This window comes from Pseudomonas sp. D1HM, from assembly GCF_019266105.1.
Classification (GTDB): domain Bacteria; phylum Pseudomonadota; class Gammaproteobacteria; order Pseudomonadales; family Pseudomonadaceae; genus Aquipseudomonas; species Aquipseudomonas taetrolens.
The window spans coordinates 1-57,671 of the sequence record NZ_LRMN01000005.1 but is presented as its reverse complement, the minus strand read 5'-3'; the positions used below and the strand labels follow the sequence as shown (position 1 = coordinate 57,671).

The following is a 57,671-nucleotide window of genomic DNA, read 5'->3' as shown; positions in this document are numbered from 1 at the left end:
TCTCGGCAAACACCGGGATCGGTTGAGGCCTGGCCGCGGCCATGTCACACAGCGCACGTCCACCCGACAATGAGCCGGTAAAGCCGACCGCCTGAATCGCGGGGTGCTTGACCAGTGCCGCACCGACACCCGCGCCGTAGATCATGTTGAACACGCCCGCCGGCATGCCTGTCCGTTCGCCCGCGCGCTGAATCGCCAGTGCCACCTGTTCGGCGGTTGCCATGTGCCCGCTGTGGGCCTTGAACACCACCGGGCAACCCGCGGCGAGCGCGGCGGCGGTATCACCCCCGGCTGTGGAGAAGGCCAACGGGAAATTGCTCGCGCCAAACACGGCAACCGGACCTACCCCGATGCGGTATTGACGCAGGTCCACCCGTGGCAGGGGCTTGCGCTCGGGCAATGCCTGATCGATACGGGCCCCATAAAAATCCCCCCGGCGCAGCACGTTGGCGAACAGGCGCATTTGACCGCTGGTACGGCCGCGCTCGCCCTGGATCCGCCCGGCGGGCAGGGCGGTTTCGCGACAGACGATGGCGACAAAATCATCGCCCAGGGCGTCTATTTCTTCAGCGATGGCCTCCAGGAACTCGGCGCGGCGGGCCGCGGCCAAGCTGCGGAACAGCGGGTACGCCGCGCTGGCTGCCATGGCGGCGGCATCGACTTCCTGCTCGGTCGCCTGGATGAACTGATACGGCAAGGCCTCCCCGGTGGTGGCATCGACACTGTGTAATTGCACCGTGCCGGCAGCGCTGCGCTGGCCGCCGATAAAGTTGTGGCCGGTAATCTGCGTCATGCATGTGTCCTCAAAAAATGGGTGTTCGCATACGGCGCCCGCAGGCGATCAAGTGATTGCGCCGATCTGCCACGGCACAAACTCGTTCTGACCGTAACCATGCTGCTCGCTTTTACTGCGCTCACCGGAGGCAATCCGCAGCATCATGCGGTAGATGTATTCACCCCGTTCCTCGATGGTCATGCTGCCGTCGGCAATGCCGCCGCAGTTCACATCCATGTCCTCTTCCTGGGTTTCCCACAACCGGGTATTGGTCGCCAGCTTGATCGATGGCGCGGGTGCGCAGCCGTAGGCCGAACCCCGGCCGGTGGTAAAGGCGATCAGGTTGGCGCCTCCGGCGACCTGGCCCGTGGCCGAGATCGGGTCATAGCCCGGGGTGTCCATAAACACCAGACCGTGGGCGCGGACAGTCTCGGCATACTCGTACACGTCCACCAGGTCGCTGGAGCCGGCCTTGGCCACGGCACCCAGTGACTTTTCCAGAATGGTGGTCAAGCCACCGGCCTTGTTCCCGGCGGACGGGTTGTTGTTCAGTTCCGCGTTCATGCGCTGGCAATAGGCTTCCCACCAGTGGATGCGCTGAATCAGTTTTTCACCGACTTCACGGCTGACGGCGCGTCGTGTCAGCAAGTGCTCGGCACCATAGATTTCAGGGGTTTCAGACAGAATCGCGGTGCCGCCGGCCGCCACCAGCCGGTCAACGGCATTGCCCAGCGCCGGATTGGCGGTAATGCCCGAGTAGCCATCCGAACCACCGCATTGCAGGCCAATGATCAGGTGCCGGGCACTTACCGGCTCACGTTGCACGCGATTGGCGTCCGCCAGCAGCGACTTGACCTGGGCGATCCCGCTGGCGATGGTTTTCGAGGTGCCGCCGGTGCCCTGAATGGTAAAAGCACGCAGAAACTCGCCTTTTTCCAGACCCTGGGCGGCCAGCAAGTCAGCAATCTGATTGGTTTCGCACCCCAGGCCGATCATCAGCACGGACGCAAAGTTGGGATGGATGGCATAACCCCCCAGGGTGCGCCGCAGCATGGCCAGGGCTTCACCGCCCGGGTCTACCGCGCAGCCGAAGCTGTGGGTGAGGGCGACCACGCCATCGACGTTCGGGAAGTCCTCCAGGGCCTGCGGGTTGATGTCACGGCGGAAATGATCGGCGATGGCCTTGGCCACGGTTGCCGAGCAGTTGACGGACGTCAGGATCCCCACATAGTTGCGCGTGGCGACCCGGCCATCGGGGCGCACGATACCCATGAAGGTATCGCGGGTCGGATGGCCGGTACCGCGAGCGTCCACACCGAACGCGTAGTCACGGGAGAAGTCGCCCATGGCCAGGTTGTGCACGTGTACATGTTCACCGGCCTTGATCGGCTGGCTGGCGAAACCAATGATCTGGCCGTATCGACGCAGAGGCTGACCGGCGTCGATGGCCCGGGTCGCAATTTTGTGTCCCGAGGGAATCGCGTCCAGTGCGACAAGGCCTTCGACCGCCAGTTCCAGCCCTTTGGGCAGCGGTTGGCGGGCAATCAGTACATCGTCGAGCGGGTTGAGACGGATCACGGCGTTGGCAATGTTTTCCCCGCCTGTTTTAGTTATTAGCTGCATCACGGTTACCTGAATAAAGGGAGCAAACTCACGCCAGACCGCGTTCGCGGTAGTCGATGAGGGAGGAAAACAGCATCAGGCCGAAGGCCATGACCACAAAGAAGATCAACGCCAGGAAATACGACCCGGTGAACTGCACGATCAGACCGATGAGGATCGGTACGATCACGCCAACCATGTTGCCGCAGAAGTTCATGCTGCCACCCAGAACGCCGGCCTTGGACTTGCCGCCGAGGATCGCCGGAAGGCACCAGTACATGCCGCACCAGCGGATGAAGAACAGGGCGACACACAGCAGTGCAATCACGGTTACCGCATCGGGGGTGTAGGCCACCAGCAGGATGCACAAGGCGGCTATCGCGGCCGAGCCAGCGAACATGCTGCGCATCACCTTGTTCGGTGCACCGCCGGCGTCTTTCCACTTGTCTGCCAGCCAGCCGCCGAAGATCTCACCGACGAAACCGCACATGAAGATCAAAAATGTCGCGCCGCCCATGGCCTTGATGTCCAGGTTGTGGGCCTTGTGCAGATAGCTCGGCATCCAGGTCAACAGGCCGTAGAACACACTGTTGTAGCAGGCGTAGCCGGCGAACATGGCCAGCACCGAACGGCTTTTCAGCAGGTCCTTGAGGATCGCCTTGCGCTCGCCATTGGTCTTGGCGGCCTCGGCATTGGCGTTGGTGATGTACGCCAGTTCAGCCGCGTTCACTTTCGGGTGTTCGGCAGGGTTATTGCGGATGTACCACCAGGCCCAGACACCGACGATCATGGTGCCGACCCCGGCGATCACGAATGCGATACGCCAGGAATCGAACCAGGTGATCAGGCCGGCGATGATGATGGCGCCAAGTGCGGTGCCCAGCGGAGCACCGCCGTCCACCAGGGTTGCGCCGCGTCCACGTTCGTTGGGGGTTAGCCAGGCGCCATTGAGCTTGGCGCCTGCCGGCATGATCGGCGACTCCGCCACCCCCAGGCCGATGCGGGTGGCCAGCAGGGTCAGCCAGCTGTGCGCGCCGCCGGCGATGGCCTGGAAGAAGCCCCAGCCCACCGTGGCGACGCCGACGATATTGCGCACCTGAAAACGGTCCAGCAGCATGCCGCCGGGAATTTGCATCAGCGCGTACGACCAGAAAAAGGCACTGAGCATCAGGCCTTCCATCGCCGGGGTCATTTCGAACTCGGTGGAAATCAGCGGCATCGCCACTGACAGTGAGGCGCGGTCGATATAGTTGATCGCCGACAACAGCAGCAGAATCAAGAAAATGCGCCAGCGTACGGTGGTGGGGCGTGCGGTGGCTACGTCATCAGCCGCCTTGGTGAGCCCTGGCGCAGCGGTTTTACTGTTCATACTCATCTCGCTTTTTTATGTTTTTTATCAAGCGGGCAGGGGATGCGAGCCTGTTATCAGGCCCGCCGTTTTTACAGAGTATTCACCTTTCCGGCCTTCAGTTCCGGGGCCGCGGCTTGCAGGCCATTGATCAGTGGTTCGCCGAACTCGGCCATGCTGATCTCGAAACGATCCCCGGGACGGGTCTGGATATTGTCGGCAACGGACAGTGTGGCGGTGCCGAAAAAATGCACGTGTACGTCACCCGGGCGCAGGAATTGCGCGTATTTGAAGTGATGGTATTCAAGGTTTTCCAGGCTGTGGCACATGTTGTCCTCGCCGCTGAGGAACGCCTTCTCCCAGAGCACTTCATCACCCCGCAGGATCCGGCTCATGCCGCTCAGGTGGCCAGGCAAGTCCCCCACGCGCAACTCGGGGCCATAGCTGCAATTACGCAACTTGGAGTGGGCCAGATACAGGTAGTTACGGCGTTCCATGACGTGGTCGGAGAACTCGTTGCCCAAGGCAAACCCGACGCGGTAGGGCTTGCCATCGTCGCCGACCACATACAGCCCGGTCAGCTCGGGTTCTTCGCCGGCATCCTCGGCAAATGCCGGGGTCTGGAAGGCGCTGCCCGGACGCACAACAATCGAACCGTCGCCCTTGTAGAACCATTCAGGCTGTACCCCTGCGGTGCCGGCCGGCGGGCGTCCGCCCTCGATGCCCCACTGGAAGATCCGTGCCGAGTCGGTCATGGCACTCTGATCGGCGGCATTTTGCTGGTGCATTTTGTCGCGGGTCGAAGCGCTGCCCAGGTGGGTCAGGCCAGTACCACTGATCAGGCAATGTGCCGGATCCTGATGATCCAGTGGCGGCAGAACCCGGCCTTCCTGTAGCGTCCGGCGATAGCTGTCCGGGCTTGGCTCGCAGCCTCGGGCGCGAACTTCGGCGGCCAGGCCATGGCCCTGGCGAATCGCACTCAGGGCCAGCTCACGTGTGTTTTCGGTTGCACGAACCACCTGGATCACATCGCCTTCAATGACACCGACGTGACGCTGGCCTTGGGCTGTTTCAAACTGGATCAAACGCATGAAGTGGGCTCTTTGCAGATTGTTGTTATTGGCGGTTGGTTGAGAACCTTGTGTGGCCCACTTTAAGTTTTGCGACTATTGCTGCCTAATGACAGCTGCTGATTGAGCGATAACTATTTGTCATCCCCCATGCTGCCATCTCTGACTACCATCATTTCCCGCTTGCGACTCAAGCAACTGCGGCTGCTGATCGCCCTGGACGAATTCGGTTCGCTGCACAAGGCCGCAGAGTCCGTGGCCATTACCCAGCCTGGCGCGACGCGGGCGCTCCACGAAATAGAATCGACCCTCGGTTCGACCTTGTTCGAGCGCACCAGCAAAGGCCTGGTCGCCAACGATCTGGGGCGTTGCGTGATCCGTTATGCGCGCTTGATCCACACCGACGTGGCCCATTTGCGCGAAGAAATGCTCGGCATCATGCAAGGCCACGGTGGTCGATTGTCCGTTGGCGTGATCATGGGCGCGGTGCCGGTGCTGGTGGAGTGCCTGGCGCGCTTGCGGGCCAAACAGCCGGAACTCTCGGTCGAGATTGTCGAGGACACCAGCGCCCGTTTGCTGGCGTTGCTCGATGAAGGGCGGCTGGATCTGGCCATTTGCCGAAGCAGTGTCAGCAAACACCCGGCCGCCTACGACTGCCGGCTCCGCGATCAGGAGCCGTTGATTGTGGTGGCCAACACCGGCCACCGATTTGCTGCGAGCGAGTCGTTGGTGCTGAGCGACCTGGCCGATTCACGCTGGGTGGTGTTCCCGGTCAACATGCCCATGCGCTTGACTCTGGAACGTGAATTTCGTGAAGCCGGGCTCAACTTCCCGACGTACCCGATCGAAACGTCTTCAACCTTCACCACCCTGTCATTGCTCCTGCAAGACCCGCAACTGGTGGCGGTGATGCCGGTCGACGTGGCGCGTATGGCCGTCACCCACGGCATGCTGGTGCACCTGCCGCTGGAGCTGAAGTCCCGCAGTGAACCCTACGAAATTGTTACCCGCCAAGGCGTCGCACTGACCGCGCCGACCCTATTGTTGATTGACGAGTTGACCCAACAACAGCAGGGCTAAGCACCTCAGGCTTTATCGGAGCGCTTGGCATCCCAGGCGCTCATTGCCTGCGTCACTGCAGCGTCCAGTACGGCATGCGGCACACCATCCCGGGCCAGGGTTGTCAGCCCGAGCAAAAAACTTTCGAACAGCGTGGCCAACGCCGCTGCATCCGTTTGTGCGGTCAGCTCGGATGAAGCCATGCCGCGCTCGACACAGGCCAGGAAGCCTGCCCGGTTGCGGGCCCGGGCGGCGGCGAGCGGAGCGCATATCGCAACGGTTTCTGGCGAGCAGGCACTGAGTAGCCCCAAGGCCACCAGACATCCTCGTGGATGATCAGGCTCGCATTGCATCCTGGCCGACCGGCGCATGGCCAGTTCGATGGCATCTCGCGGGGGCAGGGCCGTGTCGAGCAGGCTTTCGGTCACGCGTCCGTGAGTGTTCAGATAACGCTCCATCACCTCTTTGAACAAGGCTTCCTTGGAGCCAAAGGCCGCGTAAAAACTGGGCGCGGAAATGCCGGAGCCCATATTGGCCTTGAGCTGGCTCAGGGACGTTGAATCGTAGCCATGCTCCCAAAACAGGTGCATGGCTTGTGTGATTGCAGCATCGCGGTCGAACGTACGCGGGCGACCCATCTGTGCCATGTCAGTCTCCTTGATTCTCATACATCGATACTATTCGATACAAAAGTCATTGACCAATACCTTTTGCGTGGTCAACATCTGTACCTATCGATACATAACTAGCAAGGCGGTACGGCACATGGCAGTTGATCAACACAGACCGGCGCGACTTCCCCTCGGGGCACTCCTTGCCCTCGCGATGACCGGGTTTATATGCATTGCGACCGAGACGTTGCCCGCCGGTTTGTTAAATGAAATCAGCCAAGGGCTGGAGGTGTCCTCAGCACTGGCGGGGCAAATGGTGACGGTGTTCGCGCTGGGTTCGTTGCTGGCGGCCATTCCGCTGACCATTGCCACTCAGGGCTGGCGCCGGCGCAACGTGCTGCTGCTGACAATTGTGGGCTTTCTGGTGTTCAACTCGATCACCGCGTGGTCCGCCGATTATGGTGTAACGCTGGTGGCCCGCTTTTTTGCCGGAGCCTCGGCCGGTCTGGCCTGGAGCCTGCTCGCGGGTTATGCACGGCGTATGGTCGCCCCGCATCAACAGGGCCGGGCCATGGCGGTGGCGATGCTGGGTGCGCCGATTGCCCTGTCGCTGGGTGTGCCGCTGGGAACCTGGCTGGGGACATTAATGGGCTGGCGGACCACCTTCGGTTTGATGTCGATCCTGACGCTGATACTGATTGTCTGGGTGCTGGTCAAAGTACCGGATTATCCCGGCCAGTCTTCGGATCAACGCATCGGGCTGCGCCGAGTGCTGTTCACCCCGGGCGTGCGTTCGGTGCTCGCCGTGGTGATTGCCTGGATGCTGGCGCACAACATTCTCTACACCTACATCGCCCCGTTCGTGACCCCCGCCGGGCTCGATGCTGAGGTCGATCGGGTACTGCTGGTGTTCGGACTGGCCGCGCTGGTCGGGATCTGGCTGACCGGCCGGCTGGTGGACCGGCATTTGCGCACGACCGTACTGGCTTGCCTGGGGGCGTTCGCGGCGATCGCCTTGCTGTTTGGTTTGTTTGCCCGGTCTTCGGCCGTGGTGTATGCCGGTATTTTCGTCTGGGGACTGTCCTTTGGCGGAGCCGCGACCCTGTTGCAAACGGCCTTGGCTGACACCGCAGGCGAGGGCGCGGATGTCGCGTTGTCGATGAACGTGGTTGCCTGGAACGGCGCAATAGCCGTGGGTGCATTGACCGGGGGCGTGCTGCTCGATCAGGTGGGCGTCGGGGTCTTTCCCTGGGTGTTGCTGGTGTTGTTGTTGATGGGGCTGTGGATTGTCTTTAACGCGAGGACTCATGGCTTTGTGCAAGGCCAAAGGCAAGCAGACCAGGGGGTTGTCGGGCATTGAACAGGGGCATCACTCCCGTCGTCTGACGGAGCCCCGGTTCGATGCGCGAGCGGCTTCTCGTGATGGCGTCGAGGTTGCGGACAACCCGGCATCACCACCGGTGTGACCTTGCGCTGTTGAGGCGAAGTTCAGCTCACCTGGCCGCCGGTTTCCAGTACATCGTGCTCGGTGTTCAGGGCGGTGAGGACAGCTACTCGCAGCCCTTCAACCAACGTCTCCAACGCCATGGATGGCAGGGCAGAGCCCGCCTGTGCCGCCTGCAGTGGCAGCCAGGGCACATGGATGAAACCGCTGCGCACCCCTGAACCCGCAAGGGCATGTTGCAGGCTGTAGAACACCTGGTTACAGACAAAGGTGCCTGCGCTGTGCGACACCGAGGCAGGAATCCCTGCGGCCCGCAATGCGCGGACCATGGCCTTGATCGGCAGGCTGCAAAAGTACGCTGCCGGCGCCCCGGGCACGACAGGGGTGTCGATCGGCTGATGACCGAGGTTGTCGGGTATGCGCGCGTCGTTCAGGTTGATTGCCACGCGTTCGATGGACACGTCACTGCGCCCCTGGGCCAGCCCGACAGCAATCACCAGGATCGGCTGCACGTCTGCCAGGCATTGGCGCAGGCGTTCCGGGGCCTGCTCGAACGCGCAGGGTAACTGGCGGGCGACGATGCGCACATCGTCGCTCAGCAGGGTGCCGTCCAGACGGCGCACGGCTTCCCAGGACGGATTGAGCGTGTCCTGGTCGAACGCTTCGAAACCGGTCAGGAGTACGGTATGCATGGCCACCTCACATCAGCAGGTAAAGAAGGACGATGTTGACCACCAGCATCATCAGCGCCGTGGGCATCTGCGCCTTGATGACGGCGTACTTGTCCGGCAGCTCCAGCAGGGCCACGGGGACGATGTTGAAGTTGGCCGCCATCGGCGTCATCAATGTGCCGCAGTAGCCGGAAAACATGCCGATAGCGGCCATCACGGCCGGGTTGGCGTCGTAAATCCCCACCAGCACCGGTACGCCGACACCGCCCGTCATCACCGGGAAGGCGGCGAAACCGTTGCCCATGATCACCGTGAACAGGGCCATGCCCAAGACATAGACCATCACCGCCACCAGGCGGTAGTCCATATTGATGTACGCCGTTGCCACGTGAGCCACCGCGGTACCGACCCCGGCGTCATTGAACAGCAGGCCGAGCATGGCCAGCATTTGGGGCAGCACCATGGTCCAGCCAAGGGCTTCGGTGAGACGTCGCGATTCACGCAAACCCTGCAACGGTGTGTCACGGGTCAGAATACAGGCCAGGACCAGGGCCACGATGCAGCCCATGCCCAATGAAACGAAGGTGGTGTTCTTCGGGTCGAGCAGCGGCACACCACCGATGTGGGTGTTTTTGAGCAGGATCGAACCGATCACGGTGACCAGCGGAATCGACAGGGCCGGAATGAACAGTTTATGGCCGAGGCGACCTGCGCTCGCCCGAGCAGCGCTGACGTGCAATTCGGCATGGCCGCCACGGCCTACGCCACCGGTGCCGGCAATCGCCGCCATGATCAGCACGCCGACCCCGACCACAAACGGCGACAACCGATCGCCGATCAGGAACACCAGGGCGAACAGGGCCCAGAACAGGGCGCTGCTCCAGCGCTTGGGATGGCTGCTGTCGCTGGCAATCATGCCGGCTGTAATCAGCAACAGGACACCGGCCAGCCAGTAGAAGTACTCAATCGAAATAATCATTTGGCCACCTGTGGCGAGACGTCTGCCTGGACGACTTCGCCCATGCTGCGCGATAGCATCAGATCAAAGCGGTACAGCCGTAGCGCATGCACGATAAAGGCACAGATCGCCGTTGGAATGCCCCAGAAGGCGATGTGCAGCGGTTCGACGTCGAGGCCGGAACCGAGCAAAAAGGTGTGCATCAGAGCGATGGCACCAAAGGCGACGAATACGTCTTCACCAAAGAACAGCCCCACGTTATCGGTGGCTGCGCACATGGCGAGTACCTTCTGCCGCACGGCAGGCGGCAGTTTGCCGTACTTGTTCTCGGCAGCGCCTTCGGCCATCGGAGCCAGCAACGGGCGTACCATCTGCGGATGACCGCCGAGGCTGGTCAAACCGACTGCAGCGGTGGTCTCGCGCACGAACAGGTACATGATGAGCAAGCGACCGACCGTGGCACGCTGAAAGCCGGCGATCCAGTTTTGCGCGTGCAGGCGCAGGCCATGCCGCTCCAGCAAGCCGATCACGGCCAGTGGCAACAGCAGGATCAATTGCAGGGCGCGGGTTTCCAGGAAGCCTTCGCCCATGAGGGTGATGATTTTTTCCAGGGGGAAGTTGGCGGCAAAGCCGGTGACAATCGCCGCGAGGGTGACCACCAGCAATGGATTGAAACGCAGCACAAAGCCCGCGACGATGACGAACACGCCTAGCAAGGGCCATAGATTGACGACGGTTTGCATGGGGAAGGAATCCCTTGGCTGGTTGCTGCAACGCCAGGGCAGGCTAGCGCGAGCAAGGCGAAAGCGGTCGGGCTCACTTTCGCAAAATCGGTACGCTGCCGGACTCAGCGTGTTTTTTTATTGTTGACACCCGCTTGGCGGGAGTCATTTGGGCGTTATCTTTGGTGGCTTTGCGTGAGGCGTCCAGTCAATAAAAGTTGTCACCGCTGAACAGAAAATGTTTTACCAATCACCGACTTAAGCCGACTGGCCTGAGTCACCGGCAACGGTTTACAGTGCCGACCCGGTTTGGCTGATGTGAGGGCTCCAATATGAACATGCGATTTCTTCTGACATTCGTTTGGGTGGCACGCCTTGGCAGTTTTCGCCTGACCGCAGAAAAGCTTTCCAGTACCCAGGCGGCCATTTCCAGTCGAATTTCAGTCCTTGAAACCGAGCTGGGCGTGCAATTGTTTCAGCGTGATTCACGCGGCGTAAACCTGACCCGCGAAGGCCATAAAGTCCTGGGCTATGCCGAGGAAATGCTGGCGACCCAGCAGCGCTTGCTGCAGTCGCTCGGGCAGGCCGACAGCTTTGCCGGACGCTTGCGCATCGGCGTGATGGACACGGTGATCCACAGCTGGCTGAGTGAGCTGATCAGCGCCCTGAGCCGTGATTACCCGCAGGTGGAAGTCGAACTGACGGCCGATACGGCGCTTAACCTGAACGAGCAATTGCTTAAAGGTCAGCTGGATCTGATTTTTCAGACTGACCTGTTACGTGCCGACGGGGTGCGTAATGTGCAATTGGCCCATTACCCTCTGAGTTGGGTGGTTGCCAAGGAGGGCGTGCTGGATCGCCCTTATGAGAGTCTGGCGGATTTGTGCCAGGAGCGTTTGCTGACCTTTTCCCGGCAGTCGCGGCCCCATCAGGACATGCTCAACTTCCTGCATCAGCAGGGCATCACCGCACCACGGGTCAGCTGTATCAACTCGGTGGCGGCGATCATCAAGCTGGTTGCAGACGGATTCGGCATCGGCGCCTTGCCCCCGGTGCTGGTCAGCCGAGAACTGCAGAGCGGCACCATGATCGCCTTGCCGATCGAAGCTGCACCGGGTTTTTCGGTGTATGCCAGCTGGCGGGCAGGGGCGGGCCTGGAGCTGAACGAGGCGGTGGTCAAACTGAGCCAGAGCGTGGTGCAAGCCTATCAGCGCAGCGTCCAGCCAGCGCATCTGATATTGCCCTGAGCAACTGATCCGCATTTTCCGTCGTCACCTGCATCTGTTATGTACTCAGCAGTCGGCAGACAATAAGGCCCAACGCAACGGGACATGAGCCTGAAATGCTGATCACAGGGTGTCAGCGCCTGCTCTGTACCTGTTTTAAATTGAGCGGATGAGGGGAACACGTATGGCCAAGATGGGATGGTTTTTAGGCGGCTTTCTAGTACTGACCGTGGGTATCGGTATTCTGGCGACCATTCCGCCGGGCTGATTCGCAGGTCGGAGCAACACCTGTGGCGGGCATGGCTGATTGCCCGCTCGGCCTGAACAGTTGCAGAAGGCTCTATTCAAGTCCTCCACAAGGCATGACTGGCAATACGTGTCGGCATTGTGCTGCCCGACTGCCCACGCGCTCAGTGACGCGACGCGGGCAAGCCACTCTCCCGGCGGGGATCAGATCATCTCAAACACAGGTTTTCAGTGCCTGTGTGATGTCGGCCAGCAAATCGTCAATATCCTCCAGCCCGACCGACAGGCGCACCAGGCCTTCGCTGATGCCGTGTCGCGCGCGCTCTTCACGGGTGTAAGTGGAGTGGGTCATGCTGGCCGGATGCTGTGCCAGTGATTCTGCGCTGCCCAGGCTGACCGCACGGCTAAACAGTTGCAGGGCGTTCATGAAGTGCCGACCGGTCTCCAGGCCACCCTTGAGCTCAAAGGCAATCATGCCTCCTGACTGTTTCATTTGCCGTGAGGCCAGTGTGTATTGAGCGAAGGAGGGCAGGCCGGGGTAGATCACGGACTCGATGGCGGGATGACTTTCAAGATACTGCGCGATGGCCAGGGCGTTGCTGCAGTGGCGGTCCATGCGCAAGGTCAGGGTTTTCAGGCCGCGCATCAGCAGGTTGGCATCCTGTGGCGACAGCACGGCGCCCGTCAGGTCCTTGCGCCCTTGCAAGCGAATGCGGTCAGCCAGCGCCTGGCTGGCGACGACAATGCCGGCAGTGATATCGCCGTGCCCGCTCAGGTATTTGGTGGCCGAATGCACCACGATGTCCGCGCCCATTTCCAGCGGTCGTTGTAAGTACGGGGTGCAGAAAGTGTTGTCGATGACCACCAGTAGATCGTCGTGGTTATGGGCAATGCTGGCAACGGCGTTGATATCCATCAACTGCATGCTGGGGTTGGCCGGGCTTTCAAAGTAGATCATGCGAGTGGCCGGGCTGATGGCTGCCTCCAGTTCGGCCAGGTCTGACATGTCGACATGTTTGACCTCCACCCCGAACTCGCCGATGCCGTGATGCAGCAGGGCAAAGGTGCAGCCGTACAGCGTGCGGTTGACGATGATTTCGTCGCCCGGTCTGAGCAACGTCCAAAAGGTCGCCGCAATCGCACCCATGCCGGAGCTGAAGGCCACTGCCGCTTCACCGTTTTCCAGAGACGCCATGCGCGACTCAAGCAGGGCCAGGGTCGGGTTGGAAATGCGGGTATAGAAATGGCCGCTCTCTTCACCGGCAAAACAACTGGCCCCGTATTCGGCCGTCGGAAAAGCGAAGGTTGTGGTGAGGTAGATGGGCGCAATCAATGCACCGCCATTTTCCAGTGGGTCGTAACCGTGGTGAATGGCCCGTGTCGAAAAACCGAAGTCACTTTTTATATCTTTCATGGCGGACTCTCCGATATTTCCTACGATGCTATGCTCAAACTCAACGTAAAAAATTCCAAATGGGCCTGCCGAACAAGGTTTTATTGGGATAAAAAGCTGTCGCTTCGCCTATTGGAGGCAAAACATGCCGCTCAGCCTGGACAGAACCGATAAAGCCTTGCTTAGCGCCTTGCAAGGCAACGCCCGATTAACCGTCGCAGAGCTGTCGGAGCGGGTTTCCCTGACCACCTCGCCGTGTTGGCGACGGGTAAAAATGCTGGAAGACAGTGGGCTGATCACCGGCTACCAAGCGATTATTTCACCCAAGGAACTGGGTTATGGCGTGACGGCGTTTGTCAGTCTGATGATGGCTTCGCACTCCCGTGAAACAGCCCGCAGCTTCGAACAACGGTTATTGGAAATCCCTGAAATCGTGGCCTGTCACAACATCTCCGGTCGTTATGACTTCTTGCTGGAGGTGGTGGCCAAAGATCTGGAGTCGTTCGGGGAATTTACCCGTGAAGTGCTGCAGACCTTGCCGGCGGTCAAAGAAATCTATTCAAGCTTTTCGTTCAAGTCGATCAAGCCACTGCGTGTCATCCCGGTTTTGTAATCGGCGAGCAACGCCCTCTGTAAGGTTAATCCCAAAGCCGGGTTGCAAAGCTCTCTTCATGTGCCTGGCCGCGCTCTAGAGCACGCGTGGGTGCTTCACTTTTGATTCCTTTGAAACAAGAGCGATGCCCATGTTGAGCCGAGAAATAATGCTGCAGCTTTTCCCTGACAGTACCGCGTTCACAGACGCACACCTGGACATGTTGCAGAGCGTCGCTGCCCGGCGACAGATCAACACCCCCCGGCGTCTGGCCGCTTTTTTATCCCAGGTCGGCCATGAAAGTGCGGGGTTCAGTCTTATGCTTGAAAACCTCAACTACAGCGCGAAAGGCCTTGCTGCGACCTGGGGTAACCGCTTTGCGCAGACCGATGCGGCCGGCAATTACGTGCAGGTCATGGAAGACGGACGTTTGAGGCGGGTGCCGAATGCCGAGGCGGAAAAAATCCAGCGCAAGCCGCAGGTCATTGCCAACCGGGTGTACAGCGAGCGTCTGGGTAATGGTGACGCCTCCACGGGCGATGGCTGGCGCTACCGGGGACGGGGTTTGATCCAGATCACCGGCAAGACCAATTACCGGCACTGCAGTCTGGGTTTGTTCGGTGATGAACGCTTGCTCGCGACCCCGCAACTGCTCGAAGAAGGTCGCTGGGCGATCGAGTCGGCCGGGTGGTACTGGCACTGGCGGCAAGTGAATGCATTGGCAGAGGGTGGTGATTTCTCGCGTGTCACTCAGGCCATCAATGGCGGCCTCAATGGTCATGCCCAACGTGCGGAGGTGTTCCAGAAGGCACTGCGGCTGTTGGATAAATATGCTGTAACAGCAGGCAATGAGCACTGATCAGGCCATAATGCCCGCGCATTATCCCCAGCCATGCAGGAGTTCTTGAGCCGTGATGTTTGAATTAAAACCGATGGACCCGCAGCGGTATCGCCAACAGACCCGACGCAGCACGCTTTATATCGCGCTGACCTTTGCGGTGTTGTCGCTGCTGGTCTCCGGGCTGGCGGTCATGCTGTGGGGGGAGCCGCAGGGTGACAATTTCCGCTTGAACCTGGGCGGGGTCATTGTGGCCCTGGGCCTGACGGTCGCCTGGGTGCGCTATTACGCCTGGTCGCAGCCGTGGATGGCACCGGCGGTCTACGGCTGGCAGCTCAAGCGCAGCCTGATGAAAGTGACGAATGTCATGCACCACGTCACGGCGGGCGTCATGGCCGGCGATGTGAGTGCAATGAAGTTGCTGCGCTTTTATCACCTGGGCATCACCCAGATGTACCAGCTGGATGCCAACTCCAGTGCGCTGAGCCAGATGGTGCGTGAAATTGATGTGCACAAGGCTCGCCTTGAAGCGCTCGGCATCGAGACCGGACAGACACGGCTGGACCCGGCCTGGCTTGAGGCGGTGAAGGCGTTTTCGCCTTTGAAGTGATTCATCGATGGGCCGGCCAAGCGATGTGCGCAGTGATCCAGGCGCTTCGCTCAACAGGCCCCATTGGGGGAAGACGGGTTAGCTGATCACCCGATAACACGGCACATACGCAGCGCCGCCAGGGAGTTTCATGCGGTGCTGTTCGACAAACGCTTGCAGCAGTTTGTCCAGAGGACCCATCACGGCAGCGTCGCCATGAATTTCATAAGGCCCGAACTGCTCGATCATATGAATGCCTTTCTCTTTTACGTTCCCTGACACGATCCCGGAGAAGGCCTGGCGCAGATTGATTGCCAGCTCATGCGGGGGCAGGTCGCGACGCAGTTGCAGCGCCGCCATGTTGGCGTGCGTCGGGTCGAACGGACGCTGAAAACCTTCATCGATTTTCAACAGCCAGTTGAAGTGAAACGCGTCATTGCGCTCGCGGCGGAACTGCTTCACCGCCTTGAGGCCTGCCGTCATCTGGCGGGCCACCTCGGCCGGATTGTCGATGATGATCTGGTAATGCTGCTGTGCCGCTTCACCCAGCGTGGCCCCCACAAATTCATGCAGTTGCTGGAGATAGGGTGCGGAATCCTTTGGCCCGGTCAACACCACCGGGAACGGTACTTCACTGTTGTCGGGGTGCATCAGGATGCCGAGCAGGTACAGAAACTCTTCGGCTGTCCCGGCACCGCCCGGGAAAATGATCACGCCGTGGCCAACCCGGACAAATGCTTCTAGACGTTTCTCGATGTCCGGCAGGATCACCAGCTCGTTGACGATGGGGTTTGGCGCTTCGGCAGCGATGATGCCCGGCTCGGTAAGCCCCAGATAGCGTCCACCGACCAGACGCTGTTTGGCGTGGGAAATGGTCGCGCCTTTCATGGGCCCCTTCATCACGCCGGGGCCGCAACCGGTGCAGATATCCAGGCTGCGCAGGCCCAGTTCGTGGCCAACTTTCTTGGTGTACTTGTACTCTTCGGTGCTGATCGAGTGACCGCCCCAGCACACGACAATCTTGGGCTCGACGCCCGGACGCAGCGTGCGCGCGTTGCGTAACAGGTGGAACACGTAGTCGGTGATGCCTTGCGAGTTGCTCAGGTCAATGCGCGGGCTGTCGAGGCCGCTTTGGGTGTAGACAATGTCGCGCAGGGCGCTGAACAGCATCTCCCGGGTACTGGCGATCATTTCGCCGTCTACAAACGCGTCAGCGGGAGCATTCAGCAACTCGAGGCGTACGCCACGGTCTTGCTGATGGATGCGGACCTCGAAGTCCTGGTATGCCTCAAGAATGGTTTTTGCGTTGTCGACGTGAGCACCGGTATTGAGAATAGCCAGTACGCATTGGCGAAACAGTGTGTAGCTGGAGCCTGAGCCCACTTCGCTGAGTTGCTGGACTTCACGTTGTGAAAGCGTCTCCAGGCTGCCTTTTGGGCTGACCGAAGCGTTGATGACGTGTCTTTGGACCATAATTGACTTCCTGTGAGCAGGGCAAAAAGTTGCTTGGCGCAGCCGTTGAGTTCGTGTCAGTGATGCTGAACAGGCGAGCGAGGCGTCCCGACTCTTTTGTCTTTAGATAAATTCGCTTTAAGCATAGTCAGGCAGTAGACGCGTTGCGACTTCACGTCAGTAGCCGGTGGCTACAGTAACATTGGCAACGCATAAGACCAGAGTGATGCGCTGATCCCGCTCACATGGCCATGAATGAGGTAACCTCGGCGGCAGATCGCAACCAGGGACACATTGATGATTATTACCACGACACACAGCATTGAAGGCCGTCAGATTACCGAGTATCTGGGGGTTGTCAGCGCGGAGTCGGTGCACGGCATCAACGTCGTGCGGGACTTTTTTACCGGTGTGCGCGACTTTTTTGGTGGCCGCTCTCAGACGCTGGAGCGGGCACTCAAGGAAGCGCGGGCGGAGGTCACCGATGAGATACGCGCCAGGGCAGGCAATGCCGACGCCATTGTGGGGCTGGATTTTGAAATCAGCATGCCGTCCGGCCGGGGTGGCATGCTGGTGGTGTTTGCCACAGGGACTGCGGTGCGACTGAGCTAGGCATGCCGGGTGATCCGGCCATCCTGTGTGGCGGCCGGATTCACTCTGTGGCGCAAGTGCGCAGCGTCAGATCGTAGTCGCGGCAGGTGCCACTGCGGTGTTTTTGGACAACGCATCCTGCAGTTTCTGTTCTTGCTCGGGTGACAGGGACGTCCGTAAAACCTTGCCCTTGAAGTCCGATGCTTCCAGCTCTTGCAAGACTTTTTCCGGCTGGAACTTGCGCAGCAGCACAAACAGGGCTGATGAGTTGTTCGGGATGGTTTCACTCAGTGACTTGATGAAATCGTCATCAATCCCGTAATCGCTCAAGGAGCCTGACAGCGCGCCGGTGCCAGCGCCCAGGGCACCGCCGATGGCAAAGCCGGCCAAAGGATTGAGGAACAGCAAACCTACCAGCGCCCCCCAAAGGCCGCCGGTCACCAGGCCTGAAGTCGCCCCCAGGGCGGTCAGGTTGACGCTTTGCTTGATATGGATCTTGCCCTGTTCATTGCGCACCACAATGACCGCATCTTCCAGCTCTACCAGGTGCTCCTTGCTGAGCGAAACCATTTTGGTAAGCGCGCGATCTGCTTTTTCCGTGTCTGAAAATCCCACTACGATTAAATCGGACATGTCTTTCATTCCTTGACGGTACAGGTCCAGCCCTTAAGGGCTGATACAGGGAGACGTCTCGCAAGACGTCATGAGGCCATCACGCGGGATACACAGCGTGTCAGAGGCTGAGAACCTTGTGCGAGGAATGAGCGTGGTCGCTAACCTTGAAACGGTCAAGTCGACCGTTCGAACAATTAGCCGCGAGAGAGGATTGAACAGGTAAAGAAGCGTCGCTGCAGCAGGCTGGCGCCGGGCTGAGGAGGGCTGGCTGGGCAGCCCTGACACTCACTCCAAGGGCTGGTGCCTCGGAGGCTTAGGTGTTATCCGCTTTGTCCGGTGCATTCAGGCCGGCCTGGATACGCTGGTAAATTTCTTCGCGGTGTACGGCAACATCTTTCGGCGCGTTGATGCCGATTCTGACCTGTTGGCCGCTCACACCTAAAATTGTGATCGTAATATCGTCACCTATGTTTATGCTTTCACCAACTTTGCGGGTGAGTATCAGCATTTTTTTCTCCTTGATGGCTTTGTAAGGCACGTCTCTAAGACGGTGCGGCTTCGGTCATGGCTACAGAATACTGCTAAGTGCATATAAATGCGCCGCTCATTACTGACGTCATAGCCAGAGGTAAAATTCCCTACATGGGGGAAACTCTAGCGTACGAGCCTTAAATAGGGGCAGATTAGATTCGTTCAAGGAGAGCAAAGGCCGCTGCCCCAGTGATAAAATCGACCTACTCAAACAGACAGGGGAAACGCAGTGCGTAAAGTCATCGTGATGACAGCAATATTGGCCTTGACGGCTTGCGGTCAGGAGTCTAACGATAAAATCCAGCCGGCTAAAGTAGCTTCTGAATCAACGACGGTCCAGGTTCCGGTTGCCCACTGGGCGTTAGAGATCACCCAGGGCCAGCGCGCGACAATCACTGACACCACCGGGAGGCTTATCGAGCATGGTTTCAATAATTATATTTCCGAGCGCGACGGCGTTAAACATTTCCTGATCGGGCCGTATGCGACCGAGGCACAAGCACTCGAAGCGCAGGAACAGATCAAGCTGAAACCCAAGCTGGAAGGCATTGAAACCAACGTGGTTGAGCTGCCCGCCGCAAAATAATCTGCTGACGCGTCGCCTGGTCGCCTAAGCGTAGCCGCAACAAGCGCTATTCGACGCCTCTGGCGGAATTTTTTTGTTTTGACGCTGGTGGGGTGCCGTCATTGCCAGGGCGCACATCGGCAAAGCGCGACGGCAAGGGCCTTAAGCATGAGCAATCACAAGATTGAAATTCGTCGCAGCAATGTAGAAAAAATCCTTCTCGGTGCCGAAAAGGTCTTTGCCGAAAAAGGCTTCGCCGGCACTGCAATGGCGGACATCGCCGCAGAAGTCCAGTTACCACGCTCCAATCTTCACTATTACTTCAGCACCAAGCATGAGCTGTACAGTGCGGTGCTGCTGGGCTTGCTCGATGTCTGGAAGCAGGACGCGCTGTGTTTCGAAACCTATGACGATCCGCGGCTTGTGCTCAGCAGTTACATTCGCGCCAAAATGAACCACTCACGTACCCGGCCCCATGGTTCGAAAGTCTGGGCCAATGAAATCATTCATGGCGCTCCGACACTGGGCCTGACGCTGGACGCCAGCCTGTACGACTGGGCAAAGATGAAAGAAGCCAGAATCCGCCAGTGGGTGGCAGACGGCAGGATTTTACCGGTGGAGCCTTCCAGCGTGCTGTACATGATCTGGGCGTCGACCCAGCATTACGCTGACTTCGACCATCAAGTGAAGATTCTCAATCAGCATCAGCCTTTGTCCGACATCCAGTTCGAGCGGGCTGTGCAGACCGTGACCAGTGTCATTCTGCGCGGGATCGGCCTGGAGCCCTGAAAGGCTGCCGGCCGACCCTTTTTGCGGGTCAGCCGGCAATGTTGCCGGGCTTACGAAGCCACCCGGTACGGGTTGCGCGGATCATGGTTCCAGTCCAGAAACGGCAGGCCAGTGTTCTGCGGCACCATCTCGATGCAATCCTCGACCGGGCACGTGATCTGGCACAAGTTGCAGCCCACGCACTCGTCGTCGATCACTTCGTAGCGATGGGTGCCATCGGCTTGCTTCAAGCTGGCGATGGCCTGGTGCGACGTGTCTTCGCAGGCAATGTGGCAGCGCCCGCAGCCGATACAGGCGTCCTGATCAATCTTGGCAATCACCTGATAATTTATATCCAGGTATTTCCAGTCAGTGGTATTGCCGACAGCGCGCCCAGAGAAGTCTTCCAGCCGGGTGTAACCCTGACTGTCCATCCAGCGCGACAAACCGTCCTTCATCTCGTCGACAATGCGAAAGCCGTGCAGCATCGCGGCGGTACACACTTGCACCGCGCCACAACCCAGTGCGATGAACTCAGCTGCGTCGCGCCAGTTGCCAATGCCGCCAATGCCACAAATCGGCAAGCCCCGGGTCAGGGGATCGCGGGCGATCTCGGCCACCATGTTCAACGCAATCGGCTTCACCGCGGAGCCACAGTAACCACCGTGGGTGCTCTGGCTGCCTACGGTCGGCATCGCGACCATCCGTTCCAGGTCGACACTGGTGATCGAGTTGATGGTGTTGATCAGCGACACTGCGTCGGCACCACCGCGATGGGCAGCCCGGGCACTGAGGCGCACATCGGTGATGTTGGGCGTGAGCTTGACGATCACCGGCAGCGAGCAATACGTCTTGCACCAGCGCGTTACCATCTCTACATACTCAGGCACCTGGCCCACCGCCGCGCCCATGCCTCGCTCCGGCATGCCGTGGGGGCAGCCGAAGTTCAGTTCGATGCCATCGCACCCGGTGGCTTCCACCAGCGGCAGAATGAATTTCCACGATTCCTCTTCGCAGGGCACCATCAACGACACGATCAGCGCCCGATCCGGCCAGTCCTTTTTGACCTGGGTGATTTCCCGCAGGTTGATCTCTAGTGAGCGGTCGGTAATCAGCTCGATATTGTTGATGCCCATCACTTCGCGATTAGGTCCGAAATGGGCTGAGTAGCGCGAGGACACGTTGACGGCGGCCGGGTCCTCGCCCAGGGTTTTCCAGACCACGCCCCCCCAGCCGGCTTCATAGGCGCGTACGACGTTGTAGGCTTTATCGGTAGGTGGTGCGGAGGCCAGCCAGAAAGGATTGGGCGCTTTGATACCGGCGAAGTTAATCGATAGATCGGCCATTTACGCAGCCTCCTTATTGAGCATGAGTTGGGCATGGATGGCTTCTGCGGCCAGCTTGCCGTGTTGTACCGCCTGGACGGTCAGGTCCTGGCCCAGTGCGGTGCAATCGCCTCCGGCATAGACCCCGGGGATGCTGGTGCGCAGTTGCCCGTCAACCTCGATGCGGTCGCCCACGCGGTTAAGGGCCTGTGCCAGCGGATCACTCAGCGCAGCATCATCAAAGGTTTGGCCAATCGCCTTGAATACGGCGTCGGCCTCAAGCTCGAAGGTTTCGCCGGTGCTCACCAGGCGCCCACCTTCAAGGCGGGTGCGGGCAAAACGCATGCCGCACACGCGACCCTGCTCATCGAGCAACACGTCTTGTGGTTGTGCCCAGGTCATGAGCCGCACCTGATTGGCTTTGGCAATGTCTTGTTCATGCCCGGTGGCACCCATGTCTTCCAGCCCGCGGCGGTACACCAGGTTCACTTCGCGCGCGCCGAGGCGGGCCATCTGCACCGCCATGTCGATCGCGGTGTTGCCTGCACCCAGCACAATGCAACGGTCGGCCAGCGGCAATTGCGTCAGGTCGTCGCTTTGGCGCAATTCGCGAATGTAGTCGGTGGCGGCGAGCAGGCCGGGGGCGTCTTCGTGGGGAAGGCCGAGCTGGCGACTGGCGGCCAGGCCGATGCCGAGGAAGACCGAGTCGAATTGCAGGTGCAGCTCGCTCAGGCTGAGGTTGTCACCCAGGCGTTGGCCGTGGCGCATTTCAATACCGCCAATGTCCAGCACGAAATCCACCTCGCGCCGGGCGAAATCATCCACCAGTTTGTATTTGGCAATCCCGTATTCATTGAGCCCGCCAGCCTTTTCCCGGGCTTCGAAAATCACCACGTCATGCCCGTGCAAGGCCAGCCGGTGCGCGCAGGCCAAACCGGCCGGGCCGGCGCCGACCACCGCAATGCGCTTGCCAGTCGGTGCTGCACGGGTGAAAGGGTGCGCCGTGAATTGCGCATGGTCGACGGCGTAACGCTGCAGCAGGCCGATCAACACGGGCGCGCACTCTTGAGCGTTATTGCGTACGCAGGCTTGCTGGCACAGCACCTCGGTCGGACAAACCCGCGCGCAACTGCCGCCGAGGATGTTGGCCGAGAGGATTTTCTGTGCCGCTCCCTGGACGTTTTCTTGCTGGATATTGCGAATGAACGAGGGGATATCGATATCACTGGGGCATGCATTGACGCAGGGCGCGTCGTAGCAATACAGGCAGCGCGAGCTTTCCAGCTGGGCCTGGCGTGCACTGAGCGGCGGCGCGAGGTCGGTGAAATGGCTCGCGAGCGTTAGCGCATCTTCATGGGGATGCGGCAAATGATTCAGGGATTTGTTCACGTTGATTGCCTCACGGTGGTGGGAAGCGTTCTGTCTCTGTCGGACAGTGGTGTTGCAGTCAGCGCTTAACAGCGACTGGCGTGTGATGCTCGGCGCGTTTTTTCAGCAAATCGAACACGGCTGGGTAGGCCGGGCGTTCGATATAGCGACCGGCCCCGCGTTCTGCCCGCAGATCGCCGTCGGCCCAGACCACACGGCCCTGGCTGATGGTGTGGCTGGGCACGCCGCGAACGGTCTTGCCTTCGAAAATGTTGAAGTCGACCTGTTGATGGTGGGTCTTGGCGCTGATGGTGCGTGTGCCTTGCGGATCCCACAGCACCAGGTCGGCATCGGCACCGACCCTGATCGACCCTTTGCGTGGGTAGATATTGAAAATCTTGGCGGTGTTGGTGGAGGTCAGTGCCACGAATTCCTGCATCGACAGCCGACCGGTGTTGACCCCTTCATCCCACAGCAAGGCCATGCGGTCCTCGATGCCCGCCGTACCGTTGGGGATCTTGCTGAAGTCGTCACGTCCTGCGGCTTTTTGCTCTGCGCAAAAACAGCAATGGTCGGTGGCGGTGGTGTGCAGGTTGCCCGACTGCAGACCGTGCCACAGCGCCTCTTGATGCCCGCGAGGTCGGAAGGGCGGGCTCATCACGTAGCCGGCCGCGGTTTGCCAGTCGGGGTGTTGGTACACGCTGTCGTCCAGCAGCAGATGCCCCGCCAGGACTTCGCCATACACCGGCTGCCCCTGGCTGCGGGCATAGGTGATTTCATCCAGCGCTTCGCGGGTCGAGACGTGTACCAGATACAACGGCGTGCCGATGGTTTGCGCGATCCGGATCGCCCGGCTGGCGGCTTCACCTTCAACCTGTGAAGGCCGGGACAGCGGGTGCGCTTCGGGACCGGTCATGCCCTGGGCCATGAGTTTGCGTTGCAAGTGGTACACCAGTTCGCCATTTTCCGCATGCACGGTGGGCACCGCGCCCAGCTCCAGGCAGCGCTCGAAGCTGGCAACGAGGGTGTCGTCGGCGGCCATGATCGCGTTTTTGTAGGCCATGAAATGCTTGAAGCTGTTCACGCCGTGCTGGCTGACCAGTTCGGCCATTTCTTCGCGAACTTGTTCACTCCACCAGGTAATGGCGACATGGAAGCCGTAGTCCGCCGCGGACTTCTCGGCCCAGCCGCGCCATTGGTGAAAAGCCTCCAGCAGGGACTGCTGCGGGTTGGGGATCACGAAATCAATAATTGACGTTGTACCGCCGGCCAGACCGGCTGCCGTGCCACTAAAAAAGTCTTCACTGGCCACGGTGCCCATAAACGGCAATTGCATGTGAGTGTGGGGATCAATACCGCCTGGAAGAAGGTACTGGCCATGACCATCGAGCACTTCGCAGCCGGCCGGAACATCAAGATCAGTGCCAATCGCGCGGATTAGACCGTCCGCGCAAAATACATCGGCTATATAACTTTCATCATGGGTCACAAGCGTAGCGCCACGGATTAACAGTGACATACCGAGTTCCTCGCAGGCAGACCGGCTATAACCGGTTCTAAGTGTTGTTATTGCGACAGGCATGCGCACTTGATTCCTGTCACTGGTGTCAGGAATGAAATCTAGTGTGTTGTGGTGAAATGTTCAAACTTTATTTTATATGGGTGTTTATATTTATAACTCATTGATAGATAAGAATATTTATTGAGTGTTACCAAAATGGTGCGTCGAATCACCATTTTGACTCACTTGACAGGATCCAAATATGAGCGAAGTTTCTTATGCTAAATCAGGCGCTTGTGCGGTGCCGGCAAAGCGGCGGCGGGGGTGAAAAATAAATAAGCGTGCACCAAAGTGTTTCGTTTTGTTATATCGAAATCCGGGGTGTCACCGGGCACGTGTTTTTCTAAGGCGCTAAAGACACTCGGTAGAAGATTTAAAACGTTTTAAAACCAGACAGTTGCAGGGGTTTGAAAGTTGCGCGCAACGCGGCAGCAACTAACACGGCACAGTTCTTGATTGCCGCTGCGATGACCGGACGGGCCGAAGTTCACAGGTTATTGCCCAGGCAAGGGAATCGCTCTGCGCTAACGCGCAGGGTTCATCACGACAACAAGAGAGTGAACGAGCATGCAACCGAGCAGATCCAAAGTTACCGAATGTAACGGTTTGTACGAGTTGGACGCCGGACCCGAAGTTCTCGACAGTCCCAGGTATAACCACGACATCGCCCCCACCAAAGTTCATCAGCGAACCTGGAACAAATGGCACATCACCGCGCTTTGGGTCGGTATGTCGATTTGCGTCCCCACTTACACGTTGGGCGGTGTGCTGACGGCGTACTTTGGATTGTCGGTGGGCGAAGCCTTGCTGGCGATTTTGCTGGCCAATATCGTGGTCTTGATCCCGCTGACGCTCAACGCATTTGCCGGCACTAAATACGGGATTCCGTTTCCGGTGTTGCTGCGGTCTTCCTTCGGCATCATCGGCTCCAATGTGCCCTGTCTGATTCGTGCCCTGGTGGCGTGTGGCTGGTTCGGGATCCAGACATTATTCGGCGGCCTGGCGATTCACCTGTTTCTGGGGTCGGTATTCGAGGGCTGGAAGAGCCTCGGCGGTACCGGTGAAGTGATCGGCTTCTTGGTGTTCTGGGTGCTTAATCTGTGGGTGGTATTGCGCGGTGCCGAGTCGATCAAATGGCTCGAAACCCTCTCCGCGCCGTTGCTGGTCCTGGTGGGTATAGGCCTGCTGGTGTGGGCGTTGCCCAATGTCTCGATGACCGAACTGCTGGCCCAGCCACCCAAACGTCCAGAGGGCGCCAGTGTCTACGGCTATTTCTTTGCGGGGCTGACGGCGATGGTGGGGTTCTGGGCGACGCTGTCGCTGAACATTCCGGACTTCAGCCGCTACGCCAAAAGCCAGAAAGACCAGATCCTGGGCCAGATATTCGGTCTGCCGCTGACCATGTTCCTGTTCGCTGCCCTGGGTGTGGTGCTGACGGCCGCATCGGAGAAACTGGTAGGGGTGACGGTTTCCGATCCGGTGACGCTGATCGGACATATTCAAAGCCCCGGCTGGGTTGCCCTGGCCATGGCGCTGATCGTGATTGCCACCCTGTCGACCAATACCGCAGCCAACATCGTGTCGCCGACCAATGATTTCCAGAACATCGCGCCCAAGCTGATCAACCGCACCGCTGCGGTGATCTTGACCGGTCTGGTGGGGCTGGCGCTGATGGCCCATGAGCTGCTGAAAAAGCTTGGCCTGCTGGTGTCGGACGTGAGCCTGGAAACGGTGTACTCCAACTGGCTGCTGGGCTACTCCAGCCTGCTGGGCCCGATCGCCGGGATCATGGTGGTCGACTATTTCATCATCCGTCAGCAAAAACTCGACCTGGCCGGGTTGTACCGCGACGGGGTGTACCCGGCCTGGAACTGGAACGGTTTTATCGCTTTCGGGCTGCCGGTGGCGCTGACCGTGCTGTCATTGGGCAGCAGCGCCTTCAGCTGGTTTTACGACTACGGCTGGTTCACCGGCTCGTTGCTCGGCGCCTTGATCTATTACGCACTGTGCCGACTGGGCAGCGCCCAGGCGGTCACCGTCAAAGGTACGGTTTGACCCCCTTTTTCACTGTTCGACTCTTATAAGAAATTGCCTGAGGAAACGATCATGAACGCTGTACAAGACCTTCAGCAGCAACGCTCTCTGACCATCAACACTGAGCGCTTATGGGCTTCACTGATGGAGCTGGCTCAACTCGGTGCCACCGTCAAAGGCGGGGTGTGCCGCCTGGCCCTGACGGATCTCGACCGTCAGGCCCGCGACGTGTTCGTACGCTGGTGCGAAGAGGCCGGGTGCAGCATAAGCGTGGATGCCGTGGGCAATATTTTTGCCCGTCGTGCCGGACGCAACCCTGATTTGCCGCCCGTAATGACTGGCAGCCATATCGACACCCAGCCCACCGGCGGCAAGTTCGATGGTTGTTTTGGCGTGCTGGCCGGGGTGGAGGTGTTGCGCACCCTCAATGACTTGAACATCGAGACCGAGGCACCGTTGGAAGTGGTGGTCTGGACCAACGAAGAGGGCTCGCGCTTTGCGCCCTGCATGATGGGGTCCGGGGTGTTTGCCGAGAAATTCAGCCTTGAAGAAACCCTGGCCAAGACCGATGCCGAAGGCGTGACCGTTGGGCAAGCACTGAATGCAATTGGTTATGCCGGCAGCCGCACCGTGAGCGGGCATCCGGTAGGGGCGTATTTTGAAGCCCATATCGAGCAAGGTCCGATACTGGAGGACGAGCGTAAAACCATCGGCGTGGTGCTGGGCGCCCTCGGCCAGAAATGGTTCGACCTTAATCTGCGTGGCGTAGAAGCCCACGCCGGGCCAACGCCCATGCACTTGCGCAAGGATGCGCTGGTGGGCGCGGCAGCGGTGGTTGCCGCGGTGAACAAAGCCGCCCTTGGCCATCAACCCCATGCCTGCGGCACCGTGGGTTGCCTGCAGGCCTACCCGGGCTCGCGCAACGTGATCCCGGGTGAAGTGCGCATGACCCTGGATTTTCGCCATTTGCTCCCGGAGCGGCTGGACTCGATGATTGCAGAAGTCCGCGCAGTGATCGAAGCCACCTGTGAACAGCACGGCTTGAGTTTCGAACTCACGCCCACTGCGGATTTCCCGCCGCTGTACTTCAACCCGGATTGCGTCAACGCCGTGCGCGAGGCCGCCAACGAGCTTGGGCTGTCCAATATGGACATTGTCAGCGGGGCAGGGCACGACGCGATTTTCCTCGCCGAACTCGGGCCGGCAGGCATGATTTTTGTGCCTTGTGAAGGCGGCATCAGCCACAACGAAATCGAAAACGCCGACCCCAAAGACCTCGGTGCCGGCTGTGCCGTGCTACTGAAAGCCATGCTGGCGGCGTCGAACACCGTGGCGAACAAGCGCTAGCCGCCCCGGAGGGCTTATCGCAGCCGGGTCGTAACGATTCACTCGGCAACGGCTACGAGCAATCCTGTAGCCGCTGCCGAAGGCTGCGAGGGGGGTTAAAACGAGCGGATGATCTTGCCCAGGGTTTCCATGGCCTTTTCGCTCACCGCGTCCCAAGGGCTGCCGTAGTTCAGGCGAATGCAGTTTCGAAAGCGCTGGGTGGCGCAGAAGATGGGGCCCGGCGCAATGCTGATGCCCTGGGCCAGGGCCATCTGGAAAAGCTTGAGCGAATCGACGTGCTCCGGCAGTTCGAGCCACAGAAAGTAGCCGCCCGCGGGCTGGCTGACTCGGGTCTGGGCAGGGAAGTAACGGGCAATGGCCGCCAGCATCGCGCTTTGTTGTTCTTCCAGTGCATCACGCAGCTTGCGCAAGTGGCGGTCATAGCCACCGTGTTGCAAGTAGTCGGCGATGGCGGCCTGGGCGGGCATTGAGGCGCACAGTGAGGTCATGAGTTTCAGACGCTCGATCTTTTGTGCGTAACGGCCTGCCGCCACCCAGCCAATCCGATAACCGGGCGCCAGGCTTTTGGCAAACGAACCGCAATGCATCACCAGCCCCTCGGTATCAAACGCCTTGGCCGGTTTCGGTGCATGCTGGCCGTAATACAGCTCGGCGTAGACATCGTCTTCGATCAACGGCACCTGATGCTCGCGCAATAACTCGACCAACGCTTTTTTATGGGCTTCAGGCAGGCTTGCGCCGATCGGGTTCTGAAAGTTGGTCATGCACCACACGGCTTTGATCGGGTGCCGTTCCAGGGTTTGCGCCAACACACCGAGGTCAATACCGTCACGCGGGTGGACGGGGATCTCGACGGCCTTGAGCTTGAGCCGCTCCAGCACTTGCAGGCACGCGTAAAACGCAGGCGCTTCAATGGCCACCCAGTCACCGGGTTCGGTCACGGCCTGCAGGCACAGGTTCAGGGCCTCCAGCGCACCGTTGGTGATCAGCAGTTCTTCCATCGGCAGCATCAGCCCGCCGACCATGTAGCGCAGGGCAATTTGCCGGCGCAACTGCGGATTGCCGGGCGACATGTCCGTCACCACCATACGCGGGTCCATGTCACGGCTGGCCGTGGCCATCGAGCGTGCCAGGCGCTGCAGCGGGAACAGCATCGGGCTGGGGAAGGCCGAACCGAACGGCACGGTGTGCGGGTCCTTGATCGAGTCCAGCACCGAGAACACCAGCGCGCTGACATCCACCTGAGTGGGTTCGGTCGCGTGGCTGCTGAACACCGGCTCGGAAAACGGGCTGGGGGTATTCACATTGACGAAGTAGCCGGAGCGCGGTTTGGCCCGAATCAGGCCACGGCGCTCCAGCAGGTAATACGCCTGAAACACGGTGGACGGGCTGACGCCATAGGTCTGACTGGCATAGCGCACGGATGGCACGCGTTGCCCCGGACCGAGTACCCCGGAGCGGATCAGCTCAGCAATATCATCGGCGAATTTTTCGTAGCGTTTCATGGAGATAAGGCTCGGCTGATCCTGTAGGCGAGAGGTTGCTCGCGGTAACTGCGGCACGGTCTGTCGGGGTGACCGTGGGCGATGCTATCGCGAGCAAGGCCGCACCTGCAGGGATTTATCATTCAACGATTGAGCGGAGCAACAAAACGGCTCTTGGCCACACTGCGCACATTTGGCTCGTCGGTATCGATCACTTCAAAGGTAATGGCCTGCGAGCTGCTGGTCGGGCGCTCGGCGAGCAGGGCGACGGACACCGGCACGTCGATGATTTCACCCGGGGCCAGGGTCAGTCCGGTTTTACCTTGCAGCTGGAAACCTTCAGCGTCCTGCAGTTGCACACGGTAGTGCTGTGTGTGTTGGGTCTTGTTGATGATCTTGAGGCTGTAGATGTTTTCAATCTGGCCCTGACTGTTCTCGCGGAACAGCCCCCGGTCCTTGATCACATCCAGTGACACCATCGAGCGCTGGTCAAGGGCTGCCACCAGTGCGGCGATCATGACCACCAGCACCAGGGCGTAGCCGATCAGGCGCGGGCGCAGCAAGCGGGTCTTGCCGCCCTGCAACTCGTGCTCCGAGGTGTAGCGCACCAGGCCGCGGGCATAGCCCATCTTGTCCATGACGGAATCACAAGCATCGATACACGCCGCGCAGCCGATGCATTCCATCTGCAAACCATCGCGGATGTCGATGCCGGTTGGACACACTTGCACGCACATCTGGCAATCGATGCAATCGCCCAGCCCGGCCTGTGCCGGCGCAACCCCGCGTTTGCGTGGCCCCCGGCTTTCGCCCCGGGCGACGTCATACGAAATGGCCAGTGTGTCCTTGTCAAACATCACACTCTGGAACCGGGCATAGGGGCACATATGCATGCACACCGCTTCACGCAGCCAGCCGGCGTTGATGTACGTGGCGCCAGTAAAGAACAGCACCCAGAACAAGCTGACACCGGCCATTTCCAGGGTCAGCAGTTCCATCGCCAGTGGCCGGATCGGGGTGAAGTAGCCCACGAAGGTCAGCGCCGTCAGCACGCTGATCGCCAGCCACAGCGTGTGTTTGAGGGTACGGCGCATGATTTTGTTCAGGCACCAGGGTGAGGCCTGCAGCTTGATGCGTTGGTTTCTGTCACCTTCGGTGATCTTTTCGCACCACATAAACAGCCAGGTCCAGGTGCTTTGCGGGCAGGTGTAGCCACACCAGACACGTCCGGCAAAGACCGTAATCGCAAACAGGCCAAAGGCGGCAATGATCAGCAGCGCCGACAGCAGGATGAAATCCTGAGGCCAGAAGGTGGCGCCGAAGATATGAAACTTGCTCTCGGACAAATCCCAGAGCACCGCCTGACGACCTTCCTGGTTCAGCCAGACGGTGCCGAAAAACAGCAAAAACAAAAAGCCCGCTCCCACGACTCGAAGCGTGCGGAACAGGCCGGTAAAGCTGCGGGTGTGAATCTGGCTGTCGCTGGACGTGTGTTTGAGCTTTGGCGCTTTAGGGCGCGAAGCCTCAAAGGACTCAATTGTCCGGACGGGAATATGTTCGTTCATGATCGTTCGCTCATCCGCCTCCATCAGGCGTGAGCACTATGACCAGCGAACTGTTTGCATAACAGACTCAGCTATCTGAATAAAAAGCATATCAGATGCGTGAATGGGAGGGTTGTGACAAGGCCGCTAGTCTTGTTTAAACCCTTGGATGGCAAGCCTTTGGCGTTCAAGGGGCGAACGCCAAAAGCTGAAATTGATCAGGATCAATTAAATCGGTGAATCGCTGCTGGTGGCATTCAGGTGTTTTCTGCCATCGACGGCACCGGCCACCGTCAAGCGATCCGCTTCATCTTCGGTAATGGCGATGTTCATGCCGTTGACCGACGCCATGGACATGCGCGTTGCCGCATCTGTCACCACCGTGACGTCCTCGACGCGGGCATGCTCGATACCTTCGGGGGAATCAACCCAGCAGGTGTTATCTGCCTCTTCTATCCTGATAGCCATGTCCGGTTTCCTTTTGGAGGGGAGTTAAACCTTAGTCTTCTGGAAATCGGTGGGGTTCGGATTAATGGATGAGCGGGCAGTGTGCACATTGCCCCGGGAGACGCCCATGGACGCGTGGTGGCACGAGGTATGGCTGACGTTAGTCGCCGAGTTCGCCGACATTACCGATGCAAAACAAATCACCCAGATTACCGTCCGCTTGCTGATGGCGGCACTGCTTGGGGGCATCCTGGGGTTCGAGCGAGAACAACAAGGCAAGGCTGCGGGTGTGCGCACCCACATGCTGGTTGCCCTGGGTGCGGCCCTGTTTGTCCTGGTGCCGCAAATGTCCGGCGCCGAGGCCGATGCCATGAGCCGGGTCGTGCAGGGGGTTATTGCCGGTATCGGCTTTTTGGGCGCGGGCACCATTCTTAAAAATAAACTTGAAGGTGAAAGCGTTGAGCACGTCAAAGGCCTGACCACCGCTGCAGGCTTGTGGATGACCGCCGCCATAGGCGTATCCGCCGGGGTAGGCCGCGAGGCCACCGCCGTGCTCAGCACACTATTGGCCCTGGTTATCTTCAGTGTGATGCCCAGGATCGTAGACTTTCTGGAAAAGCGTTAAAACCAGCGCCGGCACGCCGGTTATCAAGTGGATCAAGCTCCAATTCCCCGTATGGGTACTTTTTCACTGGGTGGATCGCCAATGGGATTCGGATCGGCTGTCGGTGGTTCCTGCTCCGGTATGGGCTCAGGTTGTGAAGGCGGCAGGACGGGATCGTCGATATTGGGGTCCGGTGTTTCGGGAGGAATCGGAATATTCATCAAACTGGCCTCTTTGCTGCATGGTCAAGACTGACACTGGGTTGACCGCCATTCCGGGCACCTGGCTCACCTGCTGCGACCAACGGTGGGGGGCAAATCAATCTGAACTTTTGCAGCGCGTGCCGGTTCCCAATTCAATGCCCGGTGCACGGGCCGGACAGGGTTTGAAACGATCACACAGAAGCGTCCAAGGGCGTGAGGAGTGAGCTCGATGACTGCTGATTTACCTCAAGAACCCGATTCAAGCGCCGTCTTGCCTTTGGCACAGGCGTTATTGATGCCCCGTATTGCAATTGAAAGCACTTCGCCTGTGCTCGATGGCGGCCAGTTTGCCGCCAAGGCGACGGTAGGGCAGCAGGTGCCGGTGACCAGCAAGGTGTTTACCGACGGCCATGATCAACTGGCCGTAAACCTGTCCTGGCGCCTGACCGGTTCTGATGTGTGGAATACGTCGGCCATGCAGTTTATGGGCAATGACACCTGGAGCGGATCGTTCCCGGTTGAGGTTCAGGGTCGCTACGTGTTTTTCATCGAAGCCTGGATTGATCGCTTCGCCAGTTTTTGCCATGAGCTGGAGAAAAAACATCAGGCCGGTGTTCCGGTGAGTCTGGAGTTGCAGGAAGGCCGCGTGCTGGTGCAACACGCCATTGAGTCAGCCCAGGGGCCATTGCAGGCGCAGTTACAGGCGCTGTTGCGTGATTTGTCCGGCTTGCTGGAGACCGAACAGGTCGCGCTGTTTATCAGTGAGCAGAGCGCGCAACTGATGGCGCAGGCACAATCGCGGGCGTATCTGAGCCAGAGCCCTCACTTTCCGCTGGAGGTTGAGCGCGGGCTGGCGCAATTTGCCAGTTGGTACGAGCTTTTTCCTCGCTCGGTGACCGATGATCCGTCCCGCCACGGTACGTTCAATGATGTCCGGCAACGGTTGCCGATGATTCACGACATGGGCTTTGACGTGCTGTACTTTCCGCCGATTCACCCCATCGGCCGGCGTTACCGCAAAGGTCCGAACAATTCGCTGCAGGCGGGCCCCGATGATCCCGGCAGCCCCTATGCCATCGGCAGCGAGGAGGGCGGGCATGAGGCCATTCACCCGCAACTGGGCAGTCGTGAAGACTTCCGGCGCCTGGTGGCAGACGCCGCCGATCATGGCCTGGAAATAGCCCTCGACTTCGCCATTCAATGCTCACAGGACCACCCTTGGCTGCAGCAGCATCCCGGGTGGTTCAACTGGCGCCCCGACGGCAGTATTCGCTACGCCGAGAACCCGCCGAAAAAATACCAGGACATCGTCAACGTCGATTTTTATGCCCCGGATGCAATCCCTGCGTTATGGCTGGAGTTGCGCGATATCGTGCTGGGCTGGGTGCTCGAAGGGGTGAAGATCTTCCGGGTCGACAACCCCCACACCAAGCCCTTGCCGTTTTGGCAGTGGCTGATTGCGGATGTCCGCGCCGTCCACCCCGAGGTCATCTTTCTCGCCGAAGCCTTCACCACGCCCGCGATGATGGCGCGCCTGGGCAAGGTCGGCTATTCCCAGAGCTACACCTACTTCACGTGGCGCAACACCAAGGCTGAATTATCGGCGTACTTCACCGAGCTGAATCAAAGCCCGCTGCGCGATTGCTTTCGCCCCAATTTTTTCGTCAACACGCCGGACATCAATCCGTCGTTTCTGCATGACTCGGGCCGGCCCGGGTTTCTGATCCGTGCGGTACTGGCGAGCATGGGGTCCGGTTTGTGGGGGATGTACTCGGGTTTCGAACTCTGCGAGTCGGCGGCATTACCGGGCCGGGAAGAGTACCTGGACTCCGAGAAATATCAGATTCGCCCCAGGGATTTCAGCGCCCCAGGCAACATCGTGGCCGAAATCAGCCAGCTCAACCGTATCCGGCGGCAGAACCCGGCCTTGCACAGTCATCTCGGGCTCAGGCTGTACAACGCCTGGAATGACAGCATTTTGTACTTTGGCAAACGCAGCGCCGATGGCAGCAACTTTGTACTGGTGGCGGTGAACCTGGATCCGCACAACGTGCAGGAGGCGCATTTTGAACTGCCTTTATGGGAAATGGGCCTGGCCGATGATGCCCACACCGCGGGCGAAGACCTGATGACGGGGCATCGCTGGACCTGGTACGGCAAAACCCAATGGATGCGCCTCGACCCTTCGCAGCAACCCTTCGGTATCTGGCGCATAAAACCTCTTTAAAGGCATTGCCCGGCGGCCCTCAAGGCGCTGGTCAGTCGAAGACGACAGGTATGTCCCATGGCAAACAAGCCCGACTCGCAAAGCTTTATCAAAGACCCGCTCTGGTACAAGGATGCGGTGATCTATCAAGTGCACATAAAGTCTTTTTTTGACTCCAATAACGACGGAATCGGTGATTTCAAAGGCTTGATCAGCAAACTCGATTACATCGCCGAGCTGGGGGTCAATACGCTGTGGATTTTGCCGTTTTATCCCTCACCGCGGCGCGATGACGGTTATGACATCGCGGACTATCGCGGGGTGCACCCGGACTACGGGACGCTGGGCGATGTGAAACGTTTTATTCGCGAGGCCCATGCGCGCGGCCTGCGGGTGATTACCGAACTGGTGATCAACCACACCTCGGACCAGCACCCGTGGTTTCAGAAAGCCCGGCACGCCAAACCGGGCTCCAGGGCGCGGGATTATTATGTCTGGTCGGATACGGACCAGAAGTACGACGGCACGCGGATTATTTTTCTCGACACCGAAACCTCCAACTGGACCTGGGACCCGGTGGCGGGCCAATATTTCTGGCACCGGTTTTATTCCCACCAACCGGATCTGAACTTCGATAATCCGCAGGTCATGAAAGAAGTGCTGTCCGTAATGCGCTATTGGCTGGACATGGGCATCGATGGCCTGCGCCTGGATGCCATTCCCTATCTGGTCGAGCGCGATGGCACCAATAATGAAAACCTGCCGGAAACCCACCAGGTTCTTAAACAGATCCGCGCCGAGATTGACGCCAACTACCCTGACCGCATGCTGCTGGCCGAAGCCAATCAATGGCCGGAAGACACCCAGCAGTATTTCGGCGACTCCGACGGCATCAACGGCGACGAATGCCACATGGCCTTTCACTTTCCGCTGATGCCGCGCATGTACATGGCGCTGGCCCAGGAAGACCGCTTTCCGATCACCGATATCCTGCGCCAGACCCCGGAGATCCCGGCGAATTGTCAGTGGGCGATCTTCTTGCGCAACCACGACGAGTTGACCCTGGAGATGGTGACCGACAAGGAGCGCGACTACCTGTGGAATTACTACGCCGCCGATCAGCGGGCCCGGATCAACCTGGGGATTCGCCGGCGTCTGGCGCCGTTGATGGAGCGCGATCGCCGTCGGGTTGAACTGCTCAACAGCCTGCTGTTGTCGATGCCGGGAACGCCCACCCTGTATTACGGCGATGAAATTGGCATGGGCGACAACATTTACCTGGGCGACCGGGATGGCGTGCGCACCCCGATGCAATGGTCGATCGACCGTAACGGCGGGTTTTCGCGGGCCAACCCGGCCAGCCTGGTGCTGCCACCCAACATGGATGCGCTGTATGGCTACCACTCGATCAACGTTGAAGCGCAGGCCAGCGACCCGCATTCGCTGCTTAACTGGACCCGGCGCCTGCTGGCGGTGCGCAAACAGCAAAAGGCCTTCGGCCGTGGTTCTCTGAAAATGCTCTCGCCGAGGAACCGGCGGATTCTGGCTTATATTCGTGAATACACCGACAGCGATGGCAACAACGAAACCCTGCTGTGTGTGGCCAACGTCTCACGCAGTGCCCAGGCCGTCGAGCTGGACCTCTCGGAATTTGCCGGTCGCGTTCCGGTTGAAATGCTGGGCGGGAATGCCTTCCCGCCCATCGGCCAATTGCATTTCATGCTGACCCTGGCGCCCTATGGCTTTTACTGGTTCCTGCTGGCCAGTGAAAGCCAGATGCCGAGCTGGCATGCCGAGCCTGCGCACAGCCTGCCGGAACTGGTGACCCTGGTGCTCAAGGCACGCCTCGAAGAGTTGCTCGACGCGCCGGCGCGCACCACCCTGGAGCAGGTGACGCTCCCCGCATGGTTGCCCAACCGACGCTGGTTCGGGCAAAAGGACGTGCCGATCGAACAGGTCAGGATTGTCTACGGCACACGCTTCGGTGAGGCGCGGCATCCTCTGCTGCTGACCGAAGTCGAAGTCACCTGCGGCCAGCAACAGTATCGGTATCAACTGCCGATGGGGCTGTTGTCCGAGGATCAGTTCAGCACCGCGCTGGCCCAACAGTTGGTGTTGACCCGTGTACGGCGTGGGCGTGAGGTGGGGTTTATCACCGATGCTTTCCACCTTGAACCCTTTGTCCGTGCGGTGATTGCCGGTCTGCAAAATGCCAGTACGGTCACCGGCAGTGCGGGCGATATCTGCTTTCAGCCCATGCCCGACCTGGCGGCCCTGGCGCTCGATGAGCACAGCGAGATCCGCTACCTGACGGCCGAGCAGTCCAACAGCTCGGTGGTGATCGGCGGCTCACTGGTGCTCAAGCTGATTCGCAAGGTGAGCATGGGGGTGCACCCCGAGCTGGAAATGGGGGCTTACCTGACGGCCGCCGGCTACCCGAATATTTCGCCGTTGCTGGGTTCGGTCGTACGCCGCGATGGGGAGGGGGATGAAAGTCTTCTGATGATTGCCCAAGGCTATTTGAGCAATCAGGGTGATGCCTGGACCTGGACCCAGAATAACCTTGAGCGCGCCATTCGTGATGAGCTGGCAGATGGCATGTCTGCCCATGAGCAGCATTACAACGCCCTGAGCGAGCTGGCAGATTTCGCGGCCATTCTGGGGCAGCGCCTCGGGGAAATGCATCGCTTGCTGGCACGTCCCGCCCCGGATCCTGATTTTGACCCCGAGACCACCACCGCTGAGCATGCGCGACGGTGGGCCACGCATATCGGCCACCAGGTCAAGGAGGCCCTGCAACAGCTTAAAAAACACCGAGGCGACTTGCCGCCAGCGGACCGGCAACGGGTCGACCGGCTGTTGTCGCGGCAGCGTGGGATCACGGCCTACATCAAACAACTGGCCGAAGATACCCTTGGCGGGTTGCGGATCCGGGTGCATGGTGACTTGCACCTGGGGCAAGTGCTGGTGGTCCAGAGCGATGCGTACTTCATTGACTTTGAAGGCGAGCCGACACGCCCCTTGTCGCAGCGGCGCGGCAAGCACAGCCCCTACAAGGACATCAGCGGCCTGCTCCGCTCATTTGAGTATGCCGCTGCCATGGCGGTCAGCAATGTGCAGCAAGCCGACCATTCGATAGAGGCCGAGCAGGCGCGGCAACGGGTAGCCGAGCGCTATGTCAGCGAAGCCCGACGTGCTTTGATTCAGGCTTATCGGCTGGCAACGGCTAGTCTTGCTTCGACGTGGAAAAAACCGGAAGGGCCAGACGCGGCACTGGCATTGTTCAGTCTGGAAAAGGCTGCTTACGAAGTGATTTATGAGGCGACAAACCGGCCTGCCTGGATACGCGTGCCTCTACAAGGTCTGAGTGACTTGCTGAGCCACCTGCCAGAGACGGCGAAACCTTTACCGGATGGAGAGCAGTCATGAGTGTCAGCAACGTTATGGGTAAGGGTTTGATGCCGGGGCGCGAAGACATTGAGGCACTGATCAACGCGCGGCACCGCGATCCGTTTTCTGTGCTGGGTCCGCATCCGGACGGGCAGGGCGGGGTGATCATCCGGGCGTTCCTGCCCCAGGCATTGAGCGTCAGGGTGCTGGCCCGTGGCTCGGGTGAGCAGATCGCCAGCCTCGACACCACGCATGTCCCGGGTTTGTTCGTGGGCCATCTTGACCGCCCCCAGGCGTATGAGTTGCAAACCCATTGGGCCGGTGGCGAACACACCAGCGAAGACCCCTACAGCTTTGGTCCGTTGCTGGGTGAGCTGGACCTGTACCTGTTTGCCGAGGGTAACCATCGGGACTTGAGCCGGTGCCTGGGCGCGCAAGTGATGGAGGTCGATGGCATTCCGGGTGTGCGCTTTTCGGTATGGGCACCGAATGCGCAACGGGTTTCAGTGGTGGGCGATTTCAATATCTGGGATGGCCGGCGTCACCCCATGCGCTTGCGGCATCCGAGCGGGGTATGGGAATTGTTCATTCCGCGCCTGGCGCCGGGGGCGGCCTACAAGTATGAAATTCTGGGCCCTCACGGGATTTTGCCACTCAAGGCTGACCCGATGGCGCTGGCCACTCAGTTGCCTCCTGAAACCGCTTCAAAAGTGGCTGTGCCGCTGGCGGTGGAGTGGCAGGACGATGCCTGGATGCAGGCGCGGGCGGCCCATCAGCGGCCTGATGCGCCGTTGTCGATCTATGAATTGCATGTGGGATCGTGGCAGTGCGAGGTCGATGATGCCGGAGAGGTCGAGCGTCAGTACAACTGGCATGAACTGGCCGAGCGACTCATTCCCTACGTGCAGCAATTGGGCTTCACCCATATTGAGCTGATGCCGATCATGGAGCACCCGTTCGGGGGATCATGGGGGTATCAGCCTTTGTCGCAATTTGCCCCGAGTGCCCGCTACGGCTCCCCGGATGACTTCGGGGCGTTCGTCAATGCCTGCCATCTGGCCGGGATCGGGGTGATTCTGGACTGGGTGCCGGCGCACTTTCCTAATGATGAACACGGTCTTGCGCAGTTTGATGGCACCGCATTGTATGAGTACGACAACCCGCTGGAAGGTTTTCACAAGGACTGGAACACGCTGATCTACAACCTGGGACGCACGGAAGTGCACGGTTTCATGCTGGCTTCGGCCTTGCACTGGCTCAAGCATTTTCATGTCGACGGGTTACGGGTGGATGCCGTGGCTTCGATGCTGTACCGCGATTACTCACGCGATGCAGGCGAGTGGGTACCCAACCGGCATGGCGGGCGGGAGAACCTGGAGGCCATCGACTTTCTGCGACACCTCAACGATGTGGTCGCCCTGGAGGCGCCTGGCGCGCTGATCATTGCCGAAGAGTCCACCGCGTGGCCCGGAGTCAGCAAAAGCACCGCAGAGGGCGGCCTGGGGTTTTCCTATAAGTGGAATATGGGCTGGATGCATGATTCGCTGCATTACATCCAGCAGGACCCGGTGTACCGCGCACACCATCACAATGAATTGAGCTTCGGTCTGGTCTACGCCTGGAGCGAGCGCTTTATCCTGCCGATCTCCCATGACGAAGTGGTACATGGCAAACACTCGCTGATCGACAAGATGCCCGGTGATCGCTGGCAAAAATTCGCCAACTTGCGGGCCTACCTGAGTTTCATGTGGGCCCATCCGGGTAAAAAACTGTTGTTCATGGGCTGCGAGTTCGGCCAGTGGCGCGAGTGGAATCACGATCAGCAACTGGACTGGTATTTGTTGCAGTACCCCGAGCACAAAGGCGTGCAGAAATTGATCGGAGACTTGAACCGGGTGTACCGCAAACACCCGGCCCTGCATGATCAGGACGATGTGGCGCAGGGCTTCGAGTGGTTGATCGGTGACGATGCCACCAACAGCGTTTATGCCTGGTTGCGCTGGAGCAAAGACGGCAAGCCGTTGCTGGTGGTGGCAAACTTCACCCCGGTACCGCGTGAGGGCTACCGCATCGGTGTGCCGTTCGCGGGCATCTGGGAGGAAGTCATCAACAGCGATGCCGACCTCTATGCCGGCTCCAACTATGGCAATGGTGGCGGGGTGAGCACAGACAACCGGCCGAGCCATGGCCAGAGTGTGTCAGTGGCACTCAACCTGCCGCCGCTGGGTGTGCTGATATTGCGCCCGCAAGAAGGCTGAAAACTCACCGTCGCTGCCGAAGCCCGGGATCCGCGAACCCCGGCGTTCGGCAGGAGACTGAGCGGTACGCAAGGGGCATTCGTTACAAATGCACGTCGACTGCCAGCGGCAGGTGATCCGATAAATGCGTCCACGGCTTGTTGCCGAGCACGGTCGGGTTGTGGCTGGTGGCGTTGCGTAAATAAATACGGTCCAGGCGCAGCAAGGGCCAGCGTGCCGGGTAGGTCTTGGCCAGTTTTCCGTGATGACGCTCGAACACTTCGTGCAAGTCGTCACGCTGGGCGAGGGCTGCATTGCCTTGCAGTTTCCAGTCATTGAAGTCACCGGCAATGATCACCGGATCCTTGGGCGGCAATGATTTGAGTAATTGATTGAGCAGTACGATCTGCAATTGGCGATGACTCTCAAGCAGGCTCAAATGCACGCAGATCGCATGCACCTGATCGTGGCCGGGCACGTCCAGCACGCAATGCAGCAAGCCGCGTCGCTCAGGGCCGGTGATCGATATATCAAGGTTGCGATACGACTTGATGGGGTATTTGGACAGCACGGCATTGCCGTGATGGCCGTCCGGGTACACGGCATTGCGCCCATAGGCGAAGTCGCTCCACATGCTGTCGGCGAGGAATTCGTATTGCGACATCACTGGCCATTGGTCATAGCGCGAGGCGTGTTTTTCGTGCTCTCCCAGCACCTCCTGTAAAAACACCAGATCAGCCGATGTGCTGCGCACGGCGTCACGCAGTTCCGGCAGGATAAAGCGCCGGTTGAACACGGTGAAACCCTTGTGGGTATTCACCGTGAGTACCTTCATTCGATGCACATCCGGCATTGGCACAGGTGCAGGCGGTTCCAGGTCATTACCGACAATATCGAGGCTCATGGTATCTCCTGGGCTTTAAACCATACGCCGGGTTCGACTCGTAATGAGTTTAGCCGTTCCGTACCCGGGTTTTTATAGCGTTCCGGAGCGAGCGTGCCATTGACGTGGGTCATGATTGGCGAGTGCCTGCAACGATCTCAGGTAATCACCGAAGCCACCTTTGGCCCTGCAATCCAGACGGGCGCTGGTCATGACTCGCGGGCGATGGCTCCAGGCAATTGAAGCACCGCATGCCTCCAGTTGCTGCACGAGATGGACATCTTCATGGCAGGCCAGCGGTGCAAAACCGCCAGCCCGGCGGTAGGCCCGGGCACAGATGCCCAGGTTGGAGCCATGAATATGCCGATGCCCTTCCCGCGCCTGATAGACGGCCAGATACCGCTCCTGGGTCGAGCGATCAATGGCCGTACCCCAGTCGTCGACCGTGACCGTGCCGCATACCGCATCCGCCTGCAGTGCCAGTTGCGCCACCAGCCAGTCGGGCGCCACCCGGCTGTCGGCATCGGTGCAGGAAATCCAGCGCACACCGTGATCGAGCAACCACTGGGCTCCGACGCCGCGGGCCACGCCTACGTTACGGGCGTTGATCGGCAACACATGGATGTCATAGCAGGCTGCGATATCGGCCGAATGGTCGCTGCAGCTGTCGAGCACCAGCAACACTTTGACCTCTTCACCCTTGAGCCCGGGATGCTGGCTGGCGGTTAACGCGGCTTGCAGGCAGTGGGCGAGCAAGGCTTCTTCGTTATGTGCGGGAATCAGGATACCGATCATTTCAGGCCCTCCAGGCTGGCCACCGAATCGGGGGACCGCCCCCAGACTTCAAGCACAAAATCGTCCTCCCGGTGCTGCGCCAGTTTCGGTAAGCCCAGCGTGGCGTGGAGCAGGGCATGAACGCGGTCGCCGGTCAGCGGGCAACCTTCGATGGCAGGGCGCCAATGGCAGGCAAGCAGTTGACCGCCGGGCAGCAGGCTGTTCATCGCCTGCTCGATGAGCGTGAGCAGATCGTCGGTGTCCAGGTAGTAACCCAGTTCACTCAACACGATCAGATCGAAACCGCTGCGCACCGGCCAGTCAGCGGGCAGGCGACTGTGGCGGACCTCGACGTTGGAGCAGTGACTCAACCTTTTTTGCGCCAGTTCAACCGCCCTGTCCGCCGCGTCGCTGCACAGCAACCAGTCGGTGCGCCGGGCCAGGCCGGCGCTCAATTCGCCATTGGCGCAACCCGGTTCATAAATCGCCCCATAGTGCTGGCGCGGCAAGCTGGCCAGCGTCAGGGCCCGTTTGCGCTCCTCATACCAGCGCGCCTTGAAGGCCCAGGGATCGGGGTTGTCAGCGTATAACTGATCAAAAAAAGCAGTCGGGACACTCATGGTTCACCCTTGGATAAAGATCACCTCGAACGGTTGGCACAAGCGCTCCAGTGCCAGCGGAGCCAGCACCGGGGCTGATCCAGTGCTCGGATCGACCTGCAATTGACTGGTAAACGCCCGGGCGGCATGGCGCTTGCGCGCCAGGTGCTGTGCGCTCAGGCGGATCTTGCGTGCTCGTGCCCACGGCACCCGCGGATCATCATCATGTGCCCAGTGCCAGGTCCAGATCGGCAGTTCATGTACGCTCGCACCGACGGCCCGGGCGGCTTGACTGCTGGCACGGCCAACCGCGTCATGGTCGCTGTGGCCATCCTCGCGCCAGGTACTGAACACCACATCTGAGGGGCGCAAATGCTGTTCGATATACGCGCTCAAGGCGCTTTCACACAGGGCGACCTGACTGTCCTGAAAGCCGCCACGCAACCATTGCAACCGCCCCTCAGGCAGTTGCAGGCGTGCAAGGGCTTCGGTGGATTCGCGGGTTCGCACTTGGGCCAGGTGTTCTGCCGGCCAACGGGTCGAGCCGGGATGGCTGGCGGTGCCGTCGGTGATGGAAAGCAACAGCACTGGGCGGCCCAGCGCGCTGATTAACTGCAACAGGCCGCCGCTGCCGAGCACTTCGTCATCCGGGTGCGGGGCAATAATCACCGCTCTAGAGTTGCAGGGCACGAGGGACGCGACCGCTATTTCCGGCAGTTCGGCCAGGCGTCGCGAATGGCGCCAATGCTCCATCGAGGTGCCACCGCCCACGATCAAGTTGGCGCTCATAGCGGCCACTGCAAGACGGGCTGCCGGGCCGCCTGCTCACCCAGGGCTTGCAGATCACGCTCGGCGTGGCTTTGACGCAGGTACACCGGCAGGTCGGCGATCAGGCGAGCGAAGTGCGGGTCCTTGCAATAAGGCCTTGCACCGAGGGCCCGGCCCACATGCACCAGCACCTGATCAACGCAGTGTTCGATATGGGCCCGTGCCTGACGTGCCAGCCGTTGCGCATCGTGACCGGGATACTGGTCCAACTGACGTGCGCACTCACCGAGCACACAGCGGGCGCTGAACAGGGCTGCATCGACTGCGCCCAGGTGCGCCAATGCATGGGGTTCGTTGCGTTTGTCGCAGTGTTGTTGCAACGCCTCGGCCAGGGCGGATGCTGCGCCGTGCCAGCAGGCCGCAATGCCAACCGCGCCATGCCAGAATCCGCAGCGCTGCACATAGTCATCAGGGTGCCCGATTCGCAGCCCGGGGACCTGTTCAAATTCGATATCGACACTGGCCGTGGCTGCCATGCCCACGGCGTCCCAGCCTGCAGTGCCGACACTGACCCCGGGGTGGCGCATGTCCACCGCCACCAGTTGCTGACGCTCTTGTTCATCCCAGGCGGTGAGCAAACCGTGGCTCACCACCCCGGCGCCGGAGCACCACGCCTTGCGTCCGCTGAGCAGAATCCGGCCGTTGTGTTCAAGCACATGGGCCCGGGCGTCCGGCGGCTCTGCTGCCCACATTCCCCAGGTGCTGCCCCGTGCCACGGGAGCCGCGTTCAGTTCCCGCATCGTCGCCAGTGCGTCGGTATGGCCCTCATACAGCTTGCACAAGCCCAGGTTGTGACGGGCAACCAGCGCCAGCTGCTGCCAGCGTTGCAGGGTTTGACCTGCCCCGGGCAGCGGTAATTGATCGAGGCCGGCGTCAACCAGCTGCTGCAGGCAATGCCCCAATGCTTGCGCGGTGTCCAGGCGCGATGTGCAGCTCTTTAAAAAGTCGGGCAGGTCCATGCTCAGGCGTCATCCTCATGTTCCAGTTCGAACAGGGCCAACGTGCGGCCATTGACGTAATAGCTGCTGTTGAAAGACAGGGTTTTGGTGCCTTTCGCCTGCGCATCGAAGGTGTCGAGGATGCGTCTCCAGCCCGTGCCTTGTGGCACCTCGGGCAAGGTGAAGTCGACCCCGTCATGATGCGCGTTGACCACGATCAGCAACGTGGCGTCGGCCCCGGCACGCTGAACCCCGGACACCTGCGCCCGGCCATCGAGCAACATGCCAAGGCTGCGGCCTTGTGCGTCTTCCCACTGTTCGATGGTCATTTCCGAGCCATCGGCGGCCAGCCAGGTGACATCCTTGACTCCCAGTGCCTCGTTGTAATGCCCGACCAAAAAGCGTCCGCGGCGCAGAATGGGGTAGTTCATGCGCAGTTTGATCAGGCGCTTGACGAACATCAGCAGCGACTTGCCGTCCTGATCCAGGTCCCAGTTGACCCAGCCGATCTCGCTGTCCTGGCAATAGGCGTTGTTGTTGCCATGTTGGGTCCTGGCAAATTCATCGCCGGCGACGATCATCGGGGTGCCCTGGGCCAGCAGCAGGGTGGCAAAGAAGTTACGCATCTGCCGCAGGCGCAGGTTGTTGATCTCGGGATCGTCAGTGGGGCCTTCGACACCATGGTTCCAGGACAGGTTGTTGTTGCTGCCGTCCTGATTGTCTTCATCGTTGGCTTCATTGTGCTTGTCGTTGTAGGACACCAGATCGTGCAGGGTGAAACCGTCATGGGCGGTGATGAAGTTGACCGAAGCGTACGGCCGTCGGCCGCGTTGATTGAACAGTTCGCCTGACGCGGTCATGCGTCCGGCAAAGTCGGCCAACTGGCCGTCATCACCTTTCCAGAAGGCGCGCACGGTATCCCGGAAGCGGTCGTTCCATTCCGCCCAGCCCGGCGGGAACCCCCCGACCTGATAGCCGCCGGGGCCGCAGTCCCAGGGTTCGGCAATCATTTTGACCTGACGCAACAACGGATCCTGGCGGCAAGCCACCAGGAAACTGTGGCGCTCGTTAAAACCGTCGTGATAACGCCCCAGAATGGTCGCCAGATCAAAGCGGAAACCATCGACATGCATCTCATGCGCCCAGTAGCGCAGTGAATCGGTGACCATTTGCAGTACGCACGGGTGGCTCAGGTCCAGGGTATTGCCGGTGCCGGAGTCATTGATGTAATAGCGTTTGTCCTCGGGCATCAGGCGGTAGTAGGACGCGTTGTCGATACCGCGCATGGACAGGGTCGGGCCTTGTTCGTTGCCCTCGGCAGTGTGGTTGTAGACCACGTCCAGAATCACCTCCAGCCCGGCCTCGTGCAGGTGTGCCACCATCTCCTTGAATTCGGCAATCTTGTCACTGGCCAGGTAGCGCGGGTCGGGGGCAAAGAAGGCGATGCTGTTGTAACCCCAATAATTGGTCATGCCTTTTTGCAGCAGGTGCTGGTCATTGACGAACGCATGCACCGGCAGCAATTCGACGCTGGTCACGCCGAGCGTGCGGATATGTTCGATGACCTCATCCACCATCAAGCCGGCAAAAGTGCCACGCACTGCATCCGGTACGGCCGGATGACGCATGCTGATGCCGCGGACATGGGTTTCGTAAAAGATCGTACGTTCCCACGGCACGACCAGCCGGTGGTCGTGCCCCCAGGTGTGGGCCGGATCAATCACTTTGCACTTGGGGACAAAAGGGGCACTGTCGCGCTCATCGAAGCTCAAGTCGGCATCCGGATGGCCAATGGTGTAGCCGAAGAGCGCTTCCGACCATTTCAACTCTCCCACCAGCTGTTTGGCATAAGGATCGATCAGCAATTTGTGGTGGTTGAAGCGGTGACCGTTTTGCGGATCGTAAGGCCCGTAGACGCGATAACCGTAAATCAGCCCCGGATGAGCATCCGGCAGATAGCCGTGAAAGGTCTCGTCGGTGTACTCGGGAAGCGCGATGCGCTCAAGTTCAACCTCGCCTGTAGCATCGAACAGACACAGTTCAACTTTGGTGGCATTGGCAGAAAACAACGCGAAGTTAACACCGAGTCCATCCCAGGTCGCGCCTAACGGAAAGGGCAAGCCCTCTCGCAGCCGTGAGGGTTCAACGTCCGGTGTCTTGGGTGGCGATGACTTGCGCTGGGTCATGATGGCTCCTGTCGAGTAAGGCCAGTCAGGCGAGCGAAAAGAGTCTCTGCAGGAGCCGCGTGCTCCTGCAGGTTGAGCGTTCAGGCGTCACAGTCAAATGACCGCCACCTTCCAGTGGCCATCAACGGATCTGGATAAACCCTGCTGCCAGGATCAGGGCGTGGCGGGTTTACGCGGTGCCCGTGGTTTTTTTACTGCGGGTTGTTTCGCGGCAGGTTTGGCTGTCACGACTGGCGACGGCTTGGCGGGCGCCTTGCGCTGTTTGGTCGCGGAAGGCACCTGCGCCTCGGCCTGAGCCAGCTTATGGGCCATTTCCCAGTGCCGGGCTTCCTGGCCGACCGGTCGCCCTTCGGATTCCCAGATTTGATAAGCAAATTCGCGAATGCGCTTGTCGTCATTGTTCATCACTCAGCTCCTGAACTCAGATAGATATGAAAAGGCTGACCGGCAACGTATCGAAAGCGTCGCAGACCCTCAGCGCCTTCTTTTTAATGACTGTGGTGTTTCCCAAAAGTCCCTTTAATGTGTCACCCGATCCGGCAAACGGTAATTCAATGATCGTATCCATCCATATGGATGGATAGTCTTCGCTAAATGCATGATTTTGAGTGTTATTTGCAGTGAGCCGGGGCACCGCGATCACCGCGTATTGATCGCCGGACTGCCGGGCAAATGCCAGCACCTGATCTGCATGCGGGCCGGTCACTTTCAAGGGCAGATAACGGCCGCGACTGAACAGCTCGGGGTACTCGGCCCGGCATTTCAATGTGCGGGCAATCAAGGCCTGCTTGATCGCACCGCTGCGCCATTCGGCGAGCAGCTGCGGGCCTGACCGCGGGCTGTCGAACATTGCCTGGCGCAGGTCAAAATCCACTGCACGGCGGTTGTCCGGGTCCACCAGGCTCAAGTCCCAGAGTTCGCTGCCCTGATAGAAGTCAGGCACACCGGGGGTGGTCATTTTCAGCAGGCACTGGCTGAGTCCGTTCAAGGCCCCCGCGCTGGCAATCGATTCACAGGCCTTGTGCACTGCCGTGCGCAGTACCAGGCCGTCAGGGTGCAGGAGCAGGCGCTGGAGGAACGTCTCGACGGCGTGCTCATAGGGTTCGTTCGGCGCCGCCCATGACGTCTCAAGCTTGGCTTCGCGCAAGGCTTTGAGCTGCCACAGCCAGAGCCGTTCGTAGTAGCGCTGCAAGCCTTCGGCGTCATCGGGACGCAGTGCCAGTGGCCAGGTGCCGAGCAGGGTCTGATAGAGGATCAGCTCATCGCCCGGTGTCGGCCCGCTGGCATCTGTGCGCAGCGGGACCGCCAGGGCGCGCCACGCCCGGACACAGTGTGCATACCAGATGCTGCGTTCGCTGAGCACGGCCAGTCGTGCGCGGCAGTCTTCGCCGCGCTTGTGGTCATGGGTGGCGGTCGCAAGCAGGTTGTCCGGGAAGTGTTCGAGGCGGTGCTGGCAGGCCTGGTGGAAGGCTTCGGGCGGCGCACTGAAGCGCTCGGTGCTGAAACCCACGTCGTTGCGTGAGAGCAGTACGCCGTGGCGATAGAACGCGGTGTCTTCCACCGCTTTGGCCGCCGTGGGCGAGGTCAGTTGCTGAAAGCGCACGCAGGCATGCCTGAGGCGTTTACGGGAGCGGCCCGGGCGCCGACTGCGCCAGCGTTCTGTGCCAAGCCAGCGCTCCAGGTAATCAAGCACGGGCCAATCGGATTCATTCAGGTCGTTGCGCGCGCCTTGCAGTGCTTGCTGAAAGACGGCGTCGTCGGCCGGCCTGCGCCCGGCGGCGCTGATGTAGGTGCGGTACACCGGAAAATGCATGACCAGTGCCTTCAATGCCCGGCGGATGGCGCCCAGGGTCAGGTCACGGCTCATCAGGTCGTCGCGGGCAACATCCAGCAGGGCGCGGGCGACCCGCTCCGTGTCACCTGCCAGAGCACCGTTGAGAATCTGTTCGCGGGCAAGCAGGGCCTCGGCTGCGAATTCACCGATCCGGTGGCTGTGCGCGGCCCACAGGTCGGTCAGGGGGGGCGCGCCCTGCGGGTCGTGTTGCAGCAGCGAAACCTGGTCCATGAACTCGTAACCGGTGGTGCCGTCTACCCACCAGTCGCCGGGCAGGTGTTCGTCCAGGCCCAGAATCTTTTCGACATATAGGGGAAAATGACGGCCCGGTACGAGGCGCTCGACCCGGCGTCGTAATTTGCGGCAATAGCCCCTGGGGTCTGCCAGCCCGTCGATGTGATCGATGCGCAAACCGTCAACCAGCCCCTCGGCGATCAGCTGGAAAATCTTGCCGTGGGTGGCCTCAAATACCGTTGGGCGCTCCACGCGTAACCCGGCCAGCTCGTTGACATCAAAAAAGCGTCGCCAATTGATGTCATCGGCGGCCGTGCGCCAACTGGCCAGCCGGTACGACTGACGCTCCAGCAGTTGGTGCAGGCGCTCAAAGCCCGCAGCACCCCGGGCATCGTATTGCAGCAATTGCTGTTCAATGGCTTGCCGGCACGAAGGGGCCTGCGTCAGGTGCGCCAGTTCGGCCTGCAACGCTTGCCCATGGTGCCTGGGATCGTGAGAGCCCTGTAAACCCTCGAAGCGCGCCGCCAGTGCGTGGAGTGCGGGCTGACCGGAACCGCTCAACAACTCGCCGTAATCCCGTGGGCAAATCGGGAAGTGATGGCTGCCGTGCTCGGCGTGAAAATCCCCGGTATCGGGGTTGTAGCGCAAGCGGACACTGCCGTCCTGCAAGGTGGCTGCGTAATCGCTGGCGAGAAAGGGCAGCAGCAGTTGCCCTTCCAGCAAGGGGTCGGAGGAGTGCCACTTGATATCAAAGAATTCGGCGTACGGGCTGGAGCGGCCCCAGGCCAGCAGGTCTTGCCACCACGGATTATCCGCACCCCCGACCGCCATATGATTGGACACGATATCGAGGATCAGGCCCATGCCGTGTGCCCTCAGCTCGGCCACCAGCCGCCGCAGGGCCGGTTCGCCCCCCAGCGCCGGGCTGACCCGGGTCGGGTCGACCACATCGTAGCCATGCAGGGAGCCCTCCCGGGCGGTGAGCAAGGGCGAGGCGTAGACGTGGCTGATGCCCAGGCGCGCGAAATACGGCACCTGCCGGCAAGCATCATCGAGGGTGAACCCCGGGTGAAATTGCAGGCGCATCGTGGCGCGCAATGCCGTGCAGGTCCGGGGCGTCATTGGTCACGCTCTTGCGCCTGCAGTCGGGCACAGGCCAGTAACTCCAGGCGCCGGGCCACCGCCGGGTTATCGAGCACGGTTTCACAGTCGCCGGGCAAACGCCGTTGCCAGTTGGGATGGAGGCTGACCGTCCCGGGCAGGTTGGCCTGTTCTTCGAGGCCCAGGGCGTCTTCGATGGGCAGCAATACCAGCGGTGCCCGGGTATGGCCGAGAAAACGCACGCTGGCATCAAGGACCTGATCGCTGCCTGAGGATTCCTCCTGAAAGTTTTGCGGGTCCTGACTGAGGGCATCGTGCAAGCCTGCACGTTCATGTTGGCGGTTCTCGCGCCAGTGTGCCTCGGTGGCCGGATCCAGCAGGCCCAGACGTACACTCCAGTCAATGTCGCGTTCTAGCCACCAGCCATTGAGGGTCGGTAGATCATGGGTGCTGGTGGTGGCCAGGGCGTTGTCCGGCCAGTCGAGAATGGGGCGGAAACGGGCGCCGTAGTCCTGTTCGAACAACAGCACCCGCATGCCCAGGATTGAGCGCTCCACAAGTTTGTCACGCAGGCCTTCGGGAACCGTGCCCAGGTCTTCGCCCAGCACCACGGCCCGGTGCCGCACCGATTCCAGCGCCAACAGACGCAGCAGGTCCTCGACCGGGTAATACAGATAGGCACCTTCATGGGGGGGCGCGCCCAGGGGGATGACCCACAGGCGTTGCAGTCCCATCACATGGTCGATTCGCAACCCCCCCGCATGGGCAAAGTTGGCCCGCAGCATTTCGATGAAGGCGCGGAATCCATTGCGCTTCAGACCGTCAGGGGAAAACGCCGATATACCCCAGCCTTGCCCGGTACGGTTCAGCAGATCGGGCGGAGCGCCGACGGTCAGGTGCGCCAGCAGTTCGTCCTGGCGGCACCATGCCTGGCTGCCGCTGCCATCGGCGCCCACGGCGAGGTCAGCAATCAGGCCGATGGCCATACCGCTGTCGCGGGCGGCTTTTTGCGCCTGTGACAGACCGCGCGCAATCAGCCACTGACAAAACGCGTAATAGCCGATGTCGTGACTGTGTTCGTCAGCGAACACCATGAGCGCCGGGCTATTGGGGTCGCGCCATTGCTCGGGCCACTGGCGCCAGTCGATGGCCTGGTGCTCGGCCACATTGCGCGCCTGCAACGCTTCAAAGCGGCAATGGTTTTCGAGGGCTTCGCCGCCAATGTCGCGAAACACATTGAACTCGCTCAGTGTCGGCGGTTCATCGAGCAGGAAGTTTTCATACAACTGGCGCAGCAAGGATTGCTTGGCCACCGTTGCGGCGGGCCAGTCAATCAACGGCAGTTGTTCAAGCCTCTGCAGTTCCTCCCGCAGCCCGGTCTGATCAATCGCCCGCTCTACGGCGTCTTCGCCCAGTACGCTGGCGGGTGCGGCATACAGGCTGTTCAAAAACAGGCGGCTGGAGGGGGAATACGGGCTGTACCGATGAGGGTCGCAACTGAACATGGCATGCAGCGGACTGATCGCCAGTGCATCCGCCCCACGTTCTCCGGCGGCTACGGCGAAGGCTTCAAGGGCTTGAGTGTCGCCAAAGCCTCCGTCTCCCGGGCGTTGCAGGCCATAGGCTTGCACGCTCAAGCCCCAGGCACGGGGTGTGCTGGTTTGCACGGCATCGGCCATGCTGAAGCAGCGTTGCGGGGCAACCGCCAGGGTGAAGTGCTGATCGTCTATTTGCGCCCGGTGATAACCGACCGGAACCATTCCCGGCAGGTAGGCGTCGGCGTCCAGCTCAATAGTGAGTGTGCCGCCGGTTTCAAGGTGAATGACGCACTGGCTATGGGGAAAAAAATAACGGGTCAGGTCCAGACCTCTACCTGCATCTGCGGTCAGCAGCGGTGGCAGGCGTTTGTTTTGTTGTTCCAGTTGCAAATTCAGCAGGCTGGTCTCAATCGCTTCCGCGGTGTCGGCCTGCAGGCCCAGGCCGGCCAGCACCGCCACCAGAACGTGCGGGGCAACATGATGTGGCTGGCCATTGGCATCGACCCAATCCACGGCCAGGCCTGCGCGGCTGGCGAGAATTTCAAGTTGGGCTGTGCTCATGGGCGCTCTCCAGTGAGGGGGAAATGGTCAGGCTGACTAAAACGCTATAAGGCGCTAACAGGTGGGTGGATTGCAGGTGTTCGAGTCGTGCGCCGGGGCTCTGGAACAGCACGCGGGCATTGGCCGGCGGGTCAAGCGGGGCCGGCTGCGCAGACAGGTTCAAGGCGATGTTCAGCACATGGTCATCGGCCATGCGCCAGCGTGCCCATACCGCGCCTTCGGCCAGGATCTGCGTTCCCAGTGCCTGTACTGCGCCGAGGCGGGGAATGATGTGCCGGTGACGGATCTGCAGCAGTTGCTCGTACAACGCTTGCATGTCGCGGTGCGGCCCTGGCTGCGGCGGTTCGAGACAGGGCCGTGAAGCCGCGAAGGTGGCCCGCTCGTTTGGATCGGGAATCACCGGACTGTCCGGGCCGGAGAAGGCGCTGAACTCGGCAAACTCTTGACGTCGGCCCTCGCTCACGGCCTGGGCCAGTTCGCCGGTGTAGTCGGTGAAAAACAAAAAGGGCTCCGGCGCAGCCATTTCGTCGCCCATGAACAGCAGCGGGATCATCGGCGACAACAGCAGCAGGGCGGTTGCAGCCCGCAAGGCCTGGGGCGGGCACAGTCGATGCAGCCGCTCCCCCAGCGCGCGGTTACCGATCTGGTCATGGTTTTGCAAAAACAATACGAAGGCAGTCGGCGGCAGATGAGCGCTTGGCTCGCCCCGAGCACGGCCGTGCCGGTCGTTGTGCCCCTGAAACACAAAGCCCTGGCTCAGGCAGCGTGCCAGCTTTTCGGTGCTGTTTTCTGCAAATTCGGCGTAATAGGCGTCAGTTTCTCCGGTCAGCAGGTGCTGCAACACGTTATGCCCATCATCATTCCACTGCGCGTCGTAATCCTTGCCCAGCAAAAACGCCTGGTTGAACTCGTTTTCCAGGGTCAGCCATACGTGGCGGGCGGGATCGACCTGGTGACGAACCTGATGGGCCAGTTCCTGCAGGAAGTCGGGATGATTGATCGCATGCACCGCATCCAGGCGCAGCCCGTCCACCCGGTAGTCCCGCAGCCACATCAGCGCGTTATCAATGAAAAAATCCCGTACTTGGCGGCGTTCGTAATGGATGCCCGAGCCCCACGGTGTGTGGGTGTCCTTGTGAAAGAAAGGGCTGGCATAACGCGGCAGATAATTGCCTTCAGGGCCGAAGTGGTTGTACACCACGTCGACCATGACCATCAGCCCGAGGCCATGGGCGTCGTCGATCAGTTGCTTGAGTTCCCGGGGCGAACCGTAGGTGTCATGCGGCGCATAGAGCAGGGCGCCGTCGTAGCCCCAGTTACGCTCGCCGCTGAACTGCGCCAGCGGCATCAGTTCAATGGCGGTCACTCCCAGTTGCGCCAGACGCGGCAGCTGCCGCGCCACGCCGGCATACCCGCCGAGCACGCCCACATGCAATTCGTAGATAACCGCTTCATGCCACGGGCGGCCGGTCCAGCGAGGGTGCTGCCAGGTGTAATCCTGCGGGTCGACCACCACGCTGTAGCCAGCTATCCCGCCGTCCTGAGCACGTGATGCCGGATCGGGCACTTCAACGGCGCCATCGATGCTGTAGCGATACCGCGTACCTGCGCCGCAGGGGGCCTCCAGTAAGAACCAGCCATCGGGCTGAGGCTGCATCGCCAGCGAGTGACCTGCTTCGAACGCGACGCTGACGGCCTGTGCATCGGGCGCCCACAGGGTAAATCGTGTGTGTCGGGGACCCAGCAAGTGAGCACCGTGGGGCCATGTTTCCAATGTCCGTAAAGGCATCGATATAGGCCTCTAGTCAGGGTTTTGCGGCTCTGCTCCGTGAGTTCACGACCAGTTGTTCATAGAGTTCCGCGTAGGGTTTCACCGCCTTGCACCAGTGAAACGGTGCAGACATGGCGCGGCAACGCATTGCGTTGAACAGCCCCGGAAATGCGTACACCTTGAACGCTCGGCTCAGGGCTTCCTTGTAACTGTCTACGGTGGATTCATCGAAGAGAAAACCGGTGACTCCGTTTTCGATGGTGTCAGCCAGGCCACCGGTGTTGCGTGCCACGGGCAGCGAGCCGAAACGTTGTGCATACATTTGGCTCAAGCCACAGGGTTCGTAGCGTGAAGGCATCAACAAAAAGTCGCTGCCAGCGAATATGCGCCGGGCATCGGTTTCGTTAAAACCGATGCGCACGCTGATCTGCCCGGGGAAGCGCAATGCCAGCTCGCGCATGGCCTGTTCTTCCTCAGGTTCGCCACGACCGATGATCACGATCTGCCCGCCCGAGGCGACGATGTAGTCCGCCACGGCTTCGGTCAGGTCAAGGCCTTTTTGGTACACCAGGCGGGAAACCACGGCGAACAAGGGACCTGCGCATGGTTTGAGGTCAAACAGGGTGCGCACATAGTCGGCATTCAAGGCCTTGCCCTGCCAGTCACCGATATTGAACGGCGCGATCAAATGCGGATCGGTCGAGGCTTCCCAGCTGTCATCGATGCCGTTGGGAATACCGCTGAGCAGACCTTGCTGGGTTTTACTGGCCAAAAAGCCGTCCAGCCCGCAACCGAACGTTGGCGTGGTGATCTCGGCGGCATAGGTTGCGCTGACCGTGGTGATATGGCTGGCGTAGGCCATCCCGGCCTTGAGGAACGACAGTTTGCCGTAGAACTCCATGCCTTCCTGTTGCAGTGCATGGGGCGGAATGCCCAGCTCCGGGCAGCAGGCCAGACTCACAACGCCCTGGTAGGCCAGGTTATGGATGGTGAACAGGGTCGGCGTGCGCTGACCGCGCCAATGCATGTATGCCGGAGCCAGCCCGGCCGGCCAGTCATGGGCGTGTACCAGATCGGGTTGCCAGTGAATCTGTGCCAGGTTGGCTGCGATATCGGCGGCGGCCAGCCCAAGGCGGGCGAAGCGGATGTGATTGTCCGGCCAGTCGCGGCCATTATTCGCGCCATAAGGCGTACCTTCCCGCTCATACAGTTCGGGGCAGATCAGTACATAGACCACCAGCCCGTCCGGCAGATCCATGCGCCCGATCTTGCAGGCCGGCAGGGCCGCATGGCCGCCCAGTTCGCCGATGACATGAATCGGGTTATCGCTGTTCATCACTTGCGAATAACCGGGAATCAACACCCGGACATCATGTAAATGGCGCATGGCACGCGGCAAGGCCGCCGAAACATCCCCCAAACCGCCGGTCTTGATCAGGTCGGCCAGCTCGGACGTGACAAACAGCACCTTCTTTTTATGCGGGCTGGCACTGCGGCCGGGGAGCGCTGCTTTGTTCGAGGGGGCCATGCCCGAAACAGTAATTGCGTCATTGACCAACGAGTCAAGACCTTCAGGGGGGGTAGGCGCAGCAGCACTGATCATGGTTCTCTCCATTGTATTTATTGATCTGCCCCAGGCACGAAGCCGGGTGTGTACTCACTTCCTGTGGGTTAATGCACAACACTGCCTGTTTCGGTAAAGCGACCCATGGCGATACGACCCCAAAGGCAAAAAAAGCTGTGCAAGGACTGCACCAAAAAGCCTTGTCCTGTTCTTTAACCGACAAATCGCAGTTGTTGAAGGTTCCAATTTTAATGGCTGAAATACATGCCGGAATTAGTGTAGGAGAGATGGCAATGCAGGCGAGGGCTCAAACACGGCCTTCTGCCCAACGGTGACGGGCCTGTGTCGGGTTTTTCGTACGCAGGGCAGGTGTGGCGGGGCCTGCGTCAGAATTGAGGTGCCGGGTCGTCAGATGAACTGCAGCGTGCGCCGGTTGTGTGCCCGATAACCCGGCCCAGGCGCATTGCGCGCCTGGGTTAAGGGGTATGCGGTGTAATTGCACCAATAAGGTGCCTGATCTTAGTTGCCAGGGTATTCGGCAAGCACTTCGTCCCGTCCGTCGTTGTGCAAACCGATGACCTGGAACGCGTCTTTGCGATCACCCATCTCCATCCCCGGCGACCCTGTTGGCATGCCCGGTACGGCTATGCCCTTGAGGTCATCACGGCGGGTGAGGGCAACCACCTGATCGGCGGGGACGTGACCTTCAACGAATTTGCCATTGATCACACCGGTGTGGCACGACGCCAGGCGCGGGGCGACACCGAGGCGCTGTTTGACGCTGCTCATGTCGGCTTCAACATGGTCATTGACCTTGAAACCATTGGCTTGCAGGTGAGAAATCCAGCTTTTGCAACAGCCGCAATTGGCGTCGCGGTGTACGTCAATGGTCAGTTGTTCAGCAGCTTGAGCCATCGAGGTCAGCAGCAGGGCCGAGAGAGCGACAAGGCGCATTGGGGTTTTCATCGAGTTCCTCTGGAGGTCGCAGGCGCGGGTGCGCCATTTTGAGATAACGTCAGCCTGCCCGACGCCCACTGTCAGGCGGCTGATAACAAGATGACAGTTTTGTCAGGTTGACCGGGATTCACCGAAAACAAGGGTTATTTCAGCTGCAGGCTGGCACGGATGCCCTGGACTTCGGGCTCGGTGGCGCTATAGCCCTGTGCCGGTCCAGCGTAGGACAAGGCATAGGCTTTGCCTTCCCGGGTCGCGGCCACCAGTGTCTGAGTGATGACATGGTTGCCGTTCTGGGTAATTTTGCAGCGGGTTTCCAGCGCTTCCAGCCCCCCCAGGGTGCTTTTGTGAATTTTATTGCAGGCGCTTTGATAACCGGCTTTTGCGAAGTTTTGCTGCAGGGTCTTGCGCATTTGCAGCAAGACCGCCTCCATATTCACCTGGTGCTCCGGCGTCAGCGTGGTCGAGGTCAGCTCCATGACCATCAAGGGGTCGCCATTGGCATCGTTTTTCACGGCCCGTTGCCGCTGGCCGCTGTTATCGGGAGCCGGCGGGACGTCTTGCACTTCCCAGTCACCGGGCCAGGTGATGAGCGGGGCGTCGGCCCACGCAGAGGGCAGGACGAGGGCCAGGAGCAGTCCGGTCAATGCAGTGCAGCGGTACGAAAAAGTCATGGGCGACAGGCCTTGTGCGCGGTTTTTAGGCTTTAAAAGTGTATCAGTAGGTGTCCAGGTCTTGCTTTGGGCAGAGAGATCATTTGCACCATTCCTCAGCTAAACCTTTGCTTCTTATGTCTAATCCCGGACAATCGCGCCCCTCTTATGGCCGGGGCGTGGTCAGTAAGGTGTTTTTTGTCCGCCCCGGCTGCGTGGTAACGACCGGCTAGCGGAGATTCGACCGGATGAATGACCAGGCTAATAGCGTCGACGAACGCTTCGACGAAACACCTGCGACCCTCAGTCGCTGGAACCGTCATGACACCACCTGGATGCTGGGCCTGTTTGGCACGGCTATCGGCGCAGGTACCTTGTTCTTGCCGATTAACGCAGGGCTTGGCGGCTTTTGGCCGCTATTGATTCTGGCGTTGCTGGCATTCCCGATGACCTTTTATGCGCATCGAGGCCTGACCCGTTTCGTCCTGTCCGGGCGTGAAGGCTCAGACATCACGGATGTCGTAGAAGAACATTTCGGTCTTAAGGCCGGTGCTGTCATCACGCTGCTGTACTTCCTGGCCATTTTCCCGATCCTGCTGATCTACAGTGTGGCACTGACCAATACCGTTGGCAGCTTTATGCTCAACCAGCTGTCGATCACGCCGCCGCCACGGGCAATCCTGTCGCTGCTGTTGATCCTCGGCCTGCTGATTGTGGTGCGCTGCGGCGAACAGGTGATCGTCAAGGCCATGAGCATGATGGTCTATCCCTTTATCGTGGCATTGCTGTTCCTGGCGGTATTTTTGATCCCGCACTGGAACGGCGGCATCCTCAGCACCGCAAGCAGCATGCCTGAACCTTCGGCCTTGTTGCACACCTTGTGGCTGGCCATCCCGGTGATGGTGTTCTCGTTTAACCACTCGCCGATCATCTCGGCCTTCGCGGTGGATCAAAAGCGTCGCTACGGCGTCAACGCTGAAGAGCGCAGTTCGCAGATCCTGTCCCGAGCGCACGTGCTGATGGTGGTGATGGTGCTGTTCTTCGTGTTCAGTTGCGTGCTGACCCTGACGCCCGCGCAATTGGCAGAAGCCAAGGCGCAGAACCTGTCGATCCTGTCCTACCTGGCCAACCACTTCAGCAACCCGACCATCGCCTTTGCGGCGCCGTTGATTGCATTCGTGGCCATTGCCAAGTCGTTCCTGGGTCACTACATCGGTGCCAGCGAAGGGCTTAAAGGTTTGATCCTCAAAACCGGTAAGCGTCCGGCAGCCAAGTCCCTGGACCGCATCACCGCCGCCTTCATGCTGGTGGTGTGCTGGGCAGTGGCAACCCTCAACCCAAGCATTCTGGGCATGATCGAAACCCTGGGTGGCCCGGTGATTGCCGCCATTCTGTTTTTGATGCCGATGTACGCGATTCGTCGCGTGCCGGCCATGCGCCAGTACTCGGGCCATATCTCCAACGTGTTTGTCACACTGGTGGGCCTGGTAGCTATTTCGTCACTGGTTTACTCGTTGGCCCACTCGCTGATGCGCTGAAGCCGGTCGTAATCCTGTAGCCGCTGCCAAAGGCTGCGAGGGGGGCACAGCGCCCCCCGTTTTCCGTAACCCGCCGTAAATCCCCGACGCGGTCTCGCTGCGCTCGGCTGCTGCTACGGATTCAGGGTGATTCTGAAATATTGACGGGCCTTGGGCCCAGCCTGTAGCAGCGGTCGAGTAGAACGAGGCCGCGTCCGGCGGCGCAGCCGTCGTAAAACCTCTGAAGGTCTTCGCAGCCTGCGGCAGCGGCTACAGGGACCGTTCGTAGCAGCGGCCCCTGTTTTCCGTAACCCGCCGTA

47 protein-coding genes (1 of these 47 running past the window's edge) are annotated in these 57,671 nt (G+C 60.1%); 16 read left to right on the top strand and 31 right to left on the bottom strand.

Annotated features, from left to right (window positions below; translation table 11 throughout):
* The 4 genes from AWM69_RS07360 to araD1 all read right to left on the bottom strand — a co-directional run.
* Window positions 1-793 carry the beginning of an aldehyde dehydrogenase (NADP(+)) gene (locus tag AWM69_RS07360; RefSeq protein WP_218726121.1) on the bottom strand. It extends 803 nt beyond the left edge of the window, so only the first 793 of its 1,596 coding nucleotides appear in the window; the start codon lies at window positions 791-793; its stop codon lies off the left edge, out of view.
* Window positions 794-841: 48 nt separating this feature from the next.
* Window positions 842-2,398, bottom strand: coding sequence for a UxaA family hydrolase (locus tag AWM69_RS07355; protein ID WP_218726120.1), 1,557 nt, complete (start codon window positions 2,396-2,398; stop codon window positions 842-844).
* Between the two features lie 28 nt (window positions 2,399-2,426).
* Complete coding sequence (locus AWM69_RS07350) at window positions 2,427-3,746, bottom strand: MFS transporter (RefSeq protein ID WP_218726119.1); 1,320 nt, start codon at window positions 3,744-3,746, stop codon at window positions 2,427-2,429.
* Window positions 3,747-3,817: 71 nt separating this feature from the next.
* Window positions 3,818-4,816, bottom strand: a complete 999-nt coding sequence (gene araD1 / locus AWM69_RS07345; protein ID WP_218726118.1) for an AraD1 family protein — start codon at window positions 4,814-4,816, stop codon at window positions 3,818-3,820.
* Window positions 4,817-4,945: 129 nt separating this feature from the next.
* Between araD1 and AWM69_RS07340 the strand changes: the two genes are divergently transcribed.
* Complete coding sequence (locus AWM69_RS07340) at window positions 4,946-5,875, top strand: LysR family transcriptional regulator (protein WP_218726117.1); 930 nt, start codon at window positions 4,946-4,948, stop codon at window positions 5,873-5,875.
* 5 nt (window positions 5,876-5,880) lie between these two features.
* On the opposite strand, the gene AWM69_RS07335 is transcribed toward AWM69_RS07340, so the two are convergent.
* Complete coding sequence (locus tag AWM69_RS07335; RefSeq protein ID WP_218726116.1) at window positions 5,881-6,501, bottom strand: TetR/AcrR family transcriptional regulator; 621 nt, start codon at window positions 6,499-6,501, stop codon at window positions 5,881-5,883.
* Between the two features lie 118 nt (window positions 6,502-6,619).
* Between AWM69_RS07335 and AWM69_RS07330 the strand changes: the two genes are divergently transcribed.
* Window positions 6,620-7,825, top strand: a complete 1,206-nt coding sequence (locus AWM69_RS07330) for an MFS transporter (RefSeq protein ID WP_218726115.1) — start codon at window positions 6,620-6,622, stop codon at window positions 7,823-7,825.
* Between the two features lie 128 nt (window positions 7,826-7,953).
* On the opposite strand, the gene pcp is transcribed toward AWM69_RS07330, so the two are convergent.
* Genes pcp through AWM69_RS07315 form a run of 3 tightly spaced genes read right to left on the bottom strand, consistent with a single transcriptional unit; the run spans window position 7,954 to window position 10,281 of the window.
* On the bottom strand, window positions 7,954-8,601 hold the full coding sequence (gene pcp / locus AWM69_RS07325; protein WP_218726114.1) for a pyroglutamyl-peptidase I: 648 nt from the start codon (window positions 8,599-8,601) through the stop codon (window positions 7,954-7,956).
* Window positions 8,602-8,608: 7 nt separating this feature from the next.
* Window positions 8,609-9,559, bottom strand: coding sequence for a DUF979 domain-containing protein (locus tag AWM69_RS07320; protein ID WP_131652995.1), 951 nt, complete (start codon window positions 9,557-9,559; stop codon window positions 8,609-8,611).
* Complete coding sequence (locus AWM69_RS07315; RefSeq protein ID WP_131652994.1) at window positions 9,556-10,281, bottom strand: DUF969 domain-containing protein; 726 nt, start codon at window positions 10,279-10,281, stop codon at window positions 9,556-9,558. The genes AWM69_RS07320 and AWM69_RS07315 overlap by 4 nt, the downstream gene beginning before the upstream one ends.
* 311 nt (window positions 10,282-10,592) lie before the next feature.
* Between AWM69_RS07315 and AWM69_RS07310 the strand changes: the two genes are divergently transcribed.
* Entirely contained in the window at window positions 10,593-11,507 is a 915-nt protein-coding gene (locus tag AWM69_RS07310) for a LysR family transcriptional regulator (protein WP_131652993.1), read from the top strand.
* Between the two features lie 439 nt (window positions 11,508-11,946).
* On the opposite strand, the gene AWM69_RS07305 is transcribed toward AWM69_RS07310, so the two are convergent.
* Window positions 11,947-13,146 (bottom strand): methionine gamma-lyase, encoded by a 1,200-nt coding sequence (locus AWM69_RS07305; RefSeq protein WP_218726113.1) that lies wholly within the window; start codon window positions 13,144-13,146, stop codon window positions 11,947-11,949.
* A gap of 124 nt (window positions 13,147-13,270) precedes the next feature.
* Between AWM69_RS07305 and AWM69_RS07300 the strand changes: the two genes are divergently transcribed.
* The 3 genes from AWM69_RS07300 to AWM69_RS07290 all read left to right on the top strand — a co-directional run bounded on the left by AWM69_RS07300 (window position 13,271) and on the right by AWM69_RS07290 (window position 15,165).
* The gene (locus AWM69_RS07300) at window positions 13,271-13,738 is read left to right on the top strand and encodes an Lrp/AsnC family transcriptional regulator (protein WP_218726112.1); all 468 of its coding nucleotides are present in this window, start codon (window positions 13,271-13,273) and stop codon (window positions 13,736-13,738) included.
* A gap of 148 nt (window positions 13,739-13,886) precedes the next feature.
* On the top strand, window positions 13,887-14,576 hold the full coding sequence (locus tag AWM69_RS07295; RefSeq protein WP_256930233.1) for a glycoside hydrolase family 19 protein: 690 nt from the start codon (window positions 13,887-13,889) through the stop codon (window positions 14,574-14,576).
* Window positions 14,577-14,631: 55 nt separating this feature from the next.
* Window positions 14,632-15,165, top strand: coding sequence for a DUF3087 domain-containing protein (locus AWM69_RS07290; RefSeq protein ID WP_218726152.1), 534 nt, complete (start codon window positions 14,632-14,634; stop codon window positions 15,163-15,165).
* Between the two features lie 78 nt (window positions 15,166-15,243).
* Here AWM69_RS07290 and ppnN read toward each other — a convergent pair whose 3' ends face one another.
* Complete coding sequence (ppnN, locus tag AWM69_RS07285) at window positions 15,244-16,617, bottom strand: nucleotide 5'-monophosphate nucleosidase PpnN (protein ID WP_048383329.1); 1,374 nt, start codon at window positions 16,615-16,617, stop codon at window positions 15,244-15,246.
* A 276-nt stretch (window positions 16,618-16,893) separates the two neighbouring features.
* On the opposite strand from ppnN, the gene AWM69_RS07280 reads away from it, so the two are divergent.
* Complete coding sequence (locus AWM69_RS07280; RefSeq protein ID WP_218726110.1) at window positions 16,894-17,208, top strand: YbjQ family protein; 315 nt, start codon at window positions 16,894-16,896, stop codon at window positions 17,206-17,208.
* A gap of 66 nt (window positions 17,209-17,274) precedes the next feature.
* Here AWM69_RS07280 and AWM69_RS07275 read toward each other — a convergent pair whose 3' ends face one another.
* The gene (locus AWM69_RS07275; protein WP_131652989.1) at window positions 17,275-17,820 is read right to left on the bottom strand and encodes a DUF1269 domain-containing protein; all 546 of its coding nucleotides are present in this window, start codon (window positions 17,818-17,820) and stop codon (window positions 17,275-17,277) included.
* A 295-nt stretch (window positions 17,821-18,115) separates the two neighbouring features.
* Entirely contained in the window at window positions 18,116-18,310 is a 195-nt protein-coding gene (gene csrA / locus AWM69_RS07270) for a carbon storage regulator CsrA (protein WP_074702903.1), read from the bottom strand.
* A 252-nt stretch (window positions 18,311-18,562) separates the two neighbouring features.
* Between csrA and AWM69_RS07265 the strand changes: the two genes are divergently transcribed.
* Both AWM69_RS07265 and AWM69_RS07260 read left to right on the top strand, forming a co-directional pair.
* A complete protein-coding gene (locus AWM69_RS07265; RefSeq protein WP_131652988.1) occupies window positions 18,563-18,919 on the top strand; it encodes a hypothetical protein in 357 nt (118 codons plus the stop codon).
* Window positions 18,920-19,066: 147 nt separating this feature from the next.
* On the top strand, window positions 19,067-19,687 hold the full coding sequence (locus tag AWM69_RS07260) for a TetR/AcrR family transcriptional regulator (protein WP_131652987.1): 621 nt from the start codon (window positions 19,067-19,069) through the stop codon (window positions 19,685-19,687).
* Between the two features lie 50 nt (window positions 19,688-19,737).
* Here AWM69_RS07260 and preA read toward each other — a convergent pair whose 3' ends face one another.
* From preA to hydA, 3 genes are read right to left on the bottom strand one after another with little or no spacing between them, the layout of a single operon-like run.
* On the bottom strand, window positions 19,738-21,012 hold the full coding sequence (preA, locus tag AWM69_RS07255; protein ID WP_131652986.1) for an NAD-dependent dihydropyrimidine dehydrogenase subunit PreA: 1,275 nt from the start codon (window positions 21,010-21,012) through the stop codon (window positions 19,738-19,740).
* Window positions 21,013-22,380: an NAD(P)-dependent oxidoreductase gene (locus tag AWM69_RS07250; protein WP_218726109.1), complete on the bottom strand. Its 1,368-nt coding sequence runs from the start codon at window positions 22,378-22,380 to the stop codon at window positions 21,013-21,015.
* Window positions 22,381-22,438: 58 nt separating this feature from the next.
* Window positions 22,439-23,878: a dihydropyrimidinase gene (gene hydA / locus AWM69_RS07245; protein WP_218726108.1), complete on the bottom strand. Its 1,440-nt coding sequence runs from the start codon at window positions 23,876-23,878 to the stop codon at window positions 22,439-22,441.
* A gap of 609 nt (window positions 23,879-24,487) precedes the next feature.
* Here hydA and AWM69_RS07240 point away from each other — a divergent pair.
* Together AWM69_RS07240 and AWM69_RS07235 are read left to right on the top strand one after the other, a co-directional pair.
* The gene (locus AWM69_RS07240; RefSeq protein WP_131652983.1) at window positions 24,488-25,975 is read left to right on the top strand and encodes an NCS1 family nucleobase:cation symporter-1; all 1,488 of its coding nucleotides are present in this window, start codon (window positions 24,488-24,490) and stop codon (window positions 25,973-25,975) included.
* Window positions 25,976-26,026: 51 nt separating this feature from the next.
* On the top strand, window positions 26,027-27,301 hold the full coding sequence (locus tag AWM69_RS07235; RefSeq protein ID WP_131652982.1) for a Zn-dependent hydrolase: 1,275 nt from the start codon (window positions 26,027-26,029) through the stop codon (window positions 27,299-27,301).
* Between the two features lie 95 nt (window positions 27,302-27,396).
* Here the strand turns inward: AWM69_RS07235 and mapR are convergent, their stop codons facing one another.
* The 3 genes from mapR to AWM69_RS07220 all read right to left on the bottom strand — a co-directional run bounded on the left by mapR (window position 27,397) and on the right by AWM69_RS07220 (window position 30,797).
* The gene (gene mapR, locus AWM69_RS07230) at window positions 27,397-28,806 is read right to left on the bottom strand and encodes a GntR family transcriptional regulator MpaR (protein WP_131652981.1); all 1,410 of its coding nucleotides are present in this window, start codon (window positions 28,804-28,806) and stop codon (window positions 27,397-27,399) included.
* Window positions 28,807-28,928: 122 nt separating this feature from the next.
* Window positions 28,929-30,350 (bottom strand): cytochrome c oxidase accessory protein CcoG, encoded by a 1,422-nt coding sequence (gene ccoG, locus AWM69_RS07225; protein ID WP_218726107.1) that lies wholly within the window; start codon window positions 30,348-30,350, stop codon window positions 28,929-28,931.
* Between the two features lie 207 nt (window positions 30,351-30,557).
* Entirely contained in the window at window positions 30,558-30,797 is a 240-nt protein-coding gene (locus AWM69_RS07220) for a DUF3203 family protein (RefSeq protein ID WP_218726106.1), read from the bottom strand.
* A gap of 106 nt (window positions 30,798-30,903) precedes the next feature.
* Between AWM69_RS07220 and AWM69_RS07215 the strand changes: the two genes are divergently transcribed.
* From AWM69_RS07215 to glgB, 4 genes are all read left to right on the top strand, one after another.
* Window positions 30,904-31,401, top strand: a complete 498-nt coding sequence (locus tag AWM69_RS07215) for an MgtC/SapB family protein (protein WP_048383343.1) — start codon at window positions 30,904-30,906, stop codon at window positions 31,399-31,401.
* 411 nt (window positions 31,402-31,812) lie between these two features.
* A complete protein-coding gene (locus AWM69_RS07210; protein WP_218726105.1) occupies window positions 31,813-33,810 on the top strand; it encodes an alpha-1,4-glucan--maltose-1-phosphate maltosyltransferase in 1,998 nt (665 codons plus the stop codon).
* A gap of 57 nt (window positions 33,811-33,867) precedes the next feature.
* Window positions 33,868-37,218, top strand: coding sequence for a maltose alpha-D-glucosyltransferase (treS, locus tag AWM69_RS07205; RefSeq protein ID WP_218726104.1), 3,351 nt, complete (start codon window positions 33,868-33,870; stop codon window positions 37,216-37,218).
* Entirely contained in the window at window positions 37,215-39,437 is a 2,223-nt protein-coding gene (gene glgB, locus AWM69_RS07200) for a 1,4-alpha-glucan branching protein GlgB (protein ID WP_218726103.1), read from the top strand. Before treS ends, glgB begins: the two co-directional genes overlap by 4 nt.
* A gap of 82 nt (window positions 39,438-39,519) precedes the next feature.
* Here glgB and AWM69_RS07195 read toward each other — a convergent pair whose 3' ends face one another.
* The 13 genes from AWM69_RS07195 to AWM69_RS07135 form a co-directional block, all read right to left on the bottom strand.
* The gene (locus AWM69_RS07195; RefSeq protein ID WP_218726102.1) at window positions 39,520-40,320 is read right to left on the bottom strand and encodes an endonuclease/exonuclease/phosphatase family protein; all 801 of its coding nucleotides are present in this window, start codon (window positions 40,318-40,320) and stop codon (window positions 39,520-39,522) included.
* Between the two features lie 72 nt (window positions 40,321-40,392).
* Window positions 40,393-41,094 carry a glycosyltransferase family 2 protein gene (locus AWM69_RS07190; RefSeq protein WP_131652974.1) on the bottom strand — a complete coding sequence of 234 codons (702 nt, stop codon included), beginning with the start codon at window positions 41,092-41,094 and terminating at the stop codon, window positions 40,393-40,395.
* Window positions 41,091-41,693 (bottom strand): trans-aconitate 2-methyltransferase, encoded by a 603-nt coding sequence (locus AWM69_RS07185; protein WP_218726101.1) that lies wholly within the window; start codon window positions 41,691-41,693, stop codon window positions 41,091-41,093. The genes AWM69_RS07190 and AWM69_RS07185 overlap by 4 nt, the downstream gene beginning before the upstream one ends.
* Before the next feature lie 3 nt (window positions 41,694-41,696).
* Entirely contained in the window at window positions 41,697-42,461 is a 765-nt protein-coding gene (locus AWM69_RS07180) for a PIG-L deacetylase family protein (protein WP_218726100.1), read from the bottom strand.
* Window positions 42,458-43,459, bottom strand: a complete 1,002-nt coding sequence (locus AWM69_RS07175; RefSeq protein ID WP_218726099.1) for an acyl-CoA dehydrogenase family protein — start codon at window positions 43,457-43,459, stop codon at window positions 42,458-42,460. The genes AWM69_RS07180 and AWM69_RS07175 overlap by 4 nt, the downstream gene beginning before the upstream one ends.
* 2 nt (window positions 43,460-43,461) lie before the next feature.
* Window positions 43,462-45,624: a glycogen debranching protein GlgX gene (gene glgX / locus AWM69_RS07170; protein WP_218726098.1), complete on the bottom strand. Its 2,163-nt coding sequence runs from the start codon at window positions 45,622-45,624 to the stop codon at window positions 43,462-43,464.
* A 153-nt stretch (window positions 45,625-45,777) separates the two neighbouring features.
* Window positions 45,778-46,029, bottom strand: coding sequence for a DUF2934 domain-containing protein (locus AWM69_RS07165; RefSeq protein WP_131652969.1), 252 nt, complete (start codon window positions 46,027-46,029; stop codon window positions 45,778-45,780).
* 16 nt (window positions 46,030-46,045) lie between these two features.
* Window positions 46,046-48,814, bottom strand: coding sequence for a malto-oligosyltrehalose synthase (locus tag AWM69_RS07160; RefSeq protein WP_218726097.1), 2,769 nt, complete (start codon window positions 48,812-48,814; stop codon window positions 46,046-46,048).
* Window positions 48,811-50,892 carry a 4-alpha-glucanotransferase gene (malQ, locus tag AWM69_RS07155; protein ID WP_218726096.1) on the bottom strand — a complete coding sequence of 694 codons (2,082 nt, stop codon included), beginning with the start codon at window positions 50,890-50,892 and terminating at the stop codon, window positions 48,811-48,813. Before malQ ends, AWM69_RS07160 begins: the two co-directional genes overlap by 4 nt.
* Window positions 50,873-52,681, bottom strand: coding sequence for a malto-oligosyltrehalose trehalohydrolase (gene treZ, locus AWM69_RS07150; protein WP_218726095.1), 1,809 nt, complete (start codon window positions 52,679-52,681; stop codon window positions 50,873-50,875). The genes malQ and treZ overlap by 20 nt, the downstream gene beginning before the upstream one ends.
* Before the next feature lie 16 nt (window positions 52,682-52,697).
* On the bottom strand, window positions 52,698-54,266 hold the full coding sequence (gene glgA, locus AWM69_RS07145; protein WP_131652965.1) for a glycogen synthase GlgA: 1,569 nt from the start codon (window positions 54,264-54,266) through the stop codon (window positions 52,698-52,700).
* A 480-nt stretch (window positions 54,267-54,746) separates the two neighbouring features.
* Window positions 54,747-55,193: a DUF411 domain-containing protein gene (locus AWM69_RS07140; protein ID WP_131652964.1), complete on the bottom strand. Its 447-nt coding sequence runs from the start codon at window positions 55,191-55,193 to the stop codon at window positions 54,747-54,749.
* Window positions 55,194-55,327: 134 nt separating this feature from the next.
* The gene (locus AWM69_RS07135) at window positions 55,328-55,855 is read right to left on the bottom strand and encodes a DUF4946 domain-containing protein (protein WP_131652963.1); all 528 of its coding nucleotides are present in this window, start codon (window positions 55,853-55,855) and stop codon (window positions 55,328-55,330) included.
* Window positions 55,856-56,082: 227 nt separating this feature from the next.
* Between AWM69_RS07135 and AWM69_RS07130 the strand changes: the two genes are divergently transcribed.
* The gene (locus AWM69_RS07130; protein ID WP_218726094.1) at window positions 56,083-57,372 is read left to right on the top strand and encodes a serine/threonine transporter; all 1,290 of its coding nucleotides are present in this window, start codon (window positions 56,083-56,085) and stop codon (window positions 57,370-57,372) included.
* Window positions 57,373-57,671: the final 299 nt, after the last annotated feature.

Excerpts from the sequence above, each read along its gene's own strand:
- preA (WP_131652986.1), bottom strand. The coding sequence starts at position 21,012 with ATGGCCGATCTATCGATTAACTTCGCCGGTATCAAAGCGCCCAATCCT.
- pcp (WP_218726114.1), bottom strand. The coding sequence starts at position 8,601 with ATGCATACCGTACTCCTGACCGGTTTCGAAGCGTTCGACCAGGACACG.
- malQ (WP_218726096.1), bottom strand. The coding sequence starts at position 50,892 with ATGAGCACAGCCCAACTTGAAATTCTCGCCAGCCGCGCAGGCCTGGCC.
- AWM69_RS07185 (WP_218726101.1), bottom strand. The coding sequence starts at position 41,693 with ATGAGTGTCCCGACTGCTTTTTTTGATCAGTTATACGCTGACAACCCC.
- AWM69_RS07195 (WP_218726102.1), bottom strand. The coding sequence starts at position 40,320 with ATGAGCCTCGATATTGTCGGTAATGACCTGGAACCGCCTGCACCTGTG.
- AWM69_RS07130 (WP_218726094.1), top strand. The coding sequence starts at position 56,083 with ATGAATGACCAGGCTAATAGCGTCGACGAACGCTTCGACGAAACACCT.
- glgA (WP_131652965.1), bottom strand. The coding sequence starts at position 54,266 with ATGATCAGTGCTGCTGCGCCTACCCCCCCTGAAGGTCTTGACTCGTTG.
- mapR (WP_131652981.1), bottom strand. The coding sequence starts at position 28,806 with ATGAAACGCTACGAAAAATTCGCCGATGATATTGCTGAGCTGATCCGC.
- AWM69_RS07180 (WP_218726100.1), bottom strand. The coding sequence starts at position 42,461 with ATGAGCGCCAACTTGATCGTGGGCGGTGGCACCTCGATGGAGCATTGG.
- AWM69_RS07340 (WP_218726117.1), top strand. The coding sequence starts at position 4,946 with ATGCTGCCATCTCTGACTACCATCATTTCCCGCTTGCGACTCAAGCAA.
- treS (WP_218726104.1), top strand. The coding sequence starts at position 33,868 with ATGGCAAACAAGCCCGACTCGCAAAGCTTTATCAAAGACCCGCTCTGG.
- AWM69_RS07275 (WP_131652989.1), bottom strand. The coding sequence starts at position 17,820 with ATGTCCGATTTAATCGTAGTGGGATTTTCAGACACGGAAAAAGCAGAT.
- AWM69_RS07295 (WP_256930233.1), top strand. The coding sequence starts at position 13,887 with ATGCTGCAGCTTTTCCCTGACAGTACCGCGTTCACAGACGCACACCTG.
- AWM69_RS07215 (WP_048383343.1), top strand. The coding sequence starts at position 30,904 with ATGGACGCGTGGTGGCACGAGGTATGGCTGACGTTAGTCGCCGAGTTC.
- AWM69_RS07135 (WP_131652963.1), bottom strand. The coding sequence starts at position 55,855 with ATGACTTTTTCGTACCGCTGCACTGCATTGACCGGACTGCTCCTGGCC.
- AWM69_RS07330 (WP_218726115.1), top strand. The coding sequence starts at position 6,620 with ATGGCAGTTGATCAACACAGACCGGCGCGACTTCCCCTCGGGGCACTC.
- glgB (WP_218726103.1), top strand. The coding sequence starts at position 37,215 with ATGAGTGTCAGCAACGTTATGGGTAAGGGTTTGATGCCGGGGCGCGAA.
- treZ (WP_218726095.1), bottom strand. The coding sequence starts at position 52,681 with ATGCCTTTACGGACATTGGAAACATGGCCCCACGGTGCTCACTTGCTG.
- AWM69_RS07240 (WP_131652983.1), top strand. The coding sequence starts at position 24,488 with ATGCAACCGAGCAGATCCAAAGTTACCGAATGTAACGGTTTGTACGAG.
- glgX (WP_218726098.1), bottom strand. The coding sequence starts at position 45,624 with ATGACCCAGCGCAAGTCATCGCCACCCAAGACACCGGACGTTGAACCC.
- AWM69_RS07220 (WP_218726106.1), bottom strand. The coding sequence starts at position 30,797 with ATGGCTATCAGGATAGAAGAGGCAGATAACACCTGCTGGGTTGATTCC.
- AWM69_RS07210 (WP_218726105.1), top strand. The coding sequence starts at position 31,813 with ATGACTGCTGATTTACCTCAAGAACCCGATTCAAGCGCCGTCTTGCCT.
- AWM69_RS07300 (WP_218726112.1), top strand. The coding sequence starts at position 13,271 with ATGCCGCTCAGCCTGGACAGAACCGATAAAGCCTTGCTTAGCGCCTTG.
- araD1 (WP_218726118.1), bottom strand. The coding sequence starts at position 4,816 with ATGCGTTTGATCCAGTTTGAAACAGCCCAAGGCCAGCGTCACGTCGGT.
- AWM69_RS07190 (WP_131652974.1), bottom strand. The coding sequence starts at position 41,094 with ATGATCGGTATCCTGATTCCCGCACATAACGAAGAAGCCTTGCTCGCC.
- AWM69_RS07305 (WP_218726113.1), bottom strand. The coding sequence starts at position 13,146 with ATGAAAGATATAAAAAGTGACTTCGGTTTTTCGACACGGGCCATTCAC.
- AWM69_RS07160 (WP_218726097.1), bottom strand. The coding sequence starts at position 48,814 with ATGACGCCCCGGACCTGCACGGCATTGCGCGCCACGATGCGCCTGCAA.
- AWM69_RS07140 (WP_131652964.1), bottom strand. The coding sequence starts at position 55,193 with ATGAAAACCCCAATGCGCCTTGTCGCTCTCTCGGCCCTGCTGCTGACC.
- ccoG (WP_218726107.1), bottom strand. The coding sequence starts at position 30,350 with ATGAACGAACATATTCCCGTCCGGACAATTGAGTCCTTTGAGGCTTCG.
- AWM69_RS07165 (WP_131652969.1), bottom strand. The coding sequence starts at position 46,029 with ATGAACAATGACGACAAGCGCATTCGCGAATTTGCTTATCAAATCTGG.
- AWM69_RS07335 (WP_218726116.1), bottom strand. The coding sequence starts at position 6,501 with ATGGCACAGATGGGTCGCCCGCGTACGTTCGACCGCGATGCTGCAATC.
- AWM69_RS07235 (WP_131652982.1), top strand. The coding sequence starts at position 26,027 with ATGAACGCTGTACAAGACCTTCAGCAGCAACGCTCTCTGACCATCAAC.
- hydA (WP_218726108.1), bottom strand. The coding sequence starts at position 23,878 with ATGTCACTGTTAATCCGTGGCGCTACGCTTGTGACCCATGATGAAAGT.
- AWM69_RS07280 (WP_218726110.1), top strand. The coding sequence starts at position 16,894 with ATGATTATTACCACGACACACAGCATTGAAGGCCGTCAGATTACCGAG.
- AWM69_RS07310 (WP_131652993.1), top strand. The coding sequence starts at position 10,593 with ATGAACATGCGATTTCTTCTGACATTCGTTTGGGTGGCACGCCTTGGC.
- AWM69_RS07315 (WP_131652994.1), bottom strand. The coding sequence starts at position 10,281 with ATGCAAACCGTCGTCAATCTATGGCCCTTGCTAGGCGTGTTCGTCATC.
- AWM69_RS07290 (WP_218726152.1), top strand. The coding sequence starts at position 14,632 with ATGTTTGAATTAAAACCGATGGACCCGCAGCGGTATCGCCAACAGACC.
- AWM69_RS07175 (WP_218726099.1), bottom strand. The coding sequence starts at position 43,459 with ATGGACCTGCCCGACTTTTTAAAGAGCTGCACATCGCGCCTGGACACC.
- AWM69_RS07320 (WP_131652995.1), bottom strand. The coding sequence starts at position 9,559 with ATGATTATTTCGATTGAGTACTTCTACTGGCTGGCCGGTGTCCTGTTG.
- AWM69_RS07350 (WP_218726119.1), bottom strand. The coding sequence starts at position 3,746 with ATGAACAGTAAAACCGCTGCGCCAGGGCTCACCAAGGCGGCTGATGAC.
- csrA (WP_074702903.1), bottom strand. The coding sequence starts at position 18,310 with ATGCTGATACTCACCCGCAAAGTTGGTGAAAGCATAAACATAGGTGAC.
- ppnN (WP_048383329.1), bottom strand. The coding sequence starts at position 16,617 with ATGGTCCAAAGACACGTCATCAACGCTTCGGTCAGCCCAAAAGGCAGC.
- AWM69_RS07355 (WP_218726120.1), bottom strand. The coding sequence starts at position 2,398 with ATGCAGCTAATAACTAAAACAGGCGGGGAAAACATTGCCAACGCCGTG.
- AWM69_RS07260 (WP_131652987.1), top strand. The coding sequence starts at position 19,067 with ATGAGCAATCACAAGATTGAAATTCGTCGCAGCAATGTAGAAAAAATC.